The organism is Geodermatophilus sabuli, from assembly GCF_010686765.1.
Lineage (GTDB): Bacteria > Actinomycetota > Actinomycetes > Mycobacteriales > Geodermatophilaceae > Geodermatophilus > Geodermatophilus sabuli_A.
In genome coordinates this window covers 284,256-329,827 of record NZ_JAAGWF010000002.1, presented here as the reverse complement: position 1 = coordinate 329,827, position 45,572 = coordinate 284,256, and the positions used below count along the sequence as shown (strand labels likewise).

Genomic DNA, 45,572 nt, shown 5'->3' with positions numbered 1-45,572 from the left:
TCGGCGGTTCGGCGGTTCGGCGGTTCGGCGGTTCGGCGGTTCGACCCATGGTCCATTCCACGCGGGAGGAGCTCTCGATAGACGGCCGTCGGGCTTGCTCGAGCCGGGTCGGGCATCGGTATCCACTGGCCAGCTCAGTCACGCGGCCGTCGCCCCAACGCCCAGACGTCGGCGACGGGGCCGAGGTGCCGCAGCTTGTCGGGGTTGATCACTGACCGGACGGCCTGCACCTTGCCGTCGGCGATGTCGAGGGCGAACACGTTGATCAGCTCGCCGGCCCGGGTTCGGACGACCGCGCCCGGCTGGCCGTTGACCTCGTGCCGCTCGACCGCCAGCTTGTGCGTGAGCAGCTGCTTGCTCATCGCCAGGAACAGCCGCGCGACCTTCGCGGCGCCCACGATCGGGACCGCCCACTGCGGAGCCTTGCCGCCGCCGTCGCCGTACGTCCTTGCGTCGGCGGCCAGCAGGGAGACCAGGCCGTCGAGATCGCCGTCGGTGAACGCGGCGAAGAACTTGTCGGCGAGGTCGTCGCGCTGCTCGGGCGTGGTGTCGAACCGCGGCCGCTCGGCCTGCACGTGACGTCGCGCGCGGCTGGCGAGCTGGCGGCAGTTCGCCTCCTCCTTCTCGACGATGGACGCGATCTCGTCGTACCCGTAGTTGAACACGTCGTGCAGCAGGAACACCGCACGCTCGACCGGGTTCAGCCGTTCGAGGACGAGCAGGAACGCCATCGACACCGAGTCGGAGAGCTCCGCGTGCGCCGCCGGGTCGTGGGAGGTGTCGGTGAGCAGCGGCTCGGGCAGCCACTCGCCGACATAGGTCTCTCGTCGTACGACGGCCGAGCGCAGCCGATCGATCGAGAGCCGCGTGACGACGGCCGAGAGGTACGCCTTCGGCGACTCGATGACGGCGCCATCCTCGAGTGCGTGCTGGTAGCGGATGAACGCCTCCTGTACGACGTCCTCGGCGTCGCCCGCGCTGCTGAGCATCCGGTAGGAGATCGAGAACATCAACGGGCGTAGCTCGCGGAACGCCGCTTCCGTCGAGGTGCTCACGCCGCAGCCTTCGGTACCTCGTGCAGCCCGTGCCGGAACCCGGTTCGCCAGGTGGCCCACGTCGGGTTCCAGTCGAGCTCCCGCTTCGCCTTGGCGTTCGAGGCGCCGCGCGCCTGCGTCATCCACTGCACCGTGGTCTCCCCGGCGGCCATCCGCCCGAGCCAGGTCGGCACCCGCATCGGCCGCTTCGCGCCGATGCACTCCGCCAGGTACGGCAGCCACTCCGCCACGGTCGCCGGCTCGTCGTCGACGATGTTGTAGATGCCCGCGTGTCCGTGCTCGACCGCAGCGACCGTTGCCGCTGCTGCGTCGTCGAGGTGGATCCAGGACCAGACGCCGGCGCCGTCGCCGATCATCGGCATCTTGCGCTGCTGGACCAGCTCGACCAGCTCCTCAGAGGCGCCGGGGCCGTAAAAGTTGCCGTACCGCAGCACGACGCCCTCCAACGGGGCCGCCGTCACGGTGCGCTCGAGGTACGCGACAGCGTCGATGCTTTCACGCTGCCACTTAGCGGGGTGCGGGTCGAGAGGGTCGGCCTCGGTCTTGACCGGGCCACCTTCGCGGATGTTGGTCCAACCGGTGTAGCTCTGCGCGACCAGCTTTCTCACGCCGGCCGCCTCAGCCGCCGCGAGCAGGTGCCGGGTGCCCTCGGTCCGCAGCGCGTTGGTGGTGTGGAACCACTCGTCGAACTTCTTGAGGTTGGCGCCGCCTGCCAGCGCCGACATCTGATGCACGATCACGTCCGGGCTCGCGAGCGACACCGCCTCACCGACAGCCGCCGCGTCCAGCCCGTCGAGCGCCACCGGCTCGGCGCCGAGGGCGCGCAGCATGGCGAACTTCCGCTCGCTGCGCGTCGTCGCGACGACCTGATGGCCGTTCGCAACGAGCTGCGGGATCAGACGGATACCGATGGCACCGGCGGCACCCGCAACGAAGACCTTCATCTCTTATCTCCCGTCGTGTTGGCACGTTGTGCACTCGACGACGAGACGCCTCATCGGCCTGTGACAGGTCCGCCCGATTCTCTGCGTCATGTCACAGACTGTGGACATTGGATCAAGGCAACTCATGCGGCTCGTCGCAGAAGAGGACGCCGCAGAGACCGAACGTGTGTGATCCTGTCCGACCTGGGGGGCTACGTTCCGACCATGTCCACGAAGCCGCGCACACCGCGCTCCTCCCCCGCCGGGGCGGCCGCTGGTGGGACGGCTCCCACTTCGCGGTGCCAAAGTCCCCCCTCGGACACGAGATCGGCCCGTTACGGGCCGGACAGGAGCCCCACGGCCCTGAGGATCGCCGGCAGGCCGAGGAAGACGCTCCCGAGCACGACGGGCGCGCCGCAGACCCCGATCAGCATCACGCGCCGGCCCAGCGCGGCCCGGCGGGCGTAAGAGATCGCGAGGACGCCGAACCCCGCGGCGCCGAGCAGCATCGCCAGCACGTAGCCCACGGACGCGGCGTCGACCTGCTCCGCATCGCCGGCAGAGCCGGCCAGCATGACCACCGCCTGGGTGATGCTGCCGGCGACGTACACCGCCAGGGTGGCAAAGGCGGCCCACAGCAACGTGCCGACTGTTCTGGGTCCCAGGAATCGGGGCGTACGGCTGACCGCCAGGAGGGCCACCGCAGCTCCCATGACCTTGAGCGCTGCCACGAACCAGTCCACCACCGAGAGGGCCGCCGCGTCGTCGGCGTACTGACCGACCTCGAAGTGGTCCGTGAGTTCGAACCAGACGCTGACCGCGGCGAACCCGGCGCACCACAGGGCGACGAGGAGCCCGACGGCGACCACGAACGGGCCGGGCGGGGTGGGCGGGCGCGGCTCGACGGTCGGTCTGGTCTGCATCGAGTCGGTGATCTCCGAGATCTGCGTGCTCGCGGGGATCTCAGCCATGAGGCGGGCTCCGTACGCGTGGGGCGATGAGGGTCCGATCGCTTCGGTCGAGCCGGTAGACGTACTCGTCAGTGAGACGAGACACCCCCAGAGCCTGTGACGTCAGGAGCGCCATGTGGCCGGGCGCATGGGGAGACCACCCCCGAACCCACGCCGACGTCCCCATGTCACAGACGGACCAGGTCACCTCGTCTCGATCTTGAGCCGGGACGCGAGTTCCGGCACGGACGCCTCAACGACTGAGGCGACCGCTTCGACCGTTGCCGAGCCGGCTCGGTGTCTGTGGCACACACAGCCGGCTCGGCTCCCTGGGAGGAACCCATGATCGGATGCTCAGGCGCGGACCCCGAGGCCTCGGCTCGACCCACCGTGCTCATCGGCGTGGTGGTCGGCCTGGCCGCCGCGATCTGCCTCATGCTGTTGGCCTTCTCCGCACCCCCGATGAACTCCGGTCCCCACGACCTGCCGCTGGCGATCTCGGGACCGGCTCCGGCTGTCAGTCGGCTGCAGAACGCCCTGGACGAGAAGAGTCCTCGCGGCTTCGACGTAGCGGTCTACGCCCGTGGCGACGAGGTCACCGGTGCGATCGAGGATCGCGATGCCGTGGGCGGGATCTCCCTCACGCCCGAGGGAGTCGAGGTCAAGACCGCCTCTGCCGCGGGGGTGCCGTACACCACGCTGCTGCACGACGTCGGCGACGGACTGGCGGCCGAGGGGCTGGCTGTGGTCTACACCGACGTCGTACCACTCACCGACGACGACCCGACCGGGGCCGGAATCGCCGCGCTGGCTCTTCCGCTCGCCATCGGTGGCACGGTCTCAGCCGTTCTGCTCTCGACACTCTCTCGCCGTCGAAGGGCACTGCGTGTCGCCGGCTCGGTTGCCTTCTCCGCTCTGGCCGGGCTGGCCACGACAGCCATGCTCCAGTACTGGCTCGGAGCCGTCGACGGAACCTACTGGGGCACCGCGGCTGGGGTGGGGCTCGGCATCGCCGCGATCTCGCTCACCATCCTCGGCCTCGAGTCACTGCTGGGGTACGCCGGTATCGCGATCGGCGCCCTGACCATGGTCTTCGTGGCCAACCCCCTTTCTGCACTCGCCACAGGGCCGGCCTGGCTGCCGCAACCCTGGGGTGACATCGGTCAGCTCCTCCCCATCGGTGCGGCGGGAACGGTCATCCGCTCCGCAGCCTTCTTCGACGGAGCCGGCTCCCAGCGCGCCCTCCTCGTGCTCGGCGGGTGGATCCTCCTCGGGCTGGTCCTCCTCGTCGTCTCCCTCCGCAGACCGACCACGACACTGCGGGCGCACGTCGGAGGTGAGCCGGGGTGACCTCGACCGCCCCCTGTCCGTGCCACCGGTGATGACCGAGAACCGATCCAGCACGTCGATCCCCGAGTGAGCCGTCCGCTGCTCCCACGCCTCGCGGAGCACCACATCGTCGCCGCCGAACGGGCCGCAGGCTCACGCTCGCGCAGCTCCGCGGATGGCCAGTGATCCGACGATCCTCGTGTTCGTCGGATGAGACCCGATCGTGCTGGCGGTCGGCGTCCCGCCCCACGCTGCGACTGGCTGTTCGAGCGAGGTGACGACCGCCGCAGGAGCAACGGACGTCGTCCGCGCAGGCGGTCGGCAGGCCACTGCACGGTGTTCGGTGTGCGGCTGATCCCTTCCGACGGACTGATCGATCGGCGGGCGCGTCCTGCGCCTGGCTGCGGCCGGCGTCAGGTCACCACTGGGCCATGAGCGGGGTGTCCCGTTCGTGCTGCCGCCAGGCTGCAGTGAGGCGGACGAGTCGGGTGGGGGCGGCGATGCCACGCACCGTTGCGATCTTGCCGCTGGTGATGTCGAACCCCACTGCGCCGACGACCTGGTCGCCGACGACGAAGAGGATCGCGGGTGCGCCGTTGACGAGCGCGTAGTGGACGGCAGGCGTGCCACCGGCCAGTCGCCGCTTCGCGGGTGCGGGTGCGAAGCCTGCCCGTGCGACAGCGGCGATGCGCTGTGGAGTGTCGTACTGCAGCAGCGTCTCGGTCAGGCCGGCGCCGTCGGAGATCGCGGTCGCGTCGTCGGTGAGCAGCGTCACCAGCCGTTCGGTGTGGCCCGAGGAGGCAGCGATGAGGAATTCCTCGACGATCCTGCGAGCGAACGTCGGGTCGACCTCGTCGCCCGCCCGACGCGCGGCGGTGATGCGGCGCCGGGCCCGGTGGAGGTGCTGTTGGCTCGCGGACTCGGTGATGTCGAGGATCCCGGCGATCTCGCCGTGGCTGTAGGTGAACGCTTCGCTCAGGAGGTAGACGGCGCGTTCGTGGGGTGACAGGCGTTCCATGAGAGTCAGCACGGCCAGAGAGACCGATTCGCGCTGTTCGAAGGTGTCGGCCGGGCCGAGCATCGGGTCGCCGTCGAGGAGCGGTTCGGGCAGCCAGGCGCCGACGGTGCGTTCGCGGCGGGCTCGTGCCGAGCGGAGTCGGTCGAGGCACAGGTTGGTGACGACCTTGGTCAGCCATGCTTCCGGCACCTTGATCCGCTGTCGGTCGGCGGCCTGCCAGTGCAGGAAGGCATCCTGCACAGCGTCTTCGGCGTCGGCGGCGGAGCCCAGCAACCGATACGCCAAGGAGGCCAGCCGGTTCCGGCTGGCCTCGAACCGATCGGTGTCGAACCGATCAGTGGCGGTGCTGTCCATCCTGCTTCCCCTAGGCGGCTGCGCGATCGCCTTCTCGACGGGACGCAACAGGTGCGGCGACCACACGGCGTTGGCGCTTGGGCAGGCCGAAGGTCGGGTGCGAGACGGCCCACAGCGAGGTCGTGACGATGCCCGCCTTGATCCGCGCGGCCGTCCGGCCCCCCACGTACTTCGGCTTCGGGCGCCCTTCGTCGTCGACGGTCTGCAGGATCCCGTCCCGCCGTCCAAGGCTGATGTGGTTGCCCGGGTAGACCAGCTTGGTGTTCGGGATCTCAGAACCGGTCAGGCGTCCCACGATCGCGTCCATGGCCTGTCCGCCGGTGTAGCCGGCCGAAGCGCAGGACATCGGCAGCGGCCGGCCGTTGTCGCCGATGGCGTAGACGCTGTCCCCGGCGGCATAGACGTTGGGGTGCGAGACCGACCGCATGGTGCGATCCACGAGTATCTGACCGTTCTCCGCGACGTGCAGCCCGCTGGCGGCGGCGATCGGGTTGACCGCGAATCCAGCGGTCCAGACGGTCGCGTCGGACTCGAAGACGGTGCCGTCGGCGCCGATGGCCCGCGTCGCCTCCACGGCTTCGATGGTGGTGTGCTCCACGACCGTGACACCCAGCCGGTCGAACACCCGACGCAGATGGCGACGCGCCCCCGGCGAGAGCCGCGCGCCCAGTTCGTCGCGGGCCACGAGCGAGACCGACAGGTCAGGCCGGGATTCGGCGAACTCGGCAGCGGTCTCGATGCCGGTCCACCCGTCGCCGACGACCAGCACCTCTCCGCCTTCCCTCAGGTCCTCCAGGCGACCCCGCAGGCGCAGCGCCGCCGGACGACTCGTGACGTGGAAGGCGTGCTCGGCCACGCCGGGGACACCGTGGTCGGCGACGGCGCTGCCCAGCGTGTACAGCAAGGTGTCGTAGCCGATCTCGCCGTCGCCGTCGGAGTCGGCAACGGCGACGACCTGACGCTCGGGGTCGACGGCGGTCACCCGGGCCAGGCGCAGCCGTATCCCCGTTCCCGCGAAGACGTCGGTGAGGTGCGGAGCCGCGATCTGCTGTCCTGCCGCGAGCTGGTGCAGCCGCAGCCGCTGGACGAAGTCCGGCTCGGCGTTGACCACGGTGATCTCGGTGTCCGCCGGCGACAGCCGGCGAGCCAGGTGCCCGGCAGTGAAGGCCCCGGCGTAGCCGGCGCCGAGGACGACGATGCGGTGCTTCATGTTGCTCCCGTCGGTTCGTTGCTCCATGTGGATTGAGCGGAACGGCACCCCGATCGCTGACAGGAACGGCGTGTGGCATGGGTCACGCAGCCGCAGCAGCCTGTCCTGCTCGACCCTGGGCGACCGCCTCACCGGCCATCGCTCCGTCCAGCCCGTCCAGCACGACGCCGTCGGCGCCCCGTTCCTCGAGCAGGCCGAGCCGGTCCGAGCGTGTCGTCGTGGCGTCGACACAGCGGCCCCGCCCGATGAGCTGCGACACCGGTCGCCGTCCCACGACACCTGGATCGCCGGCCACGAACGCGCGCACGCTGTTCGCGTCCCGTCTCTCCGGAGTTCCGCTCGCGTGTGAGACGAGTGGCCGCCGCCGCCTGTGACATCAGCTGGCGGGCTCTCGGCCTCTCGCGGGGTGGGCCGCTCCCGGCCCAGGGCGCGCGGCATCCAGCTGGAGGTCGACCTGGGCCGCCGTCTCGATCGGCGAGAAGAACCCGCGGACGGTGCGGGGAGCGGCGCCGACCTGGTTGAACTTCTTGGGCACCGGAGCACCGCCGTACTGCAGGAGACCGTGGCCGTTCCGGTCGACGGGGCCGAGGGGCTGGTGCACCTCCACGAACCCGCCGTGCGGCAGCCGCCGGAGGACGCCGGTCTCGATGCCGTGGTCGAGCACCTCGCGGTCGTGCATCTGCAGACCCAGACAGATCCGGTAGGTGGTCACGTAGGCAATGGGTGGGAGGACGATGCAGCCGATGCGCCCGACCCAGATCATGGCGTTCAGGCTGATGTCGAACGTCTCGGCGATGACGTCGCCTGCGCCCGCGAGCAGGAGCACGACGTAGAACGCGATCGCCATCATGCCCAGGGAGGTCCGCACCGGGACGTCGCGCGGGCGCTGCAGGAGGTGGTGCTGCGCGGTGTCGCCGGTCAGTCGCCGCTCGATGACGGGGTAAGCCGCGAGGAGCGTGAAGAGGATCCCCGGCAGGACCACGGTGGGCCAGAACATGGCCGGGATCGTGTAGCCGCCGGGGAGGACGATGTCCCAGGCGGGGAACAGACGATTCGCCCCTTCCAGGAACATCGTGTACCAGTCCGGCTGCGCGGCCGCCGACACGTGCGCCGGGTCGTACGGGCCCCACAGCCACACCGGGTTGATCTGCACCAGGCCGCCGAGGACGGCGCAGACGCCGACCACCAGGAAGAACAGACCGGTGGCCCTGCCGGCGTGTGTCGGGAACAGGCGGTTGCCGACGAGGTCGTGCTCGGTCCGTCCGGGGCCGGGGAACTGGGTGCGCTGCTGCTTCGCTGTCAGCAGCAGGTGGACCGCGACCAGGACGAGCATGACGGCCGGGACCAGCAGCACGTGGAGGACGTACAGCCGGCCGATGATCACCTCGCCGGGGAAGTCGCCGCCGAACAGTGCGAAGTGCGCCCACGTCCCGATCAGCGGGATCGACAGGATGATCGCGCTGACGATCCGGAGGCTGGTACCCGACAGCAGGTCGTCCACCACGGTGTAGCCGGTCACGCCGTCGAGGAGCGCCAGGGCCAGGAGACCGACCATGATGATCCAGCTGCTCCCCCGCGGACGGCGGAAGCCGCCGGTGAAGAAGAGGCGCAGCAGGTGCAGCACGATCGCGGCGACGAGGAGCAGGGCGGCCCAGTGGTGGAGCTGCCGCATGAACAGACCGCCGCGGACGTCGAACGACAGGTCCAGTACCGAGTCGTAGGCGGCCGACACGTCCAGGCCTCGTAGCGGCGCGTAGGACCCTTGATACGTGACCTCGCGCATGGAGGGGTCGAAGAAGAACATCAGGTAGATCCCGGACAGCAGCAGGACGATGAACGAACAGACGGCGATCTGCCCGAGCACGAACGACCAGTGGTCCGGGTACACCGTGTTCAACGTCCGACGCAGCCAGCTCGATGGGACGAACCGGTCGTCGGTTCCCGCGGGGGGCTGGCCGATGCCGGCTGCCGGGGCGGGGCGCCTTCTCCCGGTTGCCCTGCCCGGAGCTGCTCTGCCCCGAGGTGCAGGCGCTGCTTCCGCCTGGCGCCTCCTCCCCCGCTGCCCACGAACTCCCCTCACGACCATCACCTTCCGGATCAGGAGGTTGTCCACGCACCGGGGACGAGGCAGCACCACCGTCTGTGACATCGGGAGGGACACCTCTCCTGACCTCCGCCCGGCGTGGGCGGCGAAGGCAGCGGATCTGCTGCTCGCCGGTGCCACAGCCGAAGGGGCGTAGCAGGGCCTCCCCGCCCGTCCGAGCACGTGATCGGGCCTCGACGGGCGTGCCCGCTCCGCGCATTCCTCCGCCTTGCGGACGCCAGGGCTGGCCTGGGCGAGAAGCCGATCGGTCCCGTCGCGCCACGGTCCATGTGCTGGACGTTCTTGGACGAGGCATGCACCGTCGAGATGGCCGTCATCGGAGACGCGACCGTGCCGGGTGTCGAGGGGGGCGACCGCCTCGCCGGCCGATGCCCCGTCGAGCTCGTCCCGGGAGACTCGGTCGGCGCCCAGCTCCTCGGGCAGGCAAGCCGGCCTGGCAGACGGAAGGACCACGCCATGGGGCGACCCGGCGGCGGCACATCGGCGAGCAGCGGCAGCGTCGACCCTCGATGGGTGCCGTGCGAGTGAGGTGCTGCGCCACGATGTCGCTGTGCCCGATGAGATGTGGCTGTTCGCGGGTGACCAGCGCGGCGGCCTGGTGCGGCCGCAGCCCGTGATCGATGAGGATCCGGCTGGCGCTGACCACGTACCGCCTCGTGGCCGATCGGATCCTGGTCCGGGTGTACGCCACCGATCCCCCCGGCGGCGGACTCGACGTCCCACATCGGACCGGATCGCCGGCCATCAGCATCCCCGACACGGTGCGCAACGACTGACGCCCAGGGGGCGACCCGACCGTCCGCGGCGCCGGACCCGCAGTACGACGGAATCCGTGCGCGGTGGCGGGGAGAAGGCGCGGCGGGGCACGGGCAGGCCGAGCGACACGGTCCAGCGACCGCTACCCGGTCGTTCGGCCACCAGACGCTGGGCCGCCGACCGTTGCAGGAGCACATCGGCGGCGACGAGCGTGCGAGCGGTCAGCAGCCGTCGCACGAGCGCCGTCGTCCCTGCGTAGGGCGGACTGGCCACGACCCGGAAGGGTCGCCCCGGCCAGTACACATCGGCCAGGTCGGCCTCCACGACGGTCACCGCCCGCCCGGCGAAGGACGTGCGCAACCACTCGGCCCGAGCCGGGTGCAGTTCCACCGCCAGGACGCGCGCGCCGGCGTCGAGCAACGGCCCCGTCAGCGCCCCGAGACCCGCTCCCAGGTCGAGGACCAGCTCCCCACGCCGCACGGCTGCCGTCTCGACGATCCGGCGAGCCCAGGCCTCATCGAGCGGATGCCAACCCCACGCGCGCCGAGACCTTCGCGTCCGATGTGCCGTTTCGGACACGGCGGACCATCACTAGACACGTCATGCCGTGAGGTTCGTGGGGCACCGCGGGCCGTCGCAAGCGATTTCGGGACGAGCGCAGCAACAGGGCGGACCGACCCCTCGATGCATCCGCTGCGGACCGGCGACCCTGGACAGCCGAGGGGATCCACCACCCTCCGGATCGATCGGGGCCTCGGAGCGGACGGACGGCAGCGCGCGCGGGCGATCCGGCCGGAGATGATCCTCAGGCCGATCGGGGCGGCCCGGACGCGGACACCGGGCCGGGCGGACCCGATCGACGACGACCCCGGGGAGAGCGCAGACACGGCGCTGGACCACGTCGACGTCGTCCTGATGGACACGTCGAGCCCGACGTCGACGCCCTGACCGCCACGGCGCGAACCACCACGCGAGACCCGCATCCCCACGTCGTCGTCCGGAGACCGACGAGGAAGCGACCGCTCCGGCCGACCTCTCGGGGTAGACGTCCGGCTGATGCGCGGGCCTCCGCAGCCATCGACGCACTCGTCCACGAGGGCCCGATCCTCTCGCTGTGGGACCAGTCCGCAGATCTCGGTGAGCTGGAAGCGCACGCCATCGACTCGACGCTCCAGAGTGCCGCTGACACGGTCCGAGCCGTGGCTGATGCAGTCATGAGGGGGCGATTCCGACTCTTCGCGTCATCAGGTGACGGCTTGCCGACCCAAGGGACGTGATCGGTGACTCCGTTCGCCCGCATCCTGCGACGGACCCCGCCGCCGCCGCCGAGGGTCACCTCTGGTGCTCATCTCCGATCGACCGGCCTGGGTGTCAGCCGGGCCCAGCATCGGGTCCCCCGCGAGCAGCGGCGCGGAGCCTTCGCGGTTGCACGTCGCCGGACTGGGTGACGGCAGGGACCCGCCCGGCGGGCATGCAGAGCCAGACCGACCGGGTTCGTGCGCGCGCGGCGTGGCACGCCTCCACTTCGTTCTCCAGCCCCCGCGACTCAGGCCGCGTGGAGGCGATCGTGGGCCAGATGTCGACGCAACAGCAGCAGCCCGTAGATGGAGCTACCGGAGATGGTCAGGACCCCGATGAGGAGCATCGCGCGGCTGGGGTGCCCACCGTCGGCGAGAAGCACGTGGGTGGGCGCTTGCAGCGCGGCCGTGGTGCAGCCGACCCAGACGGCGAGCCACGCCAGTCGCGGTGCTCGTCCGGAGATCCCTGGCAGTAGCGGCGCCAGGAGGCCTGCGACGGCCAGCAGGCCGGTCACGACGAGTGTCGTCCGTTGCACCACAGCGTCCATGGCCTGAGGCCCGGTCGATCCCGGACCGGACACGCCCCACCACAGCATGGCCGCGCCGAAGGGCACCAGGCCGAGCCCGCCGGCCACGCCCACCCACACGGGCGGAGGGTGCGGGGCGCGACGCAGGACGTGGCTCCACCGAACCGCGGCGTAGCGCGCGGCGAGCACCACGATCCCGATGGCCATCAGTCCGAAGCCGCCGTAGACGACGGCGAAGACCCATGGACGCAGGTGTTCCATGCCGCCCGTGCGCACCTCGCCCTGCACCACGAGCTGGAGGACGCTGCCGATCGGCAGCCCGAGCAGGATCGGAGCCAGCAGCCCGGTGGCACCCGCGCCGAGGCTGAGCATGATCCACGCAGGAACACGTCGTCCCCAGCCAGAGCTCAGCGCCAGGGCCAGCCCGACGGCCATCAGCTCCAGCAGGATCGTGAGGTTGTTGCCCACGACCATCCGGGTGCTGTGCAGTTCTGCGAGCGCGGTGTCGTCCTGCACCCCGATGCTGGCTCCGGTCAGCCACACCACCTTGAGGGCGATGTACGGCACGACCGCAGCGACGACGAGTCCGAGAGCGACCGGCTGGATGCGCACTCGCACGTCTCCTCCTCCTAGCTGGAGCACTCGGCCAGGCGTTCGACTCCGTCGTCGTCGCCGGCGATCAGCAGTTCCGCGGCCGTACTCGCCCCGTTGACGCCGACATCCGCGGCCACCGCGGTTGCTCGCGCGCTGGCCTCCGGTGTCAGTACCGTCCTCAGCGCGACTGACAGGGACTGGACGGTGGGGGTCGGACCGTCGTGAGCGGCGCCGATACCGAGTTCAGCGACGCGGCGGGCCCAGTAGACCTGGTCCCCGCCTCGAGGCACCACCACCTGCGGTACGCCGGCCCGGGCAGCCGTGGTGGGTCGCCGGCGTCGAGGAACGTCAGCAGCTCGGCCGGGAGTGGGCGCTCGTCGGGCAGGATCCACGCACCGGTCTGCATGACGTCGAAGCGCTCGGGCCCGCGCCACGGGGCCAGTGCCGGGTCGGCGGCCAGCAGGGGTCGGGCGGTGAACAGGAACTCGCCGACGTCCCCGACCGGTGGCAGGCCGATCGAGGCTCTTCCGTGCGTTGCGAGCCGGAGTTCGGGCTGGGCATCGCTGCCGGCACTCAGCGGCCGCGAGCCTGCTTGACCTCTCGGTGGAGGGCCCAGGCATCTGCTACCGGGCCCAGGTGCCGGAGCTTGTCGGGGTTGCCGACCGAGCGGACGGTCTGGACCTGCCCACCCAACAGGTCCAGCGCGAGCGTGGAGGCCACCCTGCCCTCGCGGTCCCGGAGGATCGCGCCGGGCTGACCGTTCACCTCGCACCGTTCGAGGGTCGCGCCGACCCGGGCGAGGTCGGCGAAGATCGCCGCCAGCAGGCGCGCGACCTTGTCCACGCCCACCACGATGCGGCTCAGTGCCGGGGCCTTGCCTCCGGCGTCGCCCACGAGTTGGACGTCCGCGGCGAGCACGTCCCTCAGTCCCTCGACATCGCCGTCGCGGAACGCGTCGAAGAACCGGGCCGCCAGCACGTCTCGTGCCTGGCGGTCCACCTCGAACCGTGGCCGTCCGCTGTCGATGTGGCTTCGAGCCCTCACCAGCAGCTGGCGACAGGCGGCCTCGGATCGCCCGACCGCAGCGGCCACGTCAGCGAAGTCGTAGGCGAAGACCTCCCGCAGCACGAACACCGCGCGCTCGAGGGGCGACAGGCGTTCGAGCAGCAAGAGTGCCGCCATGGACAGAGAGTCCGCCAGCTCTGCCGACCGGGCGGGATCCTCGTACGGATCGGTGAGGAGGGGCTCAGGCAGCCACTCCCCCTGTACTGCTCGCGCCGAACGCGCGCCGAGCGCAGCACGTCGATCGAGATCCTGGTGACCACCGCGGAGAGGAATGCCTTGGGTGACCGGGGCCGCGCCGCGGTCGACTCGTAGCGCAGCCAGGCTTCCTGCACCGCGTCCTCCGCCTCGGCCACGCTGCCCAGCAGGCGGTAGGACAGGGAGAAGAGCAGGGGCCGCAGCTCTTCGAACTCCTCGGTGCGGTTCACGACAGCCACCTCCGTCCTCACGCCAGTTCCTCCCGGAAACCCTGACGCCACGAGGGGTGGCGCAACACCCAGCCCAGCTCACGTTTCGCCTTGGCGTTGGAGAAGCCCCGCCCCTCCGTCATCATGCCGACCGCCATGTCGCCCGCGAGCACTCGAGCGAGCCACACCGGGATCCGCCGGGGAGGTTTCGCTCCCGCGCACTCGGCGAGGAACGGAAGCCACTCCGAGACCGGCGCCGGCTCGTCGTCGACGATGTTGTAGACGCCCGTGCAGTCCTGCTCCACCGCCAGGACCGTGGCACTTCCCGCGTCGTCCACGTGGACCCACGAGGTGTAGCCGGTGCCCCGGCCGACGATCGGGAGCAGGCGCCTGCGCACCAACGCGACCTGCTCGTCGTTGGCCCCCGACCCGTAGAAGGCGCCATATCGCAGGGCGACCCCGCCGGCCTCGGTGACGACCTGCTCCAGGTGGGCGAGCGCCCTGGTCCCCTCGGTCATCTCGAGGGGATCGTCCTCCGTCTTGACCCACCCACCCGTCCGTGCCCCGTTGAAGCTGCCGTGGCTCTGGGTCACGACCCGTGCGACGCCGGCCGCGCGAGCCGCGTCCAGGAGGTGCTCGATCCCCTCGGCACGGAGCCGGTTCGTGGCCGCGAAGAACCGGTCGGGCCTCCGCGGGTTGGCCTTGCCTGCGTGCCGTCCGGAGAGACCGGTCATCTGGTTGACGATGACGTCCGGCTTGGCCGCCGCCACCACCTCCCCGACCGACAGCGGGTCGAGCCCGTCCATGACCCGCCCCTCGGCGCCGAGCCGCTGGAGGAGTCCCAGCTTGGCGGAGTCCGTGGTCGTCGCACTCACCTGATGGCCTCGCGCGACGAGTGCGGACACCACACCGCGACCGATGACCCCGCTCCCACCTGCCACCAACACTCGCATCGTCAGCTCCCGTTCTGTCTCGTCGCCGGTATGGAGAAGACGAGACAGCGCGGCCCCCTGTGACGTGTTCCTGTCGCTCCAGCTCCAGACTCCGCCGCGTACGCGGACACGAGCTCCCCGAGAGCCTGTCCTCGGGAGACCTGACCGGTGGACGTTCCGCCGACGGGTGACGCCGGGGCGAGTCAGGCCGCCGCACGGGTCAGCCAGCCCGCACAGGTGGACACTCGCTCGTATCGGTGGCCCTGTCTGTGCGCTCGCGCGTTCGCGGGAAGGTGCACCGGATCTCGCTGTAGCGGTCCGTGTCATGGGGCCGTGGCCAGCCAGCCCCGCGCGCTGAGGGTCGCGGTGCCGGCGCGAGATGCAGACCCTCCGCGCCGGCGGTCGCCGTCACAGCGCGCACAGCGCTCATGTCCGGATCCACGCGCCTGCAGCGCCGACCCGGTGTCGACGACGGCGATGAGGTGGTCGGCCCCGGTCTCCTCCACGCGCGGAGGAACGGCTGCGTCGAAGGAGCGCGGGTCGAGACCGACGGAGGCCGCCACCTCGACCGGATCCACGTGCGCGCCGAATGTGGCCGCCTCCTGCTGCATGGTGAGCCGCTCGCGGGACGGTCTCACCTCGCGCAGGCGCGTGCCGATCTCCTGCGCGATGACGCCTTCCGACGGCGGTGAGACCCGGCCGGAGTGCACCATCCACCACCGTGCGCCCCGCGCGTTGTGGCCGGCGCCGAACACCTCAGGTCGACGACGGCCACGGGGTTCCCGCTGAGCGGATCGGTACCGAACACGTCCACGATCGCGAAGAACGCGCCGGCTCCGACGTCGCCGATGGATGCTGGTGAGGGTCGACGCGAGTGGTCGGTCATGTTGCTCTCTTCCGTCACTGGCCGGCGAGCCAGGAGTCGAACGTCGTGGACCCCAGCCGCGCCGTCGGCTCGGGCAGGAGCACCTCGCCGGCAGCCTCCACGCCGAAGGGACCGTCGCGCCAGCTCGGCACCAAGCGGGTGCGGTCCCCCCGGGCGGTGAGGATGCGCCGCGCCATGTCGACGAAGTCGTGTGCCTCCGGCCCCGCCAGATCGCGGGTCCGGCCCTGTGGCGGGCCGGCGGCCACCTCTGCGAGCACGGCGGCGACGTCGTGGACGGCGACGGGTTGGACCAGCAGCGGCGGGATCGGGGCAGCCCCCTGGGCGGCGGTCCAACCCACGACCATGGCGGGGAGCTCGAAGAACTGCGTGGCGCGCTGGATGGTCCACGGCACGGGCCCCCGCTCCACCATGGCCTCCTGGCGCCGCTTGCCGTGGTAGTGGCCGTTGCCCCGGATCCGGTCGAGCCCCACGATCGACACCACCACGTGGTGTCGGACCCCAGCACGTTCCTCGGCCGCGAGGAGGTTGCCGGTGGCTGTTGCGAAGAACGACTCAGCCTCCGTCGGATCGGCAGCGACCGTGTTGGTCACATCCACCACCGTGTCGACGCCGTCCAGCGCCGCGTCGAGGCCCTCTCCTGTGCTGAGGTCCACACCCGTCGAGCGGGTCACCGGGACGACGACATGGCCTCCGTGCTGCAAGGCACTGACCGTCGGCGTCCCCACCAGACCCGTCGCACCGACCACCGCGATCCGCATTGCACGCCGTCCTCTCTGATCCGGTTTTCGTGAGCACTGGTCCGTCGGACGTCCTTCGTCCACCGTGTCGGCGTCCCGTCCCCGGCCCGTCAGGACCGGGGACGCCGACGTCGATCTGCCGGATGAGTTGCTGGGTCACCGTGCTGCCCTGGTCCATCTGCGCAGGCAGGTGCGGAGCGAGCTGTCGGCACCTCGGCCGGGAGGCGCGCGTCTCGGACCGAGCTCGTGGCCGGAATGGCGTACGGGTCCCCTTTGCGGACCATGTGGACGTAGACGACTCCGCCGAGAGGGTCATGGGTCCTCATCGCCTGCTCCTCCAGCTCCCGAGGGTGTCGGTGACCGTCCGGTGATGGACCGGACGGGGAGCGTTCCCTGCTCGGCCGGGTGGCCGGTGACCGCTCAGATGACCAGCTGGACCTCGCGGGCCGGGACACCTTGAGCTGCGGCATGTGCGTACGGATGGGCGAAGGCGTACTGCGCGTCGGCGGCGTCAGCGTTCAGAGCGAGGCATGCGCCGGTGCTCCAGTTCCAGACGACAACCGTTGCCGTGGAGGTGTTCCGGTCCCAGGACAACGTGACCTCGACCGCACCGTGGCGACGGCGCGCGAGTTCCAACAGGGGGACTCTCCGAGACCTGCTCGACGGCATGTCACTCACCTCGATCAGCGGTCTGAGACGTCATGTGGCGGGCTACCCGCAGCGGGCTGCACTGCCTCGGCCGAGCTCCCTGGAGCTCACGAGCGTCCTGCGGTGCGACGTGTTGCAGCGCTCGGCGCTCGAAGCCCGACTGAGCCGGGGAACCGGCGCGGTCCTCGTCGCGAGGCCGGGTGACCACGGCGTGCTCGCCGGACATGGAAGGCGCGAACCGCGGACCGAGATGCTCCAGCGCCAGTCGGCCGTACACCTGCTGCTGGGTGGCTACCCGCTGAGCGCGGCCACGGCCGATGAAGCTGAGCAGCCAGTGCAGCACGATCGTCACCCGGCTGGTGAAGCCCACGATGGACACGAGGTGGACGGCCAGCCACATCGTCCAGGCGGTGACGCCCTCGAAGTGGAGCCTGCCGAGGCGCACCACCGCAGAGAACCGCGAGACCGTCGCCATCGAGCCCTTGTCGACGTACCGGAAGAACCCCAGAGGGGCCTTGCCTGCGATCCGGCGCTTGATGGCCGTCGCGGCGTACCGGCCCCCCTGGATGGCGACGTGGGCCTGCCCCGGCAGGTCATCGAGAGCTGCCAGGTCACCGACGACGTGCACCTCCGGGTGGCCGGGCAGCGTGAGATCAGGGAGCACCGCCACGCGGCCGGCGCCGTCGAGCTCCGCGCCGGACTGCTCGGCGAGCACCCCGCCGAGTGGGCTGGCCTGCACACCGGCGGCCCAGACCTTGGTGGCGGCTGGGATGCGCTGAACGTGGCCGTCGGTGTACTCGATGTCGACGCCGTCGGCGTCCACGTCGGTGACCGTCGCGCCCAGCTGCACCTCCACACCGACCTCGCCCAGCCGCTGGCGGGCCGAGCCGCCGAGCTTCTCGCCGAAGGTCGGCAACACCGCGGGGCCGGATTCCACCAGCACGACCCGGGCGGTGGCCGGATCGATGCTGCGGAAGTCCCGACGTAGCCTGCGCCGCGCGAGCTCGGCGATCTGACCGGCCATCTCCACACCGGTCGGACCGGCGCCGACGACCACGAAGGTCAACAACCGGTCCAGCTCAGCCGGGTCGCCGGTCAGCTCCGCCAGCTCGAAGGCCCCGAGGATGCGCCCCCGCAACTCGAGCGCGTCATCGATGCTCTTCAGGCCCGGCGCGAAGTCGGCGAACCGGTCGAGGCCGACGTACGACGGGCCGGCACCGGCGGCCACGATCAGCTCGTCGTAGACGTGCACGTTCGTCCGACCGAAGGCGCTCGAGATGACCATCCGGGCGTCGAGGTCGATGTCGGTGACCTCACCGAGGACCACTCGCGCATTGTCCTGCCGGCGCAGGACCTCCCTGGTGGGGGCGGCGATCTCCCCCTCGGACAAGGTCCCGGTCGCCACCTGGTAGAGCAGTGGCTGGAACAGGTGGTGACCGGTCCGGGCAATCAGGGTCACATCGACATCGGCCCTGCGCAGGGCCCGCGCGGCGAACAGGCCGCCGAAACCCGACCCGATCACCACCACTCGGGTCCGCCTCACGTCGCCGTGTTGGGTGCTCATTGCCCCTCCGGATGCTGATGGGGGATGAAGCGTTCGCAGGTGTCTCGGTCTCCGGGATGACGGCGGGTCCGGTCCACCTCGCGTCTCACGTTCCATGGTCACCGAGCGGGTTCGCGCGGCTGCTCCACACCCGAGACGACACAGGCAAGCCGTCTGTGACAATCAGAGGGGAAGACCCGGGAATCGTCGGGCTGTGCGTCGAGCGCCCGCAGCGTCACGGGACCGGTGAGCTGGCTCCGTCCGCTGGACTCCCAGTCACGTCCGCGGCATCGCCCTTGTTCCCGGCAGTGCCGTTTGCGCTGGTCAGTGGTGCGAGGCTCCCACCGCGGTCCGTCGACGGTCGCTCCCGCACGGCCCGCGTTGCTGTAGGGGCCGCCGGTCGGGCCTTCAGCGCAGCCAGCGGTGCAGGGCCTTGCGGCGGGCGGCCTTCCAGGCATCGTCGAAGTGCTGCTGGGACTGGGCGGCGCGCGCTTCCTCGAGGGCGTGGAGGCGGCCGTAGAGGAAGGCGGCTCGGGTCGAGGGCGTGTGCAGCGCCAGGTCGTGGAGCCGCTGCCGGGTGAGGACGGAGTCCTGGTGCTCCCCCAGCGTCTCCTGGACCGCCTCCATCGCCTCCGCGAAGGCGGTCGCGTCCTGGCCGAAGACCCGGTCGACGGACTCGGCGGCGTACCGGGAGGCCTTGGCCGCCTTGCGAGCGTCGTGCAGCAGCTCCTCGCGCTCGTCACCGTCCGGACGGGCCGCGGCGTCCTCCACCAGGCTGCGCACCACGGCGAAACTGCGCGCGACCAGCCGCGGCAGGACCGTGCCCGCCGGCGCGGACGCGCGCTCGGTGAGCGGCGGAGAGTCGACGAGCTCCTCCAGCGTGGCGATGAGCCGGTGGTAGCGGTCGCCGTCGAGCTCGGCGAGCACCCGGTCGTGGGCGCTGCGGTAGGCCTCCCCCAGTTCCTGGCCGGCGATGGCGGCCGCCGGGCCGCGCTCGACGCCGTCCGCCTCGCTCCGGACGGCCGCGGCCACCCGGTCGCGCATCACCTCGGCGTCGCGGGCGGCGCCGAGCTCGCCGGCGAGCCACTTCAACTCCGCCCGCAGTGGCTTGGCGACGTCCGCGGCGACCAGCGGCTTGAAGGTGGTGAGCGCGCTGCGCAGACGTCGAGTGGCCACGCGCATCTTGTGGACGGCGTCGGGGGCGTCCAGCCGGACCGGCAGGTCCTGGGCCCGCACCTGCGCGACCTGCTCGCGCAGGTGGGCGAGCAGGACCTCCCCCGCAGACGTCTTGGCGGTCAGCTTCGCCGCCTTCCCCGTCCGCGGGCGCGCTCCCTCGGTCCCGACGCCGTCCGTCCCGAGCAGCTGCGCGAGCTTCGAGGCCGCACCGGCCGCGCGCAGGCCCTCGGCTCGCAGCCTGGCGTCGACGCCGTCGAGCAGCTCGGCGTGGCCGCCGACCAGTTCCACCTCGATCTCGCGCCACGACGTCGGCGCCCCGGCCGCGTCGCCGCTGCCCTCCGACGGCAGCAGCCGCCGCGCGGTGACCCGGTCGTCGGCGATCTCCGCCAGGACCTGCCCGGTGGGGTCGACCAGACGCCGGACCGTGCGCTGGGTGACGATCTCGGCAACCGGGACCAGAGCAGCGCCACGGCTGTGGATCCACACCAGGTTGCGCAGCGAGGAGGGCACCGTGCGGGCGGCGCGGCCGGCCGGGAGGCGCACCTCAGACCGGGCATCGCGCCCGGCAGGGACCTTGAGATGCCACCCGGCGTCGTCCCCGCCGGTGCGCCGGCGCAGCGTCAGCCCGGCCGCCGCCAGCCGGAGGTCATCGGTGTCGAAGTAGGTCGCCGTCAGCCGCTGCTGCACGGAGTCACCCTCGGCGAGCGGGATGAGCCCATCGGCGCCGGCGCCCTCGGCCGAGGCTCCCCGCACCAGCTCGGTCAGGGACGGCAGCTCGAAGGCATCGTCGGCGGCGTACTTCTTCTCGACTTCCAGGTGAACGGCAGGCATCCAGCAGGTGTACCTCACGAAGGTGAACGAGCTCCCCCGCAGGTCAGCGTGCCGGCCCGGCGGGGCTGCTGCCGGCCACCGCCGGCCGGCCACCGGACCGACGGCCGCCTCGGGCGTCTCCGTCGATGCACCCCTGAGCGCCGGGGCAGCAGCCGATCACGACCGCTGCCCCGGCGCACGGATCAGGCGGCGAGCGTCAGGCTCCGGACGCCGGAGGTCACCGTGAGGGCCAACCGCCGCCCGACCCGCAGCCCCTGGTCGGCGAGGGCGAACGTCGCCTCGATGACGTCCTGGGGCCGCACCAGCGCCGCCGGCACGATGCTGCGGACGATCGTCGTGACGCCCTGGACCGCGCCCACCACGGCGTCCTCACCGCTGCGGGCGGCGTCGGCCAGCTCCCGCCGGGCCCGCTCCTGCTCCTGGGTCCGCAGCTCGGCCAGCAGGTCGGCACGCACCGACTCGACCAGCCGCTCGGCGCGCTCGTCGTCCCGGTGCCCGTTCGACGCCGCGGCCAGCAGCTCGCCGGCGACGACACGCCGCGCGCGCTCGGTGACGTCCTCCTGGGTCCGGGCGAGCTCGTGGATCTCGCGGTCCGAGGGATCGGTGGACGTGGCCGGCGCGTGGTCGGGCACGTCGGTCGCGGTGGGGTCCGGGGAGGTCGGCTTGGTGGTCTTGGTCGGTCCGGTCATGTGGTCCTCCTGTGCTCGGTCCTTGGGGTCCCCAGCGTTCGCGCTGTACGTGAACGGCGAGCGGGCCCTGGCGGCACAGCCGGCGAGGGCGCGCCGAACACGAGGCACGGAGGCACATCCGAGGCGGGAGCCACCTCGCGTGCCTCGACGTCGGTCACCGTGCGCCATCGACGAGCCGGTCATCCGCCGACCGAGCCCCTCTCCACGGGTCGTCAGGCTCTGACACCTCAGCTCGCCACGCCGCGGTGGCCAGGTGAGGGGGCGAGCAGCTGATGACCTCGGCTCCGCACACCGCCTGCAGCGCGCCGCGCGGCGTGCGCCATCCTCATGCCGTGAGCACCATCCAGTCGCCGCGGCGGGAGCACCGAGTCGTCAGGCTGGAACATCCGCTCGACGGGCAGCCGGTGGACCCGTGGGTCGCCGACGTCCGGCCTGGCACCCTGTACGCGGAGTGCGCGTGTGGATGGTGCAGCATCGGTGAGGAGACCGCCGTCATCACCGCCGCCCTGCTCGGTCATCGGGTCGACGTCTGCGACGGCTCGTCGGTCCTCGTCGGGGACCAGCCTGCGCCGCAGGACCGTCATCCCTGACCAGCAGGTCCGTCGGCCGGATCCTGCGCCGTCGCCCTCGCGTGCGGGACGCTGCCGGCCCCGCCACGACGGCGGGCCGTGACGGCGACCGGACCGAGCACGAGCACGACGGCCACCACGAACGGGCTCAGCCCACGGACGGAGACCTCCCCCGTGCTGAGCCAGGCCGCTCCCGTGGTGCCGGCGGCCACCGCCAGCCAGGTCAGTGACAGACCCCTGATGGCGGCGTCATCGCCCCGTCGTCCGTCCTGGTGTCGGCTCACCCTCCGGCCCGGACCCCGGGGGCTCATCAGCTGACCGGCCGCGAGCGCCAGCGCCGCTGCCACGAGCAGGTGGACCGCGCCGAGGAAGACCTCCACCGCTGATCTCCTCCCGCCCGGGATCCGCCCGAGCCAGCCTCGGCCGCGCACGTGAACGGCAGAGGGGGAGGCAGCGGCCGGAGCGGGAGGTCGCGTGGAACTCGAGCCGGCTGCGGCGCCGCCGGACGGGCTGGCATCCGCCTCGGCCACGGGCAGCAGCAGGTGGTGAAACCGTCGCGGGGTCCCTCGCGCGACCCGCGACGGCGGTCAGCCGGCGGTGCCCGGATCCCCGACGAGGTGGGTCATGGGCCGCCCGAGGGAGCGTTCGACCCCGCGCGGCAGGTCCCCGCGCAGCCACCGGGGGATCCCCCGCGGCAGCGTGGACACGATGATCTCGTCCGCGGCGAACCGCCCGTGCGCGAGCTGACCCGCCGGGCACCGACTCGACGACCGTAGGCAGCGGGGGGCCGGACGCTCACCGACGATCCGGGGAAGTTCTCCGACGACGAGTCAACGACCGGGACCACCCGCGGGGCATGCCCGTCCCCACGAACGTCAGGCGGCGGCTTGCTCGCCGCCTGACCGGAACAGCTCCCGGGACACCACGCCGGTGTCGGGATCGTCGGTGAAGATGCCGTCGATGCCCGTGTCCCAGTACAGCAGCTGCTCCTCCAGCGCCCGGCCGTAGTCGTCGGGTGCGGCACCCTCTCGCAGGTCGGTGGGCAGGAACGTGTTCTCGTTGCGGAACGTGTACGGGTGCACCAGCAGGCCCGCGGCGTGCGCGTCGTCGACGAAGGACGTCGGTTCCCCCAGGCTCCCGTCGGGCTCGCGCGGGATGACCTGCGCCTTCTCCGGACCGGCTCCCGACGCGTACTCGGCGATCTCGGCGAGGCCGGCCGCTGTGGACAGGTCGGCGTACGTCCGCGGGTCGCCGGCGGCGACCAGGTCGTAGGGGGCGCCGGTGGCCGAGAGCAGCTGCACCAGCGGCACCCGGACGCCGGCGTCGGCCAGCTCCCTGAGGTTCGTGGTCTCGAACGACTGGATGAAGACCGGCGACCTCCGGCGGTCCAGACCGGCCTGGCGCAGGTCCTCGAGCAGCGGCTCCTCGAGCGAGAGACCGAGGTCGTCGAAATGGGTCGGGTGCTTGGTCTCGATGTAGACGCCGATCTCCCGGTGCAGCTCCTTGCTCAGCCGCTCGCGCAGCTCCAGTACCTCGTCGAGCGTCGGCACCTGGTAGAGCCCGTCGTACAGGGTGTTCTCCTCCCGCACGTCCGGCAGCCGCTCCACCGCGCGAAGGCCGCGCAGCTCCTCGAGGGTGAAGTCCTCGGTGAACCACCCGGTGAGCTCGACGCCATCGACCGTCGTCGTCCGGCGGCGGTCGGCGTACTCGGGGCGATCGGCGACATCGGTCGTGCCGGAGATCTCATTCTCGTGCCGCGTCACCAGGACGCCGTCGGCCGTGCTGACCACGTCCGGCTCGACGTAGTCGGCGCCCATGCGGGCGGCGAGCTCGTAGGAGGCCAGCGTGTGCTCGGGTCGGTAGCCCGAAGCTCCGCGGTGGCCGATCACGAGCAGCTCCCCGGCCTGCGCTGGGTCCGGCTGCGGGGGCGCACCTGCTGCCGGCCCGGCGAACAGGAAGGGGACGACGACGAGGGCCGCGGCCGTCGAGGCGCGTCGGCGGTGCAGGGACATGCGGGCTCCCGAGGGGCTCGGACGACGACCCTCGCCGTCCGCCCCCGACCGAGCCCACCGAGTCGGGGTGGACGACCCGCCGCCGTCGAGGCGAACACCGCGTGAACCGGCCCGGCAGCCACGCCGTCCGGGCACGCACGGCGCTGCTCGACCGGGTCGTGTCCTGGAGCACCGCACGGGTGCCCATGCGCGCTGCCGATCGGCGCCGGACCCGACCGGCGATCGGGACCTGTCGGCAGGGGGCTCTAGCGTTCGGCAGCATGAGCGACGGGCCCGACCCTGACGATGTGCCCAGCGCTCTCGCGGAGCTGACGGGCTACGAGCTGTGGGAGCACACGCAGCGGTGGGGTGAGCAGGTGGCCGCCGCTCGCGAACGGATGCTCGCCGCCCCGTCGCCGTCGGCGCGGGTCGCCCTGGCACCGGGGTTCCTCCGACCGGTTCGTCAGCTGCTGACGCTGCGGCTCGTGGCGGTCGCCCGGGCTCGGCGACGGGCGTTCCCGGTCTCGGTCCCACCGGCCGACAGCCACGGCATCGCCACCCTGTGGGCGGAGGTCTTCTGGGCGGCGCGGGCACGGTCCCCGGACGACGACTCCGGTGTGCTCTCGACCACCGACGTCTCCATCCGGGGACTGCTGGCACTGCAGCCGTCGGACCTGGCCGACCCGGACGAGCTGCGCGCCTGGTGCGAGCGGCTGGAGTCGGTCGAGGAGACCTTCGACGGGCTGGACATGGAGGCTCAGGCGGCGCTGGAGGAGCTCCAGGCCGCCGTCGAGCACCAGCAGCAGGTGCGCCGGGGGGCGTCCTGACGCCTCCGCGTCGACCGGTCCGGCACAGCCGCCACGGGTCCGTGCCTCATGCCACGCCGCGGGAGGGAGCGGGCGCCCCGGTCCCCGGCTGGGCCACGACCCAGCTCGTGCGGCCGTGCAGCGGCGGGGTCTTGGTGCCGTCGGTGAACCACACGACGACTCCCCCGGAGGTCCTGCAGCGCGCGCGCACGACCCGGACCCGGCTGCCCCGTCCGGTCCTGGTCGGCCGGACCAGGGGCAGACCGAAGTCGGTGCCGACGACGTCGCCGGTGAGGACCGACTCCCCCGCGGCCAGCCGGCTCGTCGAGACGGTGGTCATGCCGCCCCCTCGACACGCTCCGGACGGCTGCCGTTCCGCGTGACCCGGATCGTCTGCGGGCTGCGGATCCTCCGGGTGGGCACGACCTCCCCGAGCTCGGCCAGCCGCTCGACCGCCGCGTCCTTGTCGACCTGGGTGCGCAGGCCGCCGCCGGACCACTCGCAGAACAGGTCGTCCGCCGGGCCGGACCTCCCCCGCAGCCGTTCCCGCGCGTACTCCTTGTGGCGCTTGGCCTCGTTCTCCGCCGACCGCCAGGCGTCGTAGTCGTGGACGGCCTCGACGTAGTCCCCGTGGTCGACCGTCAGGCGCGACTGGCGGGAGACGTCACCTTCGGTCACCGGGTCCACCGGCGGCCCCCAGCAGAGGTCGAGGAACGGGCACCAGTCGCACATGGTGTCCACGCCCGGCCCGAACCCGTCACGGGGAACGGCGTCGACCCCCTCGTCCTCCACGGTGGCGTAGACGTCGGTGAGCCAGAGCACGGCCTCCGCGGCCAGCGCCGGGTCGTGGTCGGTCTCGAAGACGACGTCCTCGCCCGAGTCACGGGACAGGTAGCGGATGCGCAGCCCCTCCACGTCCTGGGCCGTGCCCGCCGCCAGCCGACGGTCGTGGGTCTGCCCGGTGCGCAGCAGCCAGGCGTAGACCGCGACCTGGAACCAGTGCTTGACGGGCACCCCACGGGTGAGGACCCGCTCGAAACCGAACCGGGACGTGGTCTTGAGGTCCTCCACCACCCTGTCGTGCCACCAGTCACAGCGGCCCTTGACCTGCTCACCCTGGAGCCCGACCTCGGTCAGCCCGCCGTACTGGCGGCGCAGGGTGCGCAGCACCCCGCGGTGCAGCTCGGTGCCGAGGAACGCCTGCAGCCCGGTGCGGGTGTTGGTGGGCCGGCGCCGAGCGACCCGGTAGGCCGCCCGGCGCCGGCACTCGCCGAGCTCGGAGGCGCCGATCATCCGCTGCCGGGAGCGGGCCCGGCGGCGGTCGAGGTCACGGACCGCCGCAGACAGGCTGGGGGCCGTCCGCCGCTCCGCGACGCTCGGCCGGGCCGGCAGGACCGCGGTCACGCGGGGATCTCCTGCTGCCCCACCGCCCGACCGGCCCGCTGGGTGGCGATCACCTCGCGGACCAGAGCGGTCAACCGCTTGGTGGCCACGTGCTCGACGGGCCGGCCGAACCGCTCGGCGATCTGCTCATCGGGCACCCCCAGGGACTCCAGGCTGGCGAGCACGCCGCGGCGGGCTGCGGTGAGCCGGCGCTCCTGGGCGTCGTCCGGGGTCGGCGAGGCCTCCAGCAGCGGGTTGGTCGCCGCCACCTCGCCCCCGGTCGCCGCTCGAGCCGTCGCCGCGGCGGCGCGGGCCGCCTCCACGACCGCGGCGGGGGTCGTCGGCGCAGGCGGCGTCGCGGCTGCGCCGGCCCTGCGCCGACCGGCGGGATGGGCCTTCACCGACGCCTCGAGGAACTCCTGGTGCCGGGCCTCCACCAGTTCTGCGACGGTGTACGAGCCGCCCGGGGTGGGGACCTCGACCTGCAGCAGCGCGCTGCGGTTGGCCGCGGCCCACACCTCGCGCAGGTCGTCGTCGTCCTCGGCGTCCTGGATCCGGCCGACCAGGTCGGCGACGTCCGGCTCGCTCCGCCGGCCGGTCCGGGCCTCCTCGGTGCGCTCGTGCTCGAGCAGGCCGCCGCCGTGGAAGGGGACGAGGTCCCGGACGTGCGCGGTGCCGGGGTCGCACTTAAGGGCGTCGAAGACCAGCCACTCGAGCAGCCGGCCGTCGGCGGCCTCGTCCGTGACCTCCTTGGCCGGGTCGTCCTTCGGCTTGATGCCCACGTGCACGCTGCGCGCACCGACGATCAGCGGGCGGCGCCCGCGGCGCAGCCGGACCCAGACGGTGGCCGCGTAGGGGAACTCCCGGTGGGTCTGCACCGACCAGGTCTTCTGCCCCTCGATCGGCCGGCCGTTGGCGTCGACCTCGGTGACCTCCTTGCCACGGGCGGTCACCACCACGATGCCGGGGAAGGTGAGCAGCTCGGTCTGCAGCTTGCGCCAGCGGGCGCCGGCGTCGTTCCACAGGTTCTGGCTGATGACGACCTCGGCGTCGGGGTCGCGCTTGAGCAGCTCGCGGTTGCGGGCCGACTTCGCGGCGCGGGCGCTCGCCCAGTCCTTGAGGCCGTCCCAGACCGCCGAGCCGGTGTCGATGCCGAGCACCACCGGCGGCTCGCCGGCGTCGGCCGCGCGGCGTGCCTCGGCCTTGACGGCCTGCACGGCGGCGAGCACCTGGGCGTAGGAGCCGTCGTGCTCGATCAGCTGGTAGTTCGCGCCGGAGATGGCGCCGTACTCGTCACCGGCGCCCTCGTTGAGGTCGATCCAGTACAGCGCGCCGATCCGCTTGCTGGCGCTGAACTGGGCCAGTGCCCAGCTCTTCCCTGCCTTCTCCTCGCCCTCGAGGAGGACGCAGGGCCACGGGACGCGGCCGGTGGGCTTGCGGGTCTTGAGGCCTTCCAGGGCCATGATGTGCTCCTTGCCGACACGGGGAAGATGTCGACCCGAAAGCTACGAGCGGGCACTGACACAACTGTGCGACGGGCGCAAGCACCGGCCGGCCGGTCCCGTGAAACCGCAGGTCAGGCCGCCGGGTGGGCGTGTCGCCGTTCGCTCTGGGCGTAATCGGCCGGGTGCCGTGGCCGGAGGCGGTGCGCGAGGGCGGTGTGCCGTCGTCCGGAGCCGGTGGCGCGCACGGCCTGGGCGAGCGCCCGCGGGGACCCGACGAGGACGACGAGTCGCTTGGCGCGGGTGACGGCGGTGTAGAGCAGGTTGCGCTGCAGCATCATCCAGGCGCTGGTCGTGAGCGGGACGACGACGCAGGGGTACTCGCTGCCCTGGGCTCGGTGGACGGTGACGGCGTAGGCGTGCACCAGCTCGTCGAGCTCGGCGAAGTCGTAGTCGACGGCCTCCCCCTCGTCGGTGACGACGGTGAGCGTCTGCCCGACGTCGTCGACGCCGGTCACCACGCCCTGCGTGCCGTTGAAGACCCCGTGCGCGCCCTTGTCGTAGTCGTTGCGGATCTGGCTGACCTTGTCCCCGACGCGGAACACCCGGCCGCCGAAGCGTTTCTCGGCGCGGTCGGGCCGGGCCGGGGTCAGGGCCTGCTGCAGCAGCTCGTTGAGCGCGGCGGCGCCGGCCGGCCCGCGGTGCACCGGCGCGAGCACCTGGACGTCGCGGCGCGGGTCCAGGCCGAAACGGGCCGGGATGCGCCGGACGACGACGTCGACGGTCAGGCGCGCGGCCTCCTCGGCGTCCTCGGTGGCGAACAGGTAGAAGTCGTCCAGGCCGCGGACCTGGGGCGGCCTGCCGGCGTTGATCCGGTGGGCGTTGGTCACCACCCCGGACCGGGCGGCCTGCCGGAAGACCTGCGTCAGGCGCACGTGCGGGACTCCGGTGCCCTCGGCGAGGAGGTCGCGGAGGACCTCTCCCGCGCCGACCGAGGGCAGCTGGTCGACGTCGCCGACCAGCAGCAGGTGCGCGCCCGGCGGGACCGCCCGCACCAGCTTGTTGGCCAGCAGCAGGTCGAGCATGGAGGACTCGTCGACCACCACCAGGTCGGCGTCCAGCGGCCGGTCCCGGTCGTAGGCGGCGTCGCCACCGGGCCGCAGTTCCAGGAGGCGGTGCACGGTGACCGCCTCGGCCCCGGTGAGCTCGGTCAGCCGCTTCGCCGCCCGTCCGGTGGGGGCCGCCAGCACGACGCGCGCGCCCTTGGCTGCCGCGAGCGTGACGATCGAGCGGACCGTGAAGCTCTTGCCGCAGCCGGGGCCTCCGGTGAGGACGGCGACCTTCTCGGTCAGCGCGAGCCGGACCGCCTCCTGCTGGCCGGGTGCCAGCTCCACTCCGGTGCGCCCGGACAGCCAGGCCAGCGCGGCGTCCCAGTCCACCCGGGCGAACGCCGGCATCCGGTCGTCGGCGGCCGCGGCCAGTCTCCTCAGCCCCCCGGCCAGGGAGACCTCCGCCCGGTGGAACGGAACGAGGTAGTAGGCCACGGTCGCGGGCTCCCCGTCCCTGCCGGGGAGCTCGTCGCGGATGAGGTTCTGGTCGGCCACCAGCAGGGCCAGGCAGTGGCGCACCAGATCGGCCGGCACCTGCAGCAGTTCCACCGCCCGGGCACCCAGATCGCTCTCGGGCAGGTAGCAGTGCCCCTGCCCGGTCGCCTCGGAGAGGACGAACTGCAGCCCCGCCTCGACCCGCTCTGTGCTGTCGTGGGGGATCCCCACCGCGGCGGCGATCGTGTCGGCGGTCTTGAAGCCGATGCCCCACACCTCGGCGGCCAGGCGGTAGGGCTCCTCCCGGACGACGCGGATCGAGCCGTCGCCGTACTGCTGGAAGACCCGCACGGCCAGCGAGGTGGACACGCCCATCCCCTGCAGGACGACCATGACCTCCTTGACCGCCTTCTGCTCCTCCCACGCGACGGTGATCGAACGCGTCCGCTTCGGACCGAGGCTCGGCACCTCGACCAGCCGCCCCGGCTCCTCCTCGATGACGCGCAGCGCGTCGGCACCGAAGTGGTCGACGATCCGCTCGGCCAGTTTCGGGCCGATGCCCTTGACCAGCCCCGAACCGAGGTACCGGCGGATCCCCTGCACCGTGGCCGGCAGCACGGTGGTGTAGTCCTCGACCTGGAACCGCCGCCCGAACTGCGGGTGCGCTCCCCACCGACCTCGCAGCCGCAGCGTCTCCCCCGGGTGCGCGCCCAGCAGCGAACCGACGACCGTGACCAGGTCGCCGCCGCGTCCGGTGTCGACCCGGGCCACGGTGTAGCCGGTCTGCGGGTCGGCGAACGTGATCCGCTCCAGCGTCGCCTCGAGGACCGCCGCCGTTCGCGCCTCCGCCACCGCCGTCACCCCCCTCCACCGGCCCGTCCTCCGCGATGGTCACACGCCCCGGGGACAGCTCCGCCGGGCACGGAAGTGTCGGTGGGCCCACCTAGCCTCCGGTTGCTCACTCGAGCGCAGCACCGACGACACGGAGGACCGGATCATGGCCGGCGACACAGTCATCACCCTCATCGGCAACCTGACCAGCGACCCCGAGCTCCGCTGGACGCCCTCGGGCGCGGCGGTGGCCACCTTCACCATCGCGTCCACCCCGCGCACCCTGGACCGCCAGACCCAGGAGTGGAAGGACGGCGAGGCGCTCTTCCTGCGCTGCAGCGTCTGGCGGGAGGCAGCCGAGTACGTCGCGGAGTCGCTGACCCGCGGCTCGCGGGTGATCGCGCAGGGCCGTCTCAAGCAGCGCTCCTTCGAGACGAAGGAAGGCGAGAAGCGCACGGTCGTCGAGCTGGACGTCGACGAGATCGGCCCGTCGCTCCGCTACGCCACGGCGATCGTCGCCAAGGCCACCCGGTCCGGGCAGGGCCCCGGCAGGGGGTCCGGCGGCGGGTTCGGTGCCGTCGACGGGGGCGCGGCCGCCGGGCGGGACGGCTCCGCCGATCCCTGGGCGACACCCGTCGGCGTCGCCACCGAGGAGCCGCCCTTCTGAGACCCACCCGGACGCGGAGCCGCCCACACCCGGTCGGCGGCCCGCCTCCGCACCCCGGGACAGGCGGCGTGGGTCCTCAGGACGACCGGCCGGGGTCGACCCACACACCACGCTCCACCATCAGCTGGACCTGCTTCTCGATCACCTCCGCGCGGAACTCCGCATGCGTGAACGGCGCCCGTTCCGCGTAGAGGTTCGGCGGATAGACCGAGTCGCGGTAGATCAGCTGGTAGAGCTCGGTGCGCAGGTCCTTGGCCCAGTTGTCCCACTGCGCATGGGTGCGGAAGTGCCTGAGTGCGTTGATGTCGATGGTGCCGGCGACGTAGGAGGACCCCGCCCCGTACAGGTGCTGGCCGACGACCCGGCCCTTGAAGTCGATCACCATCGACCGCCCGCCGAAGGTGTCGATGGGGTCCTGCGCCTCGGGGTACAGGTAGTACGTGGCCAGGTTGGGGGCGATCACGTAGAAGTTGTTGTCCAGAGCCCGCGCCCGGCTCTGGATCTCGAAGAACTCGTTGCCCGTGTGCGGGTGCGGGTAGGAGGCGCGGTAGACGACCTCGGCGCCGTTCATCGCCAGTCCCCGAGCGTTCTCCGGGTAGGAGCCTTCGTTCGCCATGAGGACCCCGAGCCGGCCGATCTCGGTGTCGGCCACCGGGAAGAACGCGTCGAGGGTGAGCCCGTGCAGCTCGACCCAGCGGTCCCACACGTCGTGCGGGGTCACCGAGTGCTCGACCGGGTACAGCGTGGTCAGCTTGTAGTGCTTCAGGACGATCTCGCCTGTGCGGTCGAGGGCGAACCCGACGTTGAAGAACCGGTCGGGGAAGGCCTCGTGGCGGGCCTTGGCCTGCGCCATGACGAAGGTGTCGTAGGTGCGGGCGAGCTCCCCGAGGACGTCGGTCTCCGGGCCGGGGATGTCGATGGCGCAGTCCCGGGCGAAGGTCACGTGGTCGAGATCGAGCACCTCGTCGTTGAACGCCTGCAGCGCGCCCTCGGGGATCGCGACGAGCCGCACCGGCAGGTCGAGGCTCGACAGCCATGACGCGGCCTTGAACAGGTGCGCGATGTGCTCGAGGTTGCGACCGATGTCGGCGCGATTGCGGATGCCACGGACCGCGGGGACGAGGCCCACGGCCGTGTAGGGCTCGGGCATGCGGGCAGTGTTGCACCGGATGGCCGCCGTGGACGTGGGCGTCGTCCCGCTCCGGACCGCCGGTCAGCGACGTGACGGCGGGACGCCGGGGAAGGCCCGCATGCCGGGGTTGGACGCATCGGTCCTCCGCCACCGACCCATCGCTCAGCGGCTGCGGCCGGGCCGGGTGCACAGGACCTCGTCGCGCCCGGCAGCCCTCGAGCCCGAGGCGCTCCGGAGACGGCGGCGCGCGTCCCGACCCGTGCCACCGAGTCAGGGGTCCCGGACGCGCTAACCGTCGCCGTCACCGCCGTCCCCCGGGTCACCGGGACCAGTGCTCCAGTCGGACGGGGGTTCCGCGGGCCCGGCTGGGTGGGAAGCGATCGTCTCCTCGAGCGCCACGGGCTCCGGCAGGTGCTGAAAGCCGGGGCTGCCGCCGTCCGGCCAGCGGGTACGAGCATCGTCCGGTGCCGTCATGGCCGTCACACTCCGCCATCCGGGACACCGCGTCCACAGTCGCGGTGCCGCTGCCCTCCTCCCTTGCGTCGGCGGTGCGCGCGTCGAGGTCGACGACCCCGGACCGTCCCTGCCTGCCGCCGATGACGACGTCGGCGGACGACGGCTGCGAGACGCGCCTCCAGACCCTGTACGGGGGGCCGGCCGCCGGTGCGCCCGGGCAGCTCGCAGGACCGGCGATCAGAGCTGCAGGACCGACGCAGCACTCAGGTAGGCCGCCGACACCGCGTCCGGGTCGTGCAGGTCTCCCGGGTGCTCCACCGCCGCGCGGGCGCGTGCGCGCAGCGCGGCGCCGGGATCCACGGCAACGAGATCGAGGCACGACCCGGCGACGGCGGCACGGGTGTCGTGGTCGTCCAGACCGTCGAGGGCGAGGCCGTCGTGGAGCAGGGTCGCCGCCTCCCGGAAGACCTCGCGGGCCATCTCGAGGTCCACCTCGGGCCTGGCCCGGGCCACTGCCTCGGCGGCGGCGAGGAACTGCTCGAACGGTGGACCGGCACTGCTGGGCGGCACACCGCGAAGGTCCCAGTGCGGGCCGGGTCACGGCAAGCGAGATCGGCTCGCGGTGCGCGCGGCGGTCGGCTCCACGACGTCGCCCGCGGTCCTGGACACGGGGCGGGCGCTGGTGGCTTCGGCGCCGGCCACGGCCGGTGCCCGGCCCGGGCACTGCCGCCAGCCCGCCGCGTCGCGCTAGTGTCCGGCATGGCGACCCGGCGTGCGCTGCTCCTGATCGCCGACATCGGCGGCTACACGGAGTACATGCAGTACCACCGCAGCATGCTCGGGCACGCGGAAGCGGCCACCAGACGCCTGCTCGACAAGATCGTCGGGGCCGCGCGGGACTTCGACCTGATCGAGATCGAGGGCGACGCGGCCTTTCTCTCGCGGGACGCCGACGGGCTCGACGGAACCGCGACGCTGTCCGCCGTCACCCGTGCCGCCCTCGCCATGCACCGTGCCTTCCACGAGCAGCGACGGCTCATCGAGCGCAACATGTGTCCCTGCCAGAGCTGCACGCAGACCAGCGCCCTGAAGCTGAAGTTCGTCGCGCACGTCGGGGACGTCGCCACCCAGACGATCAAGCGCCGGAAGAAGCTCGTCGGCGTGGACGTGATCTACGTCCACCGCCTGCTCAAGAACCCCGTGCCCGTGCCGGAGTACCTCCTGGTCACCGACGACCTCTTCCGCGACGGCGGTGCCGCGTCCGCCGAGCTGGTGGTCCACGAGATCGCGCAGGACCTCGAGGGCATCGGTCCGGTGCAGACCTTCTACGTCGACGTCGAGGACATGACCGGACCGCTCCCGCCGCCGGCGCAACCCTCGTTGCTGGTCCGCATCGGCGCCACCTTCGACATGGTCGGCCGGGGCCTCCCGCACGTCCTCCCCCGCCGCCGCGCACGGTCGCTCGCTGCGGCCGGCTGAGCCCTCGAGGCTCCCCGCCGACGAGCACGACGAGCACGACGCGTCACGCGTGCACCGACGGCGCGGCAGCTACTGCACGGCCCGGCTGCGGAACCGCTCCAGCTCGGACACCGGTAGCCGTGTCCCGGCGGCTCTGAGCAGCGAGACGACGTCCTGCGTGCGCCGCTCGAGCCGTTCCGCGAGCACGAAGGCCATGTCGGCCACGATCGCCGTGGCGAGGCGTTCGTGGCGCGTCAGGCGGGTCGGGACGTCGGCCGCACGCCACTTGACCATCTGAACCGGGGTGCTCGCCCTCGCCGTGGCGGTGCGCGCGGCGGAGGACACGAACACCGCGAGCTCACCGAGCACCGACCCCGGGCCGAGCGCGGCGAGCACCCGGCCGTCCTTGATGACCTCGACGGTCCCCTCCAGGATCGCCGCCACCCCGTCGGCCGGGTCGCCCTCGTCGAAGAGGGTCGAGCCCGCTGCCGCGACGGTCGTCGCGATCTCCCGGTGGAGCTGGTCCAGGTCCTCGTCGACGACGAGCCGGAACGGGCAGAAGGCCCGGATCTCCACTGGTCGCTCCGCGTCCAACCACGTTCTCCGTGAGTGTCGATGGCAGCGGCCCGACGTCCGCGGACGTCGGGCCAGGGTCGCTGGACGACACGCTAGCCCCGATCGCCGGCGGGGTGGCCGCCGCGCACCCCCGCTCGCGAGCAGGGCCCGGCCCGCTGGCCCGGGCTGCGACGCGTCAGCGACGCCGGAGTCCCTTGCCAGGGCGGTGAGCAGCCACGGATGCTCCCCCCGAGCCGTCTCGAGTCCCGCTGCGGACCAGGATCGGGTCATGGGGCGGAGGAGTCGGTGGTGGCGCAGGGTCGATCGAGTCTCGTCGAGCGTGCGTCGTGGCTGTTGCGGCTCCCCCTGGAGACCCCGACCATCCCGTTCGAGGACGAGGCGAGCGGCTGCACGCTCTGGCTGAAGCTCGACCACCTGCTGCCGAGCGGCTGCACCAAGGACCGGATGGCGACGAGCATCGTCGCGCACGCGATCGCGTCCGGCGAGGTGTCCCCGTCCACCGTCGTCGTCGAGGCCTCGAGCGGGTCGACCTCGATCGCGCTGAGCATGGTCTGCGCCACCGTCGGTGTGTCGTTCCGGGCGTACATGCCCAAGACGGTCAGTGGCGAGCGGGTCCTGATGATCCGCCGGCTCGGGGGCGACGTGGTCCTCACCCCTGCCGAGCAGGGCATGGACGGAGCGGTCGCCGCCATGCTGCGTGACTGCGGCACCGAGTCCGACCTGTACGCCGCCCGGCAGTTCGAGAACCCGCGCAACGTGTTCGCGCACCGGCACTCGACCGGCCCCGAGCTCATCCAGCAGGTCGGCGTCCGGCTGCACGGCTTCGTCGCCGGTGTCGGCACCGGCGGCACGCTGATGGGGGTCGCCCACGCGCTGCGCGACCACGGCTACGACACGGTCGTCGCCCAGGCCCTGCCGACGGCCGCGGAGGCGCACCGGCCCCTCGTCGGCGGCATCCCGGGCATCGTCGAGGGCATGAGCCGGCTGCTCGACCCGGACGCCGTCGGGCTCGACGAGGCCGTGCTGGTCCCGGAGGCGGAGGCCATGTCCACAGCGCGCGAGTTCGGTCGTCGCGGCCTGGGCATCGGCCCGTCGAGCGGGCTCAACATCGCCGCTGCCCGGCGGCTCGCCGCCCGCCTCGGCCCGGGGCACCACGTCGGCACGGTGCTGCCCGACCGGATGGAGCGGTACTTCTCGACGGCGCTGTTCGACGACGTGGCGGCGGAGCTCTGAGGCTCACGGCCGCGGCGTCGGGGGCCCGCCGGCGTCGTCGGCGTCGTCCGCGAGCAGCGACGTGTCCAGCTCCCGCTCGGGCAGGACCTGGATGAAGTACTCGGCGCCGAACATCTCCCGGAGGATCGAGTCGGGGAACATCGCCGGGTCGATCGGGTACTGCGAGCGATGCGCGGCCGTGGCCCGGATCTTGTGGCCCACGAAGTCCGAGACGTCGATGCACGTGCTCACCCTGGCGTCGATCTGGTCCCCCGACGGGAGCGACCGGGTCCAGAGCGGGAGGGCCTGCTCCCGAGGTCTGCCCAGGGGCGCGGACTCGGCGGCGAGGAACGTGAGGCTGGTGACGTCGTCCAGGGCGACCACGTGCGCGTTGCGGGGCCGGCCGGTCGCGATGCCCTCCTCACCGAGGAACTCCCCCGGGCCCGACCGGTCGACCACGCGCACCCGGCCGTCGTCACCCTCCCGCCGGATCTCCACCTGACCGGACAGCAGGAAGTGCATCATCGTGGCCTCCTCACCCTGCTCGATGAGGTAGGAGCCGGCCGGGAACCACTCGACGTCGACGAGGTCGGCCGCGTACCCCAGCGCCGTCGTCTCGCGCGAGAAGACCGACAGCGCGCGGACGAAGTCCTTGGAGCCCTTGAAACGGGTCGTCAGCTCGACGACCCACTCGGCCAGCCGGTCGCGCAGCAGCATCCGGCTGCGCGGCAGGTGACAGTGGAAGAGCCGGAGAGAGCCGGCCGGCCGCAGCTGGTAGCAGGCCGCGGTCACCGCTGCCCCCACGGCCACGTGGTCGGGGTGACCGGAGAACCCGTCGGGGCCGAACGTGATCACCACGTCCGGATCGAACTCGCTGAGCAGCTCCGACGCCTGTTCCCGCAGGGCCGTGGCGTCGACGTCGGAGAGGCCGCCGTCCGGGTGGTCCAGGCAACGCGTCCGCATGAGCCCGAGCTCCTTCCCCGCCGCGTCGAGTTCCCGCTCGCGGACTGCCCGCAACGTGGCCCGGGTCGCCGCGCCGGCGTCCCGGATCTGGCCGGCTCCGCCCCTGGTGAGCGCGACCACGCTGACGTCGGCGCCGGCGCTCGCGTACTTGGCGAGCGTGCCGCCGGCACAGAGGGTCTCGTCGTCCGGATGGGCGAAGACCCCCAGCAGACGCGGAGGTCTCCGACCGGAGGGGTCCACCGACATGTCGTGCGCCGTCCGATCACCGTCGAATCTGCCGCTGGCACGTCACGAGTCCGATCCGTGGACCGGCCAGCCGATCGAGGGCGCACCGTACCGTCTCGCTCCCCGAGCGGGCAGCGTCGGCGCACCAGCGCGGACGTCGGCGCCCCACGCCGGGGCGGGGACGGGACGTCGGCGGCGGGTCCGGAGACGGGTGTTTCTTGACCAGGTCAAGGAACGCCGTCAGGATGCGGTCGTGTCGGACTCCCCCGAGATCGAGCGTGCACTGCGCGCGGTCGGTCTGCGGGTCACCCGACCGCGCGTGGCGGTGCTGCAGGCCGTCCACGCGCAGCCGCACCTGCACACCAAGGCGCTGATCAGCGCGGCGCGTACCCGGCTCGGAGCGGTGTCGCACCAGGCGGTCTACGACGTGCTGAGCGCGCTCGTGGACGCCGGCCTCGTGCGGCGCATCCAGCCCGAGGGCTCCGATGCGCGCTACGAGGCCAGGGTCGGGGACAACCACCACCACGTGGTCTGCCGCGACTGCGGGGCCATCGCCGACGTCGACTGCACCACCGGCGCCGCCCCGTGCCTCACCCCCTCCGCCGACACCGGCTTCGTCATCGACGAGGCCGAGGTCGTCTTCTGGGGTCGCTGCCCGTCCTGCGCCGACGGGCGGCACCCCGCTCCCTCGCTCCGCTCGACCGCACAGGAAGGCACGTCGTGACCACCGAGACCGACAAGATCGAGACCGAGAGCACCAGCGAGAGCGAGAACCCGGCGATCCCCTCGCCGACCGCGCACACCGGCGGGCGGCCCCGCTCGAACAGGGACTGGTGGCCCAACCAGGTCGACCTGTCGGTGCTGAACAAGCCCTCCAGGGACTCCGACCCGCTGGGCGAGGACTTCGACTACAAGGCGGCGTTCGCCGCGCTCGACGTCGAGGCGGTCAAGCGCGACCTCGTCCAGGTCATGCGCACCTCGCAGGACTGGTGGCCGGCCGACTGGGGTCACTACGGCCCCTTGTTCATCCGCATGTCCTGGCACGCGGCCGGCACGTACCGCATCGCCGACGGCCGGGGTGGCGGCGGCGAGGGCGGCCAGCGCTTCGCGCCCCTGAACAGCTGGCCGGACAACGCGAACCTCGACAAGGCGCGCCGCCTCCTGCTGCCGATCAAGCAGAAGTACGGCCGCGCGCTCTCCTGGGCCGACCTGCTCGTCCTGGCCGGCAACGTCGCCCACGACGACATGGGCCTCCCGACGTTCGGCTTCGCGTTCGGGCGCGAGGACTCCTGGCAGCCGCAGGAGGTCTTCTGGGGCCCCGAGGACACGTGGCTCGGCGACGAGCGCTACGCGGGCGACGACCCGCTGGACCTCGACGAGGGACCGCTGGCGAACGTCACCATGGGGCTGATCTACGTCAACCCCGAGGGCCCGAAGGGCAAGCCCGACCCGCTGGGCTCCGGGCACGACATCAAGCAGACCTTCCGCCGGATGGGCATGACCGACGAGGAGACCGTCGCCCTCATCGCCGGCGGGCACACCTTCGGCAAGACGCACGGCGCGGGCAACCCCGAGCTCGTCGGCCCCGAGCCCGAGGGCTGCCCGGTGCACGGCAACGGCCTGGGCTGGATCAGCCAGCACGGCACCGGCAAGGGCGCGGACACCATCACCAGCGGACTCGAGGGCGCCTGGACCCCCACCCCGACGACCTGGGACAACACCTACTGGGAGATGCTCTTCGGCTTCGAGTGGGAGCTCGTCGAGAGCCCGGCCGGCGCCAAGCAGTGGCAGCCGAAGAACCCCGAGGCGCAGGAGCTCGTCCCCGACGCGCACATCGAGGGCAAGAAGAACCCGCCGATGATGTCGACGGCCGACATGGCCCTCGCGGTCGACCCCGAGCTGCGCGCGTACGCCGAGCGCTTCCGGGACGACCCGGAGTACTTCGCCGACCAGTACGCCCGCGCGTGGTTCAAGCTGCTGCACCGCGACATGGGCCCGAAGGTCCGCTACCTCGGGCCCGACGTCCCGGCCGAGGACCTGATCTGGCAGGACCCCGTGCCGGCGGTCGACCACGAGCTCGTGGGCGAGGCGGAGATCGCCGACCTCAAGCAGCGGCTGCTCGCCTCCGGGCTGACCGTCCCGCAGCTGGTGCACACCGCCTGGTCCGCGGCCGCGTCCTACCGCGGCACGGACAAGCGCGGCGGCGCCAACGGCGCCCGGGTCCGGCTCGAGCCGCAGATCAACTGGGCGGCCAACCAGGGCGTGCAGGACGTGCTGCCGGTGCTCGAGCGGGTCAAGGGCGAGTTCGAGCAGCAGACCGGCAAGCGGGTCTCCCTCGCCGACCTGATCGTGCTCGGCGGCAGCGCGGCCATCGAGAAGGCCGCTGCGGACGGCGGCGTGCAGGTGACCGTGCCGTTCCACCCGGGCCGCACCGACGCCTCGCAGGAGCAGACCGACGTCGACAACTTCAAGTGGCTCGAGACCCGGGCCGACGGCTTCCGCAACTGGATCGCCCCGGGCAGCAAGCTCCAGCCGGAGACGCTGCTGGTGGACAAGGCCTACATGCTCGAGCTGACCGCCAAGGAGATGACCCTGCTCGTCGGCGGCCTGCGGGTGCTCGGCGCCAACACCGGCGGGGTGCAGCACGGCGTCTTCACCGACCGCCCGGGCGTGCTGTCGCAGGACTTCTTCCGCAACCTGCTCGACCTGGGCATCTCGTGGCGCACCTCGGTCTCCACCGAGGGCGTCTACGAGGGCCTGGACGCGCAGGGGAACGTCGTGCGCACGGCCACGGCCGCCGACCTGGTCTTCAACTCGAACTCGATCCTGCGCGGCATCGTCGAGGTGTACTCCTCCGACGACGCGAAGGAGAAGTTCGTCCAGGACTTCGCCGCCGCCTGGGTCAAGGTCATGGAGCTCGACCGCTTCGACCTGCGCTAGGCACGACCTGCCCGACCGCCCCGGCCCGCACCCCGCGGCCGGGGCGGTCGCGCATCCGCCGGCCCGCGGCGTCCTCCCGGCGGGGACCGCGCCGCCGCGCGTCCCGAGCGGCCCCGTCGCGGGACTATCGTGACGCGGTGCTCGGGTCCTACCGCGAACACGCCCCACCCACGGGCCTGCGGGACGTGGTCGCCTGCCTGTGGGAGAACGACCACGTCCGCCACCACCCGCAGCTCGTCGTCCCGGACGGGTGCGTCGACCTGGTCTGGTTCGGTGAGCGCGGCCTGAAGGTCGTCGGTGCCGACACCGGCCCGCACACCGTGGCCCCTGTGGGGTCCACGGTGACCGGGATCCGGCTCCGGCCCGGTGCCGCGGGCAGTGTGCTCGGCCTGCCCGCGTCCGAGGTGCGGGACACGACGGTGGACCTCTCCGAGCCGTGGGGTGCCGACGCGGAGGCGTTCGCGGGGGTGATGGCCGAGGCCACCCCGGCTCGCCGGCTCGGTCTCCTCACGCGGCAGGTGCGGGGCCGGCACGGGGTCCCCGACCGGCTCGTGGTCGCGGCCGCAGCTGCGCTCTCCCGGCCCTCGGCCCGCGTCGCCGACGTCGCGGCCGACCTCGGGGTGAGCGAACGCCAGCTCCGGCGACGCACGCTCGTGGCGATCGGGTACGGACCGAAGATGCTGGCGCGCGTGGCCCGGCTGCGTCGGCTGATCGCCCTGCCGGGCCAGGAGCTGGCCGTCCGCGCCGCTCTGGCCGGATACGCGAGTCAGGCGCACATGACCGAGGAGGTGCACCGCCTGACCGGCAGCACCCCTGTCCGATTCCTGGAAGACGCCACGCTCACCGCTGCCTAGCGTCCGCGGCATGACCATCGACATCGGAGCCGCACGACAGTTCGTCCACGCCAACGGCCGGCTGATCGACCGCCATCGTCTGGCCACCGTGTTCGACGGTGCCCCCGTCGAGCCGCTCCTGACCGCGCTCCGCGCCTACCGCAATCCCGACGGCGGGTTCGGCCACGCGCTCGAGCCCGACGTGCGCTGCCCCGGCAGCCAGCCCGCCGCGACCCTCCAGGCCCTGGAGGTGCTCCTCGAGGCGGGCGCGGCCGACGACCCGATGGTGGCGGACGCCGCCGACTGGGTGGCGGCGGTCGCCGAGCCCGACGGTGGGGTGACGACCGTGCTGCCCTCGGCCGCCGGGTACCCCCGGGCGCCGTGGATGGAGCCGTCCACCGGCAGCGGCTTCCTCACCTACGCGCTGGCCGCCGCACTCTGGCGAGCGGGAGCGGGCACGGAGTGGCTGGACCGGGCCACCGGGTGGTGCTGGCAGCAGCTCGAGACCGACCGGGACGTCGGCGGGTACACCGTGGCGTTCGCGATCGACTTCCTCGACGCCGTCCCCGACCCGGCCCGTGCCGCGGCAGCCCTCGACGGACTGCGGCCCGCGCTCGACCGCCACGGCCGGGTCGCGGTCCCCGGCGGCACCGAGAACGAGAGGATCACCCCGGTGGAGCTCTCGCCCCACCCCGGGTCCCGGAGCCGCACCCTGTTCACCGAGGACCAGATCCGGTCCGACCTCGACCGGCTGGACGCCGACCAGCAACCAGACGGCGGCTGGACCGTCGACTACCTCCCGTGGTGTCCCGCCCAGGCCCTCGAGTGGCGCGGGATGGCCACCCTCCGGGCCCTGGCCGCGCTCCGGGACAACGGCCGGCCGACGTCGTGAGGAGTCCCCGGGCCAGGGGGTCCGCCGGAGGCCCTCCCGCCCCTGGGGCCCCGCCGCGTGCTGGACGACGTCCGCCGCGACGTGGTCGAGAGCCGCGTCGTCCCGCCGATCCCGGCTCCTCTGCGCCCGGTTGCCGGGGCTGCAGGCAGGTGACCACGCCCATCGCGACCCAGCGGGCGAGTTCGGCGCCGCGGCCGAGCTCGCGCAGGCGCTGGAGGGGCAGATCCTCCGGGGCGAGCAGTTCCGGTGACGCAGGCGTGCCGACCACCGCCATGCCGACCTGCCGAGCCGGTCGGGCCCGCCGGCCCGCTCGACCCGGCCGATGACTGCGGGCCGCCGGCGCAGTCTCCGTCTCGGGTCCAGCGCCCGCCCCCGTCCCCCTCACGAACAGCAGACGACGCGACCACCGCCATCAGGAGGCGCCACCATGTCACCGGCTCGAGTCCACGACGTCCCCGTCACGCTCGACGGCTCCGGCTCAGGCTCCGGCGCCGGCTCCGGCGAGAGAGCCGTCGCCCGAGGCGTACGGCAGTGGGACGGACCACGGGGCCGGGAGGCGGACTCCCAGGGGGAGACCACCTCCTCGCCCCGCCAGGTCACCCACGCGGCGTCCACCCGCACAGCACCGAGAGGAGGAACGGGGCAGTGACCACACGGACCGGCAGGGTGGTCGTCAACCAGACGATCACCGCCGACGGGTACTCCGCGGGGCTCGACCAGACCGAGGAGCGTCCGTTCGGCGACGACGGCGGCGACGGCTGGGGCGGGACGCTGCACTCCTGGATGTTCGACGACGGCGAGGAGAACCGGGCCGAGGTCGACCAGATCAACGCCGCCACTGCCGTCGTCATGGGCCGCAACATGTTCGGCCCGGTCCGGGGCGCGTGGGACCGGCCCTGGAACGGCTGGTGGGGCGACGACCCGCCGTTCCATGCCCCGGTCTTCGTGCTCACGCACCACGCCCGCGAGCCACAGCCCATGGCGGGCGGCACCACCTACCACTTCGTCACCGACGGGATCGAGGCGGCCCTGGCCCGGGCTCGTGCGGCGGCCGGCGACGGTGACGTCTCCGTCCACGGGGGTGCGCACACGATCAACCAGTACCTCGCCGCCGGCCTCGTGGACGAGCTGCGGCTGCACGTCGTGCCGCTCACGCTGGGCGCCGGCGTGCGGCTGTTCGAGGGGGTCCCTCCGCTGCGGCTCGATCAGGTGACCGCCCGGGCAGCGACCTCGGTCGTGCACGTGACCTACCGCGTGCGGTCCTGAGGAGCCGACGACGCCGCGCGGCCTCCCCCACGCGCGGATGCGGTCAGCCCATCGTCTCCTGGCCGTCGATGGACTCGCGCAGGACGTCGGCGTGCCGGGCGACCGCCTCGTGGTCAGGTCGAGCGCGCTGGCGGTCGGCCGACGCAGCGCCGGTTCGTCGGTCAGGCCGGACCGGGCCGACGCACCGGCCGGCGCCGGGCGGACGGTGCGCCGGGCCAGCCCGTGCCGTCAGTCATCGGCAGGCGGCGAGGGCGGCCGTCTGCAACTCCGTGTGCACGGCCGGCGCCTGCGCGGTGTCGAACAGCCGCTGGGTCAGCACGATCACGGCCAGGTCGTGCTCCGGGTGCACGAGGAACGACGTGCCGAGTCCCCCGTCCCAGCCCGTCGCGCCGGCCCATGGTCCGGCCCGCACCACCGACGTCCCCAGGCCCCATCCGCGCCCACCCAGGATCGCCGCACCCGCCTCGCGCTGCCCGGCGGTCAGGTGGTCGCGCCCCATCGCGCGCACCTGGTCCGCGGTCAGCACCGGAGCACCGCCGCGCAGCAGCATCCGCGCGAACGCCAGCAGGTCGTCCACCGTCGACACCAGCCCGGCGGCCCCGTCGGGGAACACCGGCGGCCGGCTCCACTGCCCGTCCGGCCGGTCCCAGACGACGAGTCCGTCGGGGGTCGGCTGGTACGCCGTCGCCAACCTCTCGACGTCCTCGGCGGAGAAGGCCGTGTCCCGCATGCCGAGCGGCTCGAGGACCCGGGTCCGCAGCACCTCGTCGTAGGACGTCCCGGCGGCCCGGGCGCAGAGCACGCTCAGCACGTGCGCGCCGGTGTTGTACAGCCACCGCTCACCGGGCTGCGCCAGCAGGGGCAGCTCCCCGAACCGGGCGATCCAGGTGTCGGGCTCGACGACGTCGTCCGGCTGCGGCGGGCCGATCGTGGCGAGCCCCGCCTCTGCCGCCGCCGCGACGACCGGCCACGGCTCGGCTGCCGTGAACATCTCCATCGCCATCCCGAACCCGAACGTGAACGTCAGCAACCCCCGGACCGTCACCGGTCCCGCCGCGGGCAGCGTGTCGTCGAGCGGGCCGTCCATCCGGCGCAGCACCCGGCGGTCAGCGAGCTCAGGCAGCAGCCGGTCCACCGGCTCGTCCAGGTCGAGCAGGCCCTCGCGGACCAGGGCCAGCGTCGCGGCCGCCGTGATCGGCTTCGTCGTCGACGCGATCCGGAACAGCGAGCCCCGCTCGACCGGCCGGCCGCCGACGGCGAGTCTCCCGAGTGCCGTCACGTGCACCTCCTCGCCGCGCGCGACCAGCGCGACGAGTCCGGGCACCCGGTCATCGCCGACGTGCGACGCCGCGACCGCGGCGAACCGCTCCAGCCCGCCCGTGCTCAGTCCCTGTCCCATGGCCGCTCCCCGCCGGTTCCGCCGACGACTCGAGGACCTCCGGAGGCCGCCGAACTCATCGGCCGCGCCGAACGGCGTCCAGCGGGTGGTCGCGCGGGCGGCCGCGCCGATGGGACGGGCGACGGCGCCGGGCAGGCAGACCTGCGACCGGCACCGTCGGCGCGCCGGCGACCGGTCAGCGGGGCGCGGGCACCGGCGCGGACGTCCCCGGCTCCCGCGCGGGCTCCGCGGACCGGTGCCGGTGCTGGAGTCGTCGGGCGACGGCGCGGAGGTCGAGGTCGGGGAGCAGCCGGCCGTCCTCCCCGATGCGCACGAGCGGCGCCGAGCGCAGCGTGGCGCCACGGTCGGCCTCCGGTCCGCGCACCGTCTGCTCGCTGTCGGTCCAGGTCCGGGGGGCGATGGTGTGCAGGGCGTCGACGGCGAAGGCGACCGGATCGCCGTCGACGTCGACCAGCAGCAGGCAGGTGGTCGCACCCACCGGTCGCCCGGCCCGGCCGAGCAACGTGGCCAGGCAGAGCACCGGGACGGCGGCGCGGCGATGGCTGATCAGGCCGAGCAGTCCGCCCACGGCGGTCGCGGTCAGGGTCTGCGGGAAGGGCAGGATCTCGGCGACCTGGTCCAGCGGGGTGGCGACGTCCACGCCGACGGAGAAGGTCAGGTAGGACGGCGCCTCGCCGGTCACCACCGCAGCGGTGGCGGCGGCCCCGTCCCGGTGTGCCGGCAGTGCCTCCAGGGCGGTGTTCACCGAGGCGAAACCGCTCAGGTCGGGATCGGCCAGCAGCGCCGCACCGTCGAGGACCAGGCAGTCGCCCAGGCCGTCGACGGTGACCATGCCGGCCAGCAGGTCCGACCGGGGCATGGCGAACGGCGGGACGGGGAGCACGTCCTCCTCGGGCACGTGGACCAGGTCGAGCAGCTCGCTGAGCGCGAGCACCACGTAGCCGGAGCCGGGGTCCAGCACGAGTCCGGCGCCGGTCTCGTCGCCGGCCAGCTCGCCCAGGCCGAGCAGGGCGAGCGGGTCGACGACCGGCACCTCACGGTCGGAGAACGCGATCACCCCCCGGCACAGCTGCCCGGTCAGCACCGACGGGCGCAGGTCGGGCGTGGGCAGCGTGGTGTGCACGTGGGCGGCGTCCACGGCGAACCGGTAGGGCCCGCAGCGCAGCACGGTCAGCGTCCGGTGGGCGCCGCGGGTCTCGGCCCCGCCGTCGGCGGTGGCGGCACGGGTCACGTCGGTGACCGTGGGCACACCCGGCAGCGCCAGGATCGCCGCGGCGTCGAGCACGCTGTACGCCTGCCCCGTCTCGGGGTGCCGGAAGGTGGCGCAGAACAGCAGACCGCCGCCCTCGGTGCGGGCGGCGACCAGCGCGTCCGCGGGGAGCTGGCTGATGCCGCGGACCTCGTCGGCGAGCAGACCGAGCACCTGGCCGCCGGAGGCGGCGACGACCACGACCTGGTCCGGGCGCCGCGGGACCGGACGGCCGAGGACCGCCGCCAGGTCGAGCACGGGCAGGACCAGCCGGCGCAGCTCCACCGCCCCCAGCAGGCCGGGAGCAGCCGCGGGCAGGCCGGCCAGTGCCGACGGGCAGGGCACCACCTCGCGGAGCGCGGACAGCGGCAGGGCCACGTCCATGTCGGCCATGCGGAGCAGGCCGTACACGACCTCCGCGGTGGGCTCGCCGGCCGCGCCCGCCACCGGGTGCGGGAGCCGGTCGTCGGAGGGGGTCACGTCCGGTCGGCCGAGGCCAGCTGGGTGATGAGCTCATCGACCTCGCGCGAGGCGGACTGCTGCTGCTGCGTGGAGGCGGAGATGCTGCGGATGGTGTCGTTGGTGCGGGTGACGCTGTCGACGATCCGCTCGAAGGCGGCCTCGGCGCGCTTGGAGACCTCCGAGCCCTGGGCGACCCGCTCGGCGGACTCCTCGATCAGCCGACCGATCTGCTGGGAGGCCTCGAAGG

At 72.7% G+C, this 45,572-nt stretch carries 42 protein-coding genes and 1 pseudogene (1 of these 43 only partly in view); 13 read left to right on the top strand and 30 right to left on the bottom strand.

The window, feature by feature from the left end; translation table 11 throughout:
• Positions 1-134: 134 nt before the first annotated feature.
• The 3 genes from GCU56_RS01710 to GCU56_RS01700 form a co-directional block, all read right to left on the bottom strand.
• Positions 135-1,055: an RNA polymerase sigma-70 factor gene (locus GCU56_RS01710; RefSeq protein ID WP_345771577.1), complete on the bottom strand. Its 921-nt coding sequence runs from the start codon at positions 1,053-1,055 to the stop codon at positions 135-137.
• Positions 1,052-1,999, bottom strand: a complete 948-nt coding sequence (locus tag GCU56_RS01705) for an NAD-dependent epimerase/dehydratase family protein (protein WP_163479760.1) — start codon at positions 1,997-1,999, stop codon at positions 1,052-1,054. Before GCU56_RS01705 ends, GCU56_RS01710 begins: the two co-directional genes overlap by 4 nt.
• A 314-nt stretch (positions 2,000-2,313) precedes the next feature.
• Positions 2,314-2,949: a hypothetical protein gene (locus tag GCU56_RS01700; protein ID WP_163479759.1), complete on the bottom strand. Its 636-nt coding sequence runs from the start codon at positions 2,947-2,949 to the stop codon at positions 2,314-2,316.
• 369 nt (positions 2,950-3,318) lie between these two features.
• Here GCU56_RS01700 and GCU56_RS01695 point away from each other — a divergent pair, with 369 nt between their 5' ends.
• Positions 3,319-4,278, top strand: a complete 960-nt coding sequence (locus tag GCU56_RS01695) for a hypothetical protein (RefSeq protein WP_204331257.1) — start codon at positions 3,319-3,321, stop codon at positions 4,276-4,278.
• Between the two features lie 397 nt (positions 4,279-4,675).
• Here the strand turns inward: GCU56_RS01695 and GCU56_RS01690 are convergent, their stop codons facing one another.
• The 3 genes from GCU56_RS01690 to qcrB form a co-directional block, all read right to left on the bottom strand.
• Positions 4,676-5,629 (bottom strand): sigma-70 family RNA polymerase sigma factor, encoded by a 954-nt coding sequence (locus GCU56_RS01690; RefSeq protein WP_163479758.1) that lies wholly within the window; start codon positions 5,627-5,629, stop codon positions 4,676-4,678.
• A 10-nt stretch (positions 5,630-5,639) separates the two neighbouring features.
• Entirely contained in the window at positions 5,640-6,971 is a 1,332-nt protein-coding gene (locus tag GCU56_RS01685) for an FAD-dependent oxidoreductase (protein ID WP_204331256.1), read from the bottom strand.
• 244 nt (positions 6,972-7,215) lie between these two features.
• Positions 7,216-8,925 (bottom strand): cytochrome bc1 complex cytochrome b subunit, encoded by a 1,710-nt coding sequence (qcrB, locus tag GCU56_RS01680; RefSeq protein WP_163479790.1) that lies wholly within the window; start codon positions 8,923-8,925, stop codon positions 7,216-7,218.
• A 638-nt stretch (positions 8,926-9,563) separates the two neighbouring features.
• Between qcrB and GCU56_RS01675 the strand changes: the two genes are divergently transcribed.
• The gene (locus GCU56_RS01675; protein ID WP_163479757.1) at positions 9,564-9,719 is read left to right on the top strand and encodes a hypothetical protein; all 156 of its coding nucleotides are present in this window, start codon (positions 9,564-9,566) and stop codon (positions 9,717-9,719) included.
• Here the strand turns inward: GCU56_RS01675 and GCU56_RS25460 are convergent.
• Entirely contained in the window at positions 9,688-10,278 is a 591-nt protein-coding gene (locus tag GCU56_RS25460; RefSeq protein ID WP_163479756.1) for an rRNA adenine N-6-methyltransferase family protein, read from the bottom strand. The genes GCU56_RS01675 and GCU56_RS25460 overlap by 32 nt on opposite strands.
• A 219-nt stretch (positions 10,279-10,497) precedes the next feature.
• Here GCU56_RS25460 and GCU56_RS01665 point away from each other — a divergent pair, with 219 nt between their 5' ends.
• Positions 10,498-10,647: a hypothetical protein gene (locus GCU56_RS01665; protein WP_163479755.1), complete on the top strand. Its 150-nt coding sequence runs from the start codon at positions 10,498-10,500 to the stop codon at positions 10,645-10,647.
• 598 nt (positions 10,648-11,245) lie between these two features.
• Here the strand turns inward: GCU56_RS01665 and GCU56_RS01660 are convergent.
• The 10 genes and pseudogenes from GCU56_RS01660 to GCU56_RS01625 all read right to left on the bottom strand — a co-directional run bounded on the left by GCU56_RS01660 (position 11,246) and on the right by GCU56_RS01625 (position 21,029).
• Positions 11,246-12,142 (bottom strand): hypothetical protein, encoded by an 897-nt coding sequence (locus GCU56_RS01660; protein ID WP_163479754.1) that lies wholly within the window; start codon positions 12,140-12,142, stop codon positions 11,246-11,248.
• Between the two features lie 11 nt (positions 12,143-12,153).
• A complete protein-coding gene (locus GCU56_RS25825; protein WP_440588723.1) occupies positions 12,154-12,738 on the bottom strand; it encodes a nucleotide disphospho-sugar-binding domain-containing protein in 585 nt (194 codons plus the stop codon).
• A complete protein-coding gene (locus GCU56_RS01655; protein ID WP_204331255.1) occupies positions 12,692-13,300 on the bottom strand; it encodes a sigma factor-like helix-turn-helix DNA-binding protein in 609 nt (202 codons plus the stop codon). The genes GCU56_RS25825 and GCU56_RS01655 overlap by 47 nt, the downstream gene beginning before the upstream one ends.
• Positions 13,301-13,461: 161 nt before the next feature.
• Positions 13,462-13,536, bottom strand: a pseudogene (locus tag GCU56_RS25455) (hypothetical protein); the annotation flags it as partial.
• A gap of 89 nt (positions 13,537-13,625) precedes the next feature.
• The gene (locus tag GCU56_RS01650; protein WP_163479753.1) at positions 13,626-14,540 is read right to left on the bottom strand and encodes an NAD-dependent epimerase/dehydratase family protein; all 915 of its coding nucleotides are present in this window, start codon (positions 14,538-14,540) and stop codon (positions 13,626-13,628) included.
• Positions 14,541-15,419: 879 nt separating this feature from the next.
• The gene (locus tag GCU56_RS01645) at positions 15,420-16,163 is read right to left on the bottom strand and encodes an SDR family oxidoreductase (RefSeq protein WP_163479752.1); all 744 of its coding nucleotides are present in this window, start codon (positions 16,161-16,163) and stop codon (positions 15,420-15,422) included.
• 399 nt (positions 16,164-16,562) lie between these two features.
• Positions 16,563-16,778: a hypothetical protein gene (locus GCU56_RS01640; RefSeq protein ID WP_163479751.1), complete on the bottom strand. Its 216-nt coding sequence runs from the start codon at positions 16,776-16,778 to the stop codon at positions 16,563-16,565.
• Between the two features lie 34 nt (positions 16,779-16,812).
• Entirely contained in the window at positions 16,813-18,333 is a 1,521-nt protein-coding gene (locus tag GCU56_RS01635; RefSeq protein WP_345771575.1) for an NAD(P)/FAD-dependent oxidoreductase, read from the bottom strand.
• 408 nt (positions 18,334-18,741) lie between these two features.
• Positions 18,742-20,340 carry a CYTH and CHAD domain-containing protein gene (locus GCU56_RS01630; RefSeq protein ID WP_163479749.1) on the bottom strand — a complete coding sequence of 533 codons (1,599 nt, stop codon included), beginning with the start codon at positions 20,338-20,340 and terminating at the stop codon, positions 18,742-18,744.
• A 182-nt stretch (positions 20,341-20,522) separates the two neighbouring features.
• Positions 20,523-21,029, bottom strand: a complete 507-nt coding sequence (locus GCU56_RS01625; protein ID WP_163479748.1) for a hypothetical protein — start codon at positions 21,027-21,029, stop codon at positions 20,523-20,525.
• Positions 21,030-21,361: 332 nt separating this feature from the next.
• On the opposite strand from GCU56_RS01625, the gene GCU56_RS01620 reads away from it, so the two are divergent.
• The gene (locus tag GCU56_RS01620) at positions 21,362-21,619 is read left to right on the top strand and encodes a hypothetical protein (RefSeq protein WP_163479747.1); all 258 of its coding nucleotides are present in this window, start codon (positions 21,362-21,364) and stop codon (positions 21,617-21,619) included.
• Here GCU56_RS01620 and GCU56_RS01615 read toward each other — a convergent pair.
• A complete protein-coding gene (locus GCU56_RS01615; RefSeq protein WP_163479746.1) occupies positions 21,610-21,978 on the bottom strand; it encodes a hypothetical protein in 369 nt (122 codons plus the stop codon). The two genes, GCU56_RS01620 and GCU56_RS01615, sit on opposite strands and share 10 nt — an antisense overlap.
• 495 nt (positions 21,979-22,473) lie before the next feature.
• Positions 22,474-23,610 (bottom strand): glycerophosphodiester phosphodiesterase, encoded by a 1,137-nt coding sequence (locus GCU56_RS01610; RefSeq protein ID WP_163479745.1) that lies wholly within the window; start codon positions 23,608-23,610, stop codon positions 22,474-22,476.
• A 260-nt stretch (positions 23,611-23,870) separates the two neighbouring features.
• Between GCU56_RS01610 and GCU56_RS01605 the strand changes: the two genes are divergently transcribed.
• Positions 23,871-24,416 (top strand): hypothetical protein, encoded by a 546-nt coding sequence (locus tag GCU56_RS01605; protein ID WP_163479744.1) that lies wholly within the window; start codon positions 23,871-23,873, stop codon positions 24,414-24,416.
• A 46-nt stretch (positions 24,417-24,462) separates the two neighbouring features.
• Here the strand turns inward: GCU56_RS01605 and GCU56_RS01600 are convergent, their stop codons facing one another.
• From GCU56_RS01600 to recD2, 4 genes are all read right to left on the bottom strand, one after another.
• Positions 24,463-24,735 (bottom strand): hypothetical protein, encoded by a 273-nt coding sequence (locus tag GCU56_RS01600; RefSeq protein WP_163479743.1) that lies wholly within the window; start codon positions 24,733-24,735, stop codon positions 24,463-24,465.
• Positions 24,732-25,799 carry a PD-(D/E)XK nuclease family protein gene (locus GCU56_RS01595; protein ID WP_163479742.1) on the bottom strand — a complete coding sequence of 356 codons (1,068 nt, stop codon included), beginning with the start codon at positions 25,797-25,799 and terminating at the stop codon, positions 24,732-24,734. The genes GCU56_RS01600 and GCU56_RS01595 overlap by 4 nt, the downstream gene beginning before the upstream one ends.
• Positions 25,796-27,241: a hypothetical protein gene (locus GCU56_RS01590; protein ID WP_204331254.1), complete on the bottom strand. Its 1,446-nt coding sequence runs from the start codon at positions 27,239-27,241 to the stop codon at positions 25,796-25,798. The genes GCU56_RS01595 and GCU56_RS01590 overlap by 4 nt, the downstream gene beginning before the upstream one ends.
• A 113-nt stretch (positions 27,242-27,354) precedes the next feature.
• Positions 27,355-29,616: an SF1B family DNA helicase RecD2 gene (gene recD2, locus GCU56_RS01585; RefSeq protein ID WP_163479741.1), complete on the bottom strand. Its 2,262-nt coding sequence runs from the start codon at positions 29,614-29,616 to the stop codon at positions 27,355-27,357.
• 145 nt (positions 29,617-29,761) lie between these two features.
• Here recD2 and GCU56_RS01580 point away from each other — a divergent pair, with 145 nt between their 5' ends.
• Positions 29,762-30,262: a single-stranded DNA-binding protein gene (locus GCU56_RS01580; protein ID WP_163479740.1), complete on the top strand. Its 501-nt coding sequence runs from the start codon at positions 29,762-29,764 to the stop codon at positions 30,260-30,262.
• A 76-nt stretch (positions 30,263-30,338) separates the two neighbouring features.
• Here GCU56_RS01580 and GCU56_RS01575 read toward each other — a convergent pair whose 3' ends face one another.
• Both GCU56_RS01575 and GCU56_RS01570 read right to left on the bottom strand, forming a co-directional pair.
• Entirely contained in the window at positions 30,339-31,412 is a 1,074-nt protein-coding gene (locus GCU56_RS01575) for a nitrilase-related carbon-nitrogen hydrolase (RefSeq protein ID WP_163479739.1), read from the bottom strand.
• 675 nt (positions 31,413-32,087) lie between these two features.
• Complete coding sequence (locus tag GCU56_RS01570; RefSeq protein WP_163479738.1) at positions 32,088-32,420, bottom strand: hypothetical protein; 333 nt, start codon at positions 32,418-32,420, stop codon at positions 32,088-32,090.
• Positions 32,421-32,609: 189 nt separating this feature from the next.
• Here GCU56_RS01570 and GCU56_RS01565 point away from each other — a divergent pair, with 189 nt between their 5' ends.
• The gene (locus GCU56_RS01565; protein ID WP_163479737.1) at positions 32,610-33,329 is read left to right on the top strand and encodes a DUF2652 domain-containing protein; all 720 of its coding nucleotides are present in this window, start codon (positions 32,610-32,612) and stop codon (positions 33,327-33,329) included.
• A gap of 69 nt (positions 33,330-33,398) precedes the next feature.
• Here GCU56_RS01565 and GCU56_RS24960 read toward each other — a convergent pair whose 3' ends face one another.
• Positions 33,399-33,884 (bottom strand): cyclic nucleotide-binding domain-containing protein, encoded by a 486-nt coding sequence (locus GCU56_RS24960; RefSeq protein ID WP_163479736.1) that lies wholly within the window; start codon positions 33,882-33,884, stop codon positions 33,399-33,401.
• A gap of 288 nt (positions 33,885-34,172) precedes the next feature.
• Between GCU56_RS24960 and GCU56_RS01555 the strand changes: the two genes are divergently transcribed.
• The gene (locus tag GCU56_RS01555) at positions 34,173-35,117 is read left to right on the top strand and encodes a pyridoxal-phosphate dependent enzyme (RefSeq protein ID WP_204331253.1); all 945 of its coding nucleotides are present in this window, start codon (positions 34,173-34,175) and stop codon (positions 35,115-35,117) included.
• Positions 35,118-35,120: 3 nt separating this feature from the next.
• Here GCU56_RS01555 and GCU56_RS01550 read toward each other — a convergent pair whose 3' ends face one another.
• A complete protein-coding gene (locus tag GCU56_RS01550; RefSeq protein ID WP_163479734.1) occupies positions 35,121-36,305 on the bottom strand; it encodes a PIG-L family deacetylase in 1,185 nt (394 codons plus the stop codon).
• Positions 36,306-36,537: 232 nt separating this feature from the next.
• Between GCU56_RS01550 and GCU56_RS23635 the strand changes: the two genes are divergently transcribed.
• The 5 genes from GCU56_RS23635 to GCU56_RS01525 all read left to right on the top strand — a co-directional run bounded on the left by GCU56_RS23635 (position 36,538) and on the right by GCU56_RS01525 (position 42,215).
• The gene (locus tag GCU56_RS23635; RefSeq protein ID WP_345771574.1) at positions 36,538-37,008 is read left to right on the top strand and encodes a Fur family transcriptional regulator; all 471 of its coding nucleotides are present in this window, start codon (positions 36,538-36,540) and stop codon (positions 37,006-37,008) included.
• The gene (gene katG / locus GCU56_RS01540; protein WP_345771573.1) at positions 37,005-39,224 is read left to right on the top strand and encodes a catalase/peroxidase HPI; all 2,220 of its coding nucleotides are present in this window, start codon (positions 37,005-37,007) and stop codon (positions 39,222-39,224) included. Before GCU56_RS23635 ends, katG begins: the two co-directional genes overlap by 4 nt.
• A 137-nt stretch (positions 39,225-39,361) precedes the next feature.
• Positions 39,362-40,078 carry a DUF6597 domain-containing transcriptional factor gene (locus GCU56_RS01535; protein ID WP_163479732.1) on the top strand — a complete coding sequence of 239 codons (717 nt, stop codon included), beginning with the start codon at positions 39,362-39,364 and terminating at the stop codon, positions 40,076-40,078.
• A 10-nt stretch (positions 40,079-40,088) separates the two neighbouring features.
• Positions 40,089-40,949: a hypothetical protein gene (locus GCU56_RS01530; protein ID WP_163479731.1), complete on the top strand. Its 861-nt coding sequence runs from the start codon at positions 40,089-40,091 to the stop codon at positions 40,947-40,949.
• Between the two features lie 645 nt (positions 40,950-41,594).
• On the top strand, positions 41,595-42,215 hold the full coding sequence (locus tag GCU56_RS01525) for a dihydrofolate reductase family protein (RefSeq protein WP_163479730.1): 621 nt from the start codon (positions 41,595-41,597) through the stop codon (positions 42,213-42,215).
• Positions 42,216-42,447: 232 nt separating this feature from the next.
• Here GCU56_RS01525 and GCU56_RS01520 read toward each other — a convergent pair whose 3' ends face one another.
• From GCU56_RS01520 to GCU56_RS01510, 3 genes are all read right to left on the bottom strand, one after another.
• Positions 42,448-43,614 carry a serine hydrolase domain-containing protein gene (locus GCU56_RS01520; protein WP_163479729.1) on the bottom strand — a complete coding sequence of 389 codons (1,167 nt, stop codon included), beginning with the start codon at positions 43,612-43,614 and terminating at the stop codon, positions 42,448-42,450.
• A 175-nt stretch (positions 43,615-43,789) separates the two neighbouring features.
• Positions 43,790-45,343: a chemotaxis protein CheW gene (locus GCU56_RS01515; protein ID WP_345771572.1), complete on the bottom strand. Its 1,554-nt coding sequence runs from the start codon at positions 45,341-45,343 to the stop codon at positions 43,790-43,792.
• Positions 45,340-45,572, bottom strand: partial view of a methyl-accepting chemotaxis protein gene (locus GCU56_RS01510; RefSeq protein ID WP_163479728.1) — the 3' portion only. 2,581 nt of this gene lie beyond the right edge of the window; the window shows 233 of its 2,814 coding nt (coding positions 2,582-2,814); its start codon lies beyond the right edge, outside the window; the stop codon is at positions 45,340-45,342. The genes GCU56_RS01515 and GCU56_RS01510 overlap by 4 nt, the downstream gene beginning before the upstream one ends.

Coding starts and splice junctions, on each gene's coding strand:
- GCU56_RS01705 (WP_163479760.1), bottom strand. CDS start 1,999: ATGAAGGTCTTCGTTGCGGGTGCCGCCGGTGCCATCGGTATCCGTCTG.
- GCU56_RS01565 (WP_163479737.1), top strand. CDS start 32,610: ATGGCGACCCGGCGTGCGCTGCTCCTGATCGCCGACATCGGCGGCTAC.
- GCU56_RS01625 (WP_163479748.1), bottom strand. CDS start 21,029: ATGACCGGACCGACCAAGACCACCAAGCCGACCTCCCCGGACCCCACC.
- GCU56_RS01630 (WP_163479749.1), bottom strand. CDS start 20,340: ATGCCTGCCGTTCACCTGGAAGTCGAGAAGAAGTACGCCGCCGACGAT.
- GCU56_RS01590 (WP_204331254.1), bottom strand. CDS start 27,241: ATGGCCCTGGAAGGCCTCAAGACCCGCAAGCCCACCGGCCGCGTCCCG.
- GCU56_RS01655 (WP_204331255.1), bottom strand. CDS start 13,300: ATGGCGGCACTCTTGCTGCTCGAACGCCTGTCGCCCCTCGAGCGCGCG.
- GCU56_RS01650 (WP_163479753.1), bottom strand. CDS start 14,540: ATGCGAGTGTTGGTGGCAGGTGGGAGCGGGGTCATCGGTCGCGGTGTG.
- GCU56_RS01530 (WP_163479731.1), top strand. CDS start 40,089: ATGACCATCGACATCGGAGCCGCACGACAGTTCGTCCACGCCAACGGC.
- GCU56_RS01575 (WP_163479739.1), bottom strand. CDS start 31,412: ATGCCCGAGCCCTACACGGCCGTGGGCCTCGTCCCCGCGGTCCGTGGC.
- qcrB (WP_163479790.1), bottom strand. CDS start 8,925: ATGGTCGTGAGGGGAGTTCGTGGGCAGCGGGGGAGGAGGCGCCAGGCG.
- GCU56_RS01550 (WP_163479734.1), bottom strand. CDS start 36,305: ATGTCGGTGGACCCCTCCGGTCGGAGACCTCCGCGTCTGCTGGGGGTC.
- GCU56_RS01675 (WP_163479757.1), top strand. CDS start 9,564: ATGAGGATCCGGCTGGCGCTGACCACGTACCGCCTCGTGGCCGATCGG.
- GCU56_RS01600 (WP_163479743.1), bottom strand. CDS start 24,735: ATGACCACCGTCTCGACGAGCCGGCTGGCCGCGGGGGAGTCGGTCCTC.
- GCU56_RS01520 (WP_163479729.1), bottom strand. CDS start 43,614: ATGGGACAGGGACTGAGCACGGGCGGGCTGGAGCGGTTCGCCGCGGTC.
- GCU56_RS01645 (WP_163479752.1), bottom strand. CDS start 16,163: ATGCGGATCGCGGTGGTCGGTGCGACGGGTCTGGTGGGGACGCCGACG.
- GCU56_RS01700 (WP_163479759.1), bottom strand. CDS start 2,949: ATGGCTGAGATCCCCGCGAGCACGCAGATCTCGGAGATCACCGACTCG.
- GCU56_RS01605 (WP_163479744.1), top strand. CDS start 23,871: ATGAGCGACGGGCCCGACCCTGACGATGTGCCCAGCGCTCTCGCGGAG.
- GCU56_RS01610 (WP_163479745.1), bottom strand. CDS start 23,610: ATGTCCCTGCACCGCCGACGCGCCTCGACGGCCGCGGCCCTCGTCGTC.
- GCU56_RS25825 (WP_440588723.1), bottom strand. CDS start 12,738: ATGCCTGGGCCCTCCACCGAGAGGTCAAGCAGGCTCGCGGCCGCTGAG.
- GCU56_RS01665 (WP_163479755.1), top strand. CDS start 10,498: ATGATCCTCAGGCCGATCGGGGCGGCCCGGACGCGGACACCGGGCCGG.
- GCU56_RS01690 (WP_163479758.1), bottom strand. CDS start 5,629: ATGGACAGCACCGCCACTGATCGGTTCGACACCGATCGGTTCGAGGCC.
- GCU56_RS01580 (WP_163479740.1), top strand. CDS start 29,762: ATGGCCGGCGACACAGTCATCACCCTCATCGGCAACCTGACCAGCGAC.